Origin of the sequence: Bacillus sp. PK3_68 (genome assembly GCF_003600835.1) — a bacterium.
Taxonomy (GTDB): Bacteria; Bacillota; Bacilli; order Bacillales; family Domibacillaceae; genus Pseudobacillus.
Genome location: NZ_NQYC01000001.1, coordinates 4,071,715 through 4,129,385, shown reverse-complemented (window position 1 = coordinate 4,129,385; position 57,671 = coordinate 4,071,715). Strand labels below are relative to the sequence as shown.

Sequence of the window (57,671 nt, the reverse complement as noted above, 5' to 3'; positions counted from 1 at the left end):
ATCGCAGCCTTCTTCAATCAATAAACGCTTGACTTCTTTTCCTTCTGGACCTGTTTGATGAGTGACAAGCGTTTTACCTAAAATTTCTTCAGCATATGTACGCACTTCATCAATATTTTTTGCAACTTTAACTCCGCCCGCTTTTCCGCGGCCGCCTGCGTGAATTTGCGCTTTTACGACACAAACGTCAGTGCCAAGTTGTTTTGCTGCTTCAACTGCTTCTTCAACGGAAAAAGCAACTTTACCGTTTGGAACGGCTACCCCGTAATTTCTGAGGATTTCTTTGCCTTGATACTCATGGATATTCATACTTCATCCTCCTATCAATCTCAAAAAAGTAGACTGCGTTTCCATTGTATATAAAGTCGGAATTTCTGTCTAGATATTGGACCTAATTTTGTTATTGTTCGGCTTTTTTATAGATTTTTGCGATTATTCCAACACTCGTAAGCGCTTTTTATGGAAAAAATGGATGTCCTTTCGCAGCCCCTTCTACACAATTACCCTACCCTCAAATGATAAACCTCATTCAAATTATTTTTTTAGCTGGTCAAGCCGATAAATGAAGGCAAACACTTCCGCTACGGCTTGATAGAGTTCTTCGGGGATGGTTTCATTAATTTCTAACTTCCCCAACAGCTCGACCAGGCTTGGGTCTTCCTGGATAGGAATATTATGCTCTTTAGCTCTTTCAAGGATGTTTTCGGCCACTTTGCCCTTCCCTTTAGCAATTAACAGAGGGGACTGGTTCTTTTCAGGGCGGTAAGAGAGAGCGGCCGCCTGTTTTCTTTTTGTCTCTTTATTCATATGCGGATATCCACTCCCTCATAAGGCTGTGTTTCCATTACCTGAACAAGCGGGGGCAGCTCGCTTTTCCCGGACTGCTTGAACTGAATGCTCGATAACTGATACCCTTTTTCTTCTATCCCTGCCTTCAGTGAGGGAAGAAGAGCCGCTGCGGTTGACTTTAGACCAGGCGTTTCATTAAATATTTGCAATTGGATAATCCGATTTTGTACTTGCATATCTATTACCGTTTCTTTTATATGTTCGAGTTCTAAATAAAATAGTACTCGGCAATAATCGGAATCTAGTTGACCATCTTCCGTCTTTTTTCCTGACCATTGTAAAGTCAGCTCCGTATGAAAACCGAACAGATTAATCGGCACTTGCATAATCAGCTGCTGAATAGGCCCATTTTCAGCAGACAGCAGGGGCTGTACATTCATCCGTCCCAGCAATTGTTCTGCAGATTCTTTAATATGAACAGGCAGATTTTCACTAAGAAGGCGCAACAGCTGGGGCTTTAGCATTTTCTCAAGCTCAGCCTCTTCAGGCAAACTTGTTCCGAGCATTCCTTCCAGGTCAACCCCTAACCATCGGAACGTATCCTTGATCAATGAATGGGCTTCCTTGGCAGATAAATGAAGCTGCATATCATTCTCTACCGCAAGTGCAATTTGTTGAAACAACAATTCCTTTCTAGATAGCGCTGCCAATGACGAAGAATGAATTTTTGCTGTTTCATTTTTTATAAGGCCAACAAACTCTTCTGCCTCTTTATTAAAGAGAGCAGCCAATTGGCGAATCGCTTCCGATGGCTCATTATGCTGGATACTTACTTTTGCAGCGGTTTTAAAAACAGCCGCTATTTGCTCATTGGTTAGGTCTGTAGTCTTTAGTCCCTCTATTAATGACTTAATTTCAGCTGTTAAAGGCCCTACAGCGCTCTTCCCCGCCGCTTTGGCATTGTTAATCAATGCTTGCTCTAATCGCTGCAGAGACTCCCTATCATCTGGTTGCTGGATAAACTGGCTGACCGCCTGCTTTATGGAAGGCGGTTTATTTTCAAAGACCGCCTGGTTCGTTGCCCCAGGTGAGCTTGTTTCTCTTTTCCATTGGCGCATGATTTGAACGAGCGAATCATCGATGCTGTCTCCAGACTCTGGAATAACTCCCCATGATTTAACTAAATCAATAGCTGCTGACTTAGAGGCTGATAGCTTTTCAGGTGAAAACAGCTTTTCCATTATGGCGGCTGCAATTTTCTGGACAGTATGCTTCTCCAGAGGAGTCTGCCAGTCTTTTAACAATTTTATTAATGCATCGGCCGAGGACGGTGGCTGATTCATCTGCTGAAGCTTTGCAGCCAGATCTTCTGTTAATTGACCAAGAGAAATTGAAGAGTAAGCTGTCATCAAAGGTTGGAAGATAGCTTTAGTTATTGGGAGAGAATGCTCGGTCATCATCTTGATTGCTTGCAACCCATCAGACAGCGGTCCCTTTGCCAGCCATTCTCCCGCCTTCATAATCAACTCTTTCGTCAGCGGCATCTTCTCTCTCATCATCATTTCGACAAATGCTTTATTCTCTTTTGTGATCGGTAAAGACAACTGCATGAGTAAATCCCTTGCCATTTTTGATAGACTTTCATTTTCTGACATTGGCGATGTAATCACTTGCAGGTGTATTCCTTCATTATTCGATGCTACTCGGAACCAATATCTTTCCCCTGATTGAAGCGGCACTTCCAGCTTTGCAACCATTGTAGTTGTTCCAGTCGATAGCTCAGCCATGCCATTCGGTAACATTTTTACTACTTTGGCGGGAAACATCTCCCCTTCTCGTAACTGAGCTGTTTTTTCCTTGCCGAGAAGACCTTGCGCGAGAGCAGCTTGCTGGATAATCATCTCTTTCCCCCCTTACTTTTTCTGCTGTTATTCTATTTCCTTTACTGGAGAAAAACTCCTTCGGTGAATCTCGCAGGGACCGCTTGAATTCAAACCTTTCAAATGCTCTGCTGTTCCATATCCCATATTTCTTTCAAAACCGTATTGTGGATAAACGAGAGCATAGTCACACATTAACCTGTCTCTGGTCACTTTTGCTACGATCGACGCTGCTGCAATCGATACACTTGTTGCATCCCCCTTAATAATAGATGTCTGAGGAATGGGAAGGCTTAGTGTCATTGCATCGATCAACAGATGCTCTGGGACCCGTGAAAGACCTGCTACCGCTACTTTCATCGCTTTTTTTGTGGCTTCGTATATATTTATTTCATCAATTTCAGAAGCCTCAACAATCCCGATACCTACGTCTGCTTTTTCTATAAGTTCTTCATAGAAATAGTCTCTTTTCATTCTGCTGATTTTTTTAGAATCATTAATTCCTACTAGCTCAAGATCTTCTGGTAGCACAACTGCTGCTGCGACAACCGGCCCTGCGAGTGGTCCTCGTCCCACTTCATCGATTCCCGCAATATATGTTACTCCTTTCTCTATGAGTTGCTTTTCAAAAGTGAGCTTTCTCTCGTAGTTTAATCGTTCTTGCTCCCGTTGATTTTGTCGGCGGTACCATTGGGCAATTGCCTGCTGGACTCCTTTTCGAGAATCTTTCAGCCACTCCTGAAATTGCGGATGATTTTCTGTTTGAATATTTTTTAGTTCCTTTTTAATTTCACTTACTGACTGGACCATCATTAACTCCTTTTGTTTACTTTCTTGTTAACAGCTATTTTTTGAATTTTGCACATGTTGTTTTTAGTAAAATATATGCGGAAATCTCATGCCACTGGCAGCCTTATTTATTTTAATCATGCTTTATTCATTTTTAAAAGGCTTAGTCAAAACTCCATCTCATTTCCCGCCTTCTTTTCTTTTATATCGACTTTGTTTAAACAAAATAAAGACCCTAAGAAAGGGCCTTTGCTTTTTGTTATTTCATTTGTGCTTCCGGAAAGTCAAACGTTAGCTTTCCAAGCTTTTCTCCACGGATATCACGGATAATAACTTCCGTTGTTTTATCATAATCGATTTCGTTGCGTGCTGCGTAACAGCCGCGCAGCGTGCCGATATTATTGAAAAGGTCCACTACGTCCTCCGGAATGTCCTCGAGCTGATAGCGCTCTTTAAGACGGTCTGGATAATGATCTTCCAAAAAGCGGAGAGCAAAAATTGCCACATCCTGCAAATTAAGGATGGTGTCTTTAATCGCTCCGGTCAAAGCCAGCTTAAAGCCAGTTTCTTCATCCTCAAATTTTGGCCAAAGAATGCCAGGGGTATCCAGAAGCTCCATTTCTTTCCCTGCCTTGATCCACTGCTGGGCTTTTGTGACACCAGGCATGTTACCAGTCTTAGCAATGTTCTTTTTAGCCAGCCGGTTGATTAATGTAGACTTCCCTACGTTCGGGATACCGACGATCATAGCCCGGATAGCCCTAGGCTTTATCCCTCTGGATTTCATTCGGTCGAATTTTTCCTTTAGGATCTCCTTGGCCGCTTTATTAATAGCCGCCAAGCCGTTCCCTGCATGAGAGTTAATCGCTAATGCGGGAATCCCCTCCTGTTTAAAGTAAGCAAGCCAGCGATTAGTAACCGCTGGATCCGCCATGTCGGCTTTGTTTAAAAGCACTAATCTCGGCTTTTGCTGGATGATTTCATCAATCATCGGGTTACGTGAAGAAATTGGCAGGCGAGCATCAACCAATTCAAAGATGATGTCCACTAATTTCAGTTTCTCTGTTACTTCCCTTCTCGCTTTAGCCATATGGCCGGGAAACCATTGAATTGTCATGGCTTCACCTCCGTTCTATTAAAATGATCCTGTTTAGTCTACTATGCGCATTTTGTTTAATGGCCAGAAAACAAGGCTCGTATCGCCTACCACTTCATCAATTTTAATCGTCCCGATGTGGCGGCTGTCCTTGCTGTATAATCGATTGTCTCCGAGCACGAAGATTTCACCCTTAGGGACTGTTTCTTTTCCCGTGATATCTTTTAGAGTAAAGTCAGGCGTAAGCGGACCAGGTTCCTGCGCCTTATACTTGTCCAGGTAAGGCTCTTTATAATATTTTCCGTTAATATATAATTTATCATTCTTATACTCAACCGTATCACCCGGAAGTCCGATCACACGTTTAATATAATCTTTGTGCTCTGGTGCATGAAACACTACAATATCGAAACGTTGAGGTTCCCCCATTTTATTGACGATCATCCAGTCGCCGTCATTCAGCGTCGGCATCATTGACTCTCCGTCTACAACGATAGGGGCAATGATAAAATATCGAATAATTGCTGCCAACCCGATTGCGATTAAAAAGCTTTCGTCCACTCCCAGAATTCGTTTTTTTCCTTTGCCAAATTCGTCACCACCTAATTTATTATGTAATCATCATATCATCTTGGGCGTTATTGAGAAAAGAAAGGACTCTTTCATTTGAAAAAGGAGCTTGTTTCCAAGCTCCTCTCACAAAAATGCCTATTATTATCGAATTTCTTTAATACGAGCTGCTTTACCGCGAAGGTTACGCAAGTAGTACAATTTAGCACGACGAACTTTACCACGGCGAGTTACTTCGATTCTTTCGATCTTCGGTGTATGAAGCGGGAACGTACGTTCAACGCCTACGCCATAAGAGATTTTGCGAACAGTAAATGTTTCGCTTACTCCGCCACCGCGACGTTTGATTACAACCCCTTCAAAAACCTGGATACGTTCACGTGTGCCCTCAACGACCTTTACGTGTACGCGTACTGTATCTCCAGGACGGAAAGCCGGAAGATCTGTGCGAAGTTGTTCCTTAGTAAGTTCTTCAATCAATTTGTGCATATTATTCCTCTCCTTCTAACCGATGCTCAATACAACTTTTATTGAGTCGCAGCGGAACACCGTTATAATGGGCTTGGACTGTTGTCACAAACCACGAAAAAATTTTATCACATTTAAAATAACAAATCAAGAATCTCTTTCTTTTTCCCACTCTGTTAACCATATTTTCTGCTGTTCTGATAAAGGATAATTCGCTAGTAAGTCCGGGCGCCGTTCCCATGTCCGTCTTAAGGACTCTTTCTCTCTCCATTCCTCTATTAATCGGTGGTTCCCTGAAAGAAGAACGCCTGGCACTTTCAAGCCCCGAAATTCAGCTGGCCTCGTATAGTGAGGATGTTCAAGAAGCCCGGAGGAAAATGAATCGAGTATAGGAGATTCCTCATTGCCAAGCACATCAGGCAAGAGACGGACCACACTATCTGTAATAACCATAGCTGCTAGCTCACCGCCTGTTAAGACAAAGTCACCAATCGAGATTTCGTCTGTTACAAGCTGCTCACGAATCCGCTCATCATAGCCTTCATAATGGCCACAAATAAAAATAAGATGCTGCTCTGCAGCCAATTCTTCGGCCTTTTGCTGTGAGTAGCGCTCTCCTTGGGGACACATTAAAATTACCCGTGGACGAGAAGAGGGAGAGGATGCCTTTGCCTGCTCGACCGCATCAAAAACCGGCTGCGGCTTCAACACCATTCCCGCTCCGCCACCATATGGATAATCATCAACCGTTTTATGCTTTCCCTCGGCGAATTCCCGGAAATTAATCACATTGTACTCAACTTTTCCTTTTTCAGATGCTTTCTTCAATATGGAAGAGCGGAGAACTCCTTCGAACATTTCAGGAAAAAGAGAAAGAATATCAATTTTCATCATGACAATAACCCTTCCATCGGTTCAATAAAGATGAGCTTCTCTTTCACATCTACCTTTTTTACAATTTGCTCAATATACGGAATGTAAAAATCTTTTCCATTTTTCCCCTTAACTACCCACACATCATTAGCTCCCGGCGTTAAAATTTCGGTTACTTTACCAACTTCCTCCTCATCGACTGTTTTAACTAGACAACCGATGATTTCGTGGAAGTAGTATTCTCCTTCGTTTAACTCACCCTGCTGCGACTCTTTTATTTTTAAAAGCCCGCCTTTGAACGGCTCTATGGCATTTAATCCATCCACACCTTCAAATGTGAGTAAATCAAATGATTTGTGTTTACGATGCGATGAGACGATTAAAGGTTTTCCTTCCGTTTCACCGGGCATGAACAAATAAAGTGTGTTTCCTACTTTATATCGCTCATCAGGGAAATCCGTTCTCGAAATCACTCTTACTTCGCCACGAATTCCATGTGTATTCACAATTTTTCCCACGTTAAACCATTTCTCCATTGTTGGCTCACCTCTAACGAATCTCGACGACAATGCCATCTTTAATGACAATTGTCTTTTCTGTTTCTTCCCATCGATCTCCAATTTTCACATCGGCTAGTGTCTGCATTTCTTTTTCCTTCAACTCACTGCCAAGAGGAAGCAGCTCCAGCTGGCTTTGTTGAAAATTAATATTTTCAATTTTTTGCTGACGCTGCTTCATCTCCTTCTGAAAAAAGGCTGTAGATTGCTGGCCGACGCCTTTTTGCTGTCGTTCAGTTTTTTTTAACTCAAAGCGTAATTGCTCATATTCTTTTTCAAGCTGGCTTTTTTTATCCTGATAAGATGAAAGCAACGATTGTTTCAGCGTCTCTGTTAATACTTGCTTAACAATTACTGTCCGCAAAACTTGCATGCCTCCGCCTTCCTTTCTATGCCAGATATGCTTCCGCTTCGACGCACATGATGTGCTAGTGAGGGCGCTGTGACACGATGTCACGCCTTTAGCCGTCATTCCCTCTTTGTCTAGCTCCAGCGGCTAGCACGTACGCTAATTTCGCTCTCTGTCGAGGTCAAAGAACGACTCCTTATCAAATCCTCCAACCACCTATCGGGCTGATCAGGCCGCTTCCGCTTTACTTATTAAAAATTTATATGAAAAAAGGGAGGTTATCCCTCCCTATTCGGCTATTTCTACATACACTTTTTTCTGATGAGCAACGTTTGCCGCTGCCATTACAATGGTTCGAACCGCCTTAGCAATGCGGCCGTGCTTCCCGATGACTTTCCCAATATCCTCCGGATGAAGAGAAAGGCGGTAAGTAACCTTGCTTTCTTCTGCTTTCTCTTTCACATAGACTTGATCGGGATGGTCGACAAGTGGTTTAACAATTGCTAAGATTAACTCTTCCATTTCTCTTATTTGCTGATTTTAGCGTTGTGGAATTTTTCCATAATGCCTTGCTTAGAGAAAAGATTACGTACTGTATCAGATGGTTTCGCACCATTTTGAAGCCATTTTAGTGCAAGCTCTTCATCGATTTTTACTTCCGCTGGTTGAGAAATTGGATTGTATGTTCCAACTGTTTCGATTTGGCGTCCGTCACGTGGAGAACGAGAATCTGCTACTACAATACGATAGAATGGAGCTCTTTTAGAACCCATGCGTTTTAAACGAATTTTTACTGCCATTTTTAAAGCACCTCCGAATAGTTTTACACAAGATAGAATAATAACAAATAATAAGGTTGTTTGTAAAGGTTTTTTTCTTTACATTTTATTTTGTTGCTATAAAAAAGCGAATTTTGCTTTTCTTTGTCTAGCTGCAGCAGCCAGCTCGTACGCCGGTTTCAGCCTCTCTATCAGAGAATCCTTGCCGAGCCCTCCAACCTCTTATCGGGCTAATCGGGCCGCTTTCGCTTCCCTTACATAAATGGAAACTTAAACGGCATTCCTTTTTTCTTGCCCTTTTGCTGCATGCCAGACATTTGCTTCATCATCTTTTTCATCTCTTCAAATTGCTTAAGAAGACGATTGACCTCTTGAATAGAGGTTCCGCTTCCTTTGGCAATACGCTTTTTTCGGCCTGAGCTAATAATTTCTGGATGCTGCTTTTCCTCATTCGTCATCGACTGAATAATAGCTTCAACGTGAGAAATTTGCTTTTCATCCACCTGAACATTGCTTAAACCTTTAATTTTATTAGCTCCGGGAAGCATTTTGATAATCTCATCCAATGGACCCATGGAACGGACTTGGCCAAGCTGTTCGAGAAAGTCATCAAATGTAAAGGACATTGTCCGCATTTTCTGCTCAAGCTCTTTTGCTTTTTCTTCATCCACGTTCGTTTGCGCCTTTTCAATCAGCGTCAATACATCGCCCATGCCCAAAATCCGGGAAGCCATTCGCTCCGGATGAAAAGGTTCAAGAGCATCGAGTTTTTCACCCATACCAGCAAACTTAATCGGCTTTTCAGTTACCGCACGAATAGATAAAGCTGCCCCTCCGCGCGTATCACCATCAAGCTTCGTTAAAATAACGCCCGTCACACCAAGCTGTTCATTGAAGCTTTCTGCAACATTCACCGCGTCTTGACCAGTCATTGCATCTACTACAAGGAAGATTTCGTCAGGATTAGTCAATTCTTTGATATCTTTTAGCTCACCCATTAAGTCTTCATCTACGTGTAGACGGCCAGCCGTATCAATCAAGACATAATCATGATGATCTGCTTTTGCTTTTTCAATCGCCTGCTTGGCAATTTCCACCGGGCTCACCTGGTCCCCTAAAGAAAAAACGGGCATATTTAGTTGTTTGCCGAGTGTTTCCAACTGCTTAATAGCTGCCGGACGGTAAATATCCGCCGCTACAAGCAGCGGCTTGCGGTTATAACGCTTCCGCAACAAATTAGCCAGCTTGCCAGTAGTCGTTGTTTTACCGGCCCCTTGAAGACCAACCATCATGATTACTGTTGGTGGCCGCTTTGCTACCGCAATTTGGCTTTGTTCGCCACCCATCAGGTTGGTTAGTTCTTCTTTAACCACTTTAATGACCTGCTGACCAGGCGTTAAGCTTTTCATTACTTCCTGGCCGACAGAGCGTTCGCTAACTTTTTTAACAAAGCTTTTGACGACTTTGAAGTTAACATCCGCTTCAAGAAGGGCAAGACGCACTTCTCTCATCATTTCTTTGACATCCGCCTCTGTCACTTTCCCTTTGCCGCGGATTTTTTGCATTGTGCTTTGCAGTCGGTCGGCTAATCCTTCAAATGCCATGTTGCCGCCTCCTAATCTAATTTCTCGAGCGATTCAATAATAGACTGTCCGTCAGCAGAAACAAGTGATTTTAACTGTTTCAGCAAGCGGCTGCGCTCTTGAAATTTTTTAAATAGCAGTAGTTTGCTCTCATACTCTTCGAGCATTGCTTCCGTGCGTTTAATATTATCGTAAACCGCCTGGCGGCTCACTTCATACTCTTCCGCGATTTCACCAAGAGAGAAATCATCTAGGTAATAAAGGGACATATAACTGCGCTGCTTATCTGTTAACAAAGAATGATAGAAATCATACAAGAAATTCATTCTTGTTGTCTTTTCAAGCATGGACAGCCCCCCTTGTTAAGTTAAAAACCTTTACATAAAAATAGTCTACTCATTTTAAATAGCAATGTCAAGAAAATATCTTTACGTCTAAGAAAAGCAAAAGCAGCCTGATTAGCCCGGTAGGAGGCTGGAAATCCTGACGAGGAGTTGTTGCTTAGACTCCTTCGACAGAGAGGTCGAAACACTACCGTACGGACTGGCCAATAGAAAAGCGCAAGACGCTGCTTCTATTTAAGTATATGGCCAGTTAATACAGACAACCGGCCAAGAAAGTGACACATTCGGCAAGCCAGCAAAGTAAGGGCTATTCTCTAACAGTAAGATAAACTCTGCCCTGCCGGAAGATTAAATCATTCTTCCTCTTCTTCTGTGTCTTCCTCTTTTTCTTCGAAGGCAGTAGAAAACAAGCCGTACACGTATTTTTCCGCATCAAATTGCTGGAGATCATCCATCTTTTCACCTAAACCGACAAATTTAACCGGAATTTCGAGTTCTTTGCGGATAGCGAGCACGATGCCCCCTTTAGCTGTTCCATCAAGCTTTGTAAGAACGATTCCGCTTACGTCTGTTGCTTCTTTGAAGGTTTTTGCCTGAACCATGGCATTTTGTCCCGTGGTCGCATCCAAGACAATCAATACTTCATGAGGGGCTCCGGGAACTTCTCGTTCAATGACTCTCTTTACTTTTTCCAATTCCTTCATTAAATTCACTTTATTTTGCAGTCGTCCGGCTGTGTCACACAACAAAATATCCGCTTTCCGTGATTTAGCCGCCCGAACAGCATCATACATCACCGCAGCCGGATCAGAGCCTTCCCCCTGCTTAATTACTTCCACGCCTGTTCGTTCTCCCCAGACCTCAAGCTGCTCAATCGCTCCGGCACGGAAAGTGTCTCCAGCGGCTAGCAACACGTTTTTGCCTTCTGATTTAAACTTATGAGCCATCTTACCGATTGTTGTTGTTTTCCCTACTCCGTTGACGCCAACAAAGAGAATGACTGTAAGGTCGTTTTCCTGTATATTCAATGCATTTGGTGCTTCTTCACCGTTCTGGTAAATATCGACGAGTTTTTCTGTGATAATATCACGTACTTCTGCCGGATCTTTCGTATTGCGCCGTTTTACTTCATGTTTCAATTGATCAATTAATTCCATAACTGTATCAAATCCCACATCGGCACCGATCAGAATCTCTTCCAACTCTTCGAAGAAATCCTCATCAATTTTGCGATAACGCGCCACGAGGTCGTTTACTTTGCTGGAAAAGTTATCACGTGTTTTCGTCAGGCCCGTTTTAAATTTTTCTGTTGCCTGGTCTGTGGAAGTTGTCAATTTTTCTTTTAATTTCTTAAAAAAGCTCATCCGCTTTCCTCCTATATTTAATATCCTAAACTGATATTTGATAAGCCAAATAGGATGAAGGAACAGCCTCCACTCTATTCGGCTCATAAATAATACACGAATTAAACAGGGGTTTCTGCTTTTTTATCCATTGTCACAGAAACCAATCGAGATACCCCTGACTCCTGCATAGTGATGCCATACAAAGCATCCGCTTCTTCCATTGTTCCCTTTCTATGAGTAATAACGATAAACTGTGTATCTTGGCTAAATTGCTTTAAATACCGACTAAATCGAAAAACATTCGCTTCATCTAGAGCTGCCTCTACTTCATCAAGTACACAGAAAGGAACAGGACGTACTTTTAGAATGGCAAATAGAAGGGCAATAGCCGTAAGTGCTCGTTCCCCTCCCGATAAAAGACTGAGGCTCTGAAGTTTTTTCCCAGGCGGCTGCGCAACGATATCGACCCCCGTGCTAAGCAAATGGTCCGGATCTGTTAATCTCAATTCAGCTCTCCCACCGCCAAATAACGACTGAAAAACCGGAAGGAATTGTGTGCTCACCGATTGGAAGGTTTCCTTAAATCGCTTCGTCATCTCTTCATCCATTTCCTGTATAACTTGAGATAGTGTATCTTTGGCCTCTTGTAAATCAGCTCGCTGCTCTTCAAGGAAGGTGTACCGTTCAGATACCCGCTCATATTCTTCGATAGCTCCTAGATTTACGCTGCCTAATTCCTTGATAGACAGCTTGATCAAATGAAGTTTTTTACGCACCTCTTCGATCGGAAAAGGCAGTGGGTACTTCTCTTTTGCCGCTTCATATGTGAGAGCATATTCTTTATTTAACTGTTCCAGGCGGTTATCAAGCTCCACATCCAGGCGATTGATTTTCACTTCTTCATCCTGGACAGCTTCGCTCATTGCTTTATGAAGCCTTCTCGCTTCTTTAAGCTCCCTTTCCTCGCCCTCCAGCCGGCCTAGCTTATCCATACGTTCATTTCTACGCATAGTAATAAGCTTGCTTATTTCTTCTTTATCCTGCCGCTTTTTCCGGGCAGCCTCGTCCAATTCTTCTTCTCCCTGCCCGCTTGCTGACATTTCTGTTTTTAGCCAGTTCATATCTTCATGCCACTGTTTATGTTTTTGTTCAGAAGCAGCCAACTCAGCAAGCACTTGTTCAAGGCGTTCTTTTCTTGATGTCAACTGCTCTTGCTTGACGGCAAGCTTGGAATTAAGCTCGCTTATTGTTTGCATGATTGTTTCCTTCAGCGTGCTTTCATGAGCCTTTTGTTCTGTTAACTTCTTGATTTTTACATCGAGCTCCTCAATTTCCTGCTGACTGATGACTAATTGTTTTTCCGCATTTTCTAAAAGCACTTGAAGCCTTTGATGCTCCGTTTCGAACTCTTGCTTTTCTGAATCATAGATAGATAAGCGACTGTTAATGGTTTGGTAGGCAAATTGCCATTCAAGCTGTTCGTTTTTCCGCTCCTGCTCATTGGCTCTTATTAGTTCTGTCTGCTCTCTCATCTCTTTAAGGAGAGCTTCTTTGGAGAGTATACTCTCTTTTAATTTTTTCACTTCACGTTCAGCAGCTATCGTCTTTTCTTCCATTGAAGCAAGTCTCACTCTCAAGGACTCGAGCTCGTTTTTTCGGCTAATCAATGAGTTTCCTTTTTGCTTCAAAGCGCCTCCAGTCATGGAACCGCCGGGGTTCACAATATCTCCATCAAGCGTTACAATCCGGTAACGATAATTCATGAGCTTAGCCAGCTCATTGGCTCCTTCTAAATGAGCAGCAACTACTGTATGACCAAGGAGATTGGTTATAGCTGGGCTGTATGCTTCTGGAAAGCTGATAAGGTTGGACGCTATGCCGATGAAACGATCGTCATTTTCCAGCTGAGCAGAAAGGGTGGCTGGGAATATTTTTTCCTTTATCGAAGTTAACGGCAAAAAGGTAGCCCGCCCAAATCGATGCTTCTTTAAATAACCAATGGCTTCACGGGCAGCCCGCTCATCAGCCGTAATAATATGCTGCATGCTGCTACCAAGAGCCACTTCCATGGCCGTTTCATATTTTTTAGGCACCTCAATAATTTCAGCAACCGCTCCTTCAATCCCTGAAAGTTGTCGGTCTCTCGCTTTTAATATTTCCTTCACGCCTTGAAAAAAGCCAGAATAGTCCTCTTCCAAGGATTCAAGCATCTCTTTGCGCGATTTGGCATCCTGAAGAATTTGATAAGCTTGATAAAGACTAGATTCCTGCTTTTCATATTTCGATTTCATTGTTTCAAGAAGCTGTTGCTCTCGATGCAAAGCGTCTACATGGATAGCTGCACGCTCCTGCTCAGAAGCAAGTGCTTCATCAATAGCAGATTTTCTAGCCTCTATCTCCTGTCTTTCGGCAAGATATTTTTTATTTTCAGCATCGAGCCGCTCTTTTCTGTGCACCAATTGTTCGATCTGCTGTTTTACGTGCTGACGTTCATTTTTAGCAGAGGCCTGCACGTTCAGACTCTCAATATAATCGGCTTTTAACGACTCAATTTCCTCTTCTAAGTTTTTGGAAAGCTGCTTCATTTCTTCTTGCTTAACTGCTAGCAGCTGCTTTAATTCAACTTCTTCTTTTTTATCTGCTTCCGTCTTTCTCCTTAAATCCTCTGCCTGCACAGAAAGCTGTTGGATCTTTTCTTTGATTTCCGCTAAGTTGTCAGCCAGCTGTCCCTCATTTTGGATCGCATTCTTTTTTCGTTCCTGCAACACTTGTTTACGGCCTTCCAGCTTTTCCAGTTCCTCGCTGGCAGCTAAAAGCACCGCCTGTAAATCATTCACTGACTCATCAAGGGCTGTAATTTGCGTTCGCAATTCTTCTGCTTTTGCCTCTTTCTGTTGAAGGTTCGAAAAAAGCGCAGTTTCTTCTTGTGCATGCTCAGCATGGCTTGCTTTTAACTGTTCCCATTGAGTATGCAGTTCGCCAATTTCATAAACAATCACCGCAATATCATAGCTGGTCATTTCTTCTTTCTTGTCAAGATAATCTCTCGCAATCGATGCCTGCATGCGCAAAGGCTCTATTTGCCCTTCTAATTCATGGAGAATGTCTTGAACACGCAGAAGATTTTCTTGTGTTTCATCCAGTTTTTTCTCCGCTTTCTTTTTCCGGTTTTTATACTTTAACACCCCAGCTGCCTCTTCAAAAATTGCCCGGCGCTCCTCTGGTTTGCTATTCAATATTTCTTCTACCTTGCCTTGGCCGATGATAGAAAAAGCCTCCTTACCAAGACCCGAATCCATAAATAAATCAACGATGTCTTTGAGACGGCACGGCCTTTTATTAATAAAGTATTCACTGTCCCCGGAACGATAGACCCTTCTTGTTACATTGACCTCACTGTATTCAATCGGGAGTGTTTGTGCTTCGTTGTTTAAAGTTAGGGTTACTTCGGCAAAATTCAGCGGCTTGCGGCTATCGCTGCCAGCAAAAATGACATCTTCCATTTTACCGCCGCGCAAACTCTTTGCTGACTGCTCTCCAAGTACCCAGCGTATCCCATCCGTAATGTTGCTCTTCCCCGAACCATTCGGACCGACTACAGCTGTTACCCCATCGACAAATTCGACAGAAACGCGTTCAGCAAATGATTTAAATCCGGCAATTTCCAGTTTCTTCAGGAACATGTTCCTTTCCCCTGCCTTCTACTCTGTATGTTGTTTCAAAGCTGTCAAAGCCATCTGAGCAGCCAGCTGCTCGGCTTCTTTTTTCGATTTTCCTTGTCCACTTCCAAGCACTTCTCCATTTAATGAAACTTGAGAAACAAACTCTTTACTATGAGCCGGACCTTTTTCCTGCAATATTTTATATTCAAGTAATCCCTTTGTCTGACGCTGCACAAGCTCTTGCAATTGGCTCTTATAATCCATCATATGAGAAAAAGCACCGGAATCAATTCTAGGAAAGATCATTTTTTCCAAGAAAAGGAGGACAGCATCCATCCCTTGATCTAAAAACAAAGCGCCCATAAACGCTTCAAATACATCTGCCAAAAGAGCCGGCCTCATCCGGCCTCCAGTCATTTCTTCGCCTTTTCCAAGAAGAACATATTTCCCGAAATTCAACTCGTTAGCGAAGGTGACAAGTGATGGCTCACAGACTACGGCAGCCCGCAATTTCGTTAAATCTCCCTCTGACATGAGCGGGTATTTTTTAAATAGGTAGTGAGAAACGGTTAACTCCAACACCGCATCCCCTAAAAATTCAAGTCGTTCATTGTCCTCATATGGCTTTTTCCGATGCTCATTCACATAGGATGAATGGGTAAAGGCATGCTTTAGTAAATTTTCGTCATGAAAATGAATGCCTAAATTTTCTTGCAGCTGATTAAATTGCTGTTCTCTTTTAGTTAAAGGCCTCTTGAAGTCTCTATGTGGTTTCTTCATTGGATTTCCTCCGGTAATTAAACTAATTTGCACCCACACACAGTGTAGTCGAAATTGAAAAAAATCGCAAAAGAAGAAAGCTCCGTTTCAAGAACGGAGCTTGTATTCTTCGAACGATTAATTTTTGCTGTTTATGTAATTCACAGCGTCGCCCACTGTTGCGATTTTTTCTGCATCATCGTCAGAGATTTCCATGTCGAACTCATCTTCTAATTCCATTACTAGTTCAACTACGTCTAAAGAATCTGCTCCAAGATCTTCTTTAAAAGAAGCTTCAAGGTTTACTTGGGATTCTTCTACTCCAAGACGATCTACAATGATTTTTGTTACACGCTCTAATACCTCTGCCATACTCATTCACCTCCCCTCAAGTCATTATAGACGATTTTCGGTAAAGATAAAATAAATTTTCTGCTTCATACAGGGCACAAACTTGCGTGGACCTCCAACCCTTTCTCGAAGTCCAACGAGCGCTTACCGCTTTTCTTGTCCAGCTTCGCCTTCTTGCCCCTCGAGGTCATAAGCCGATCTGGCTATGCGGCTGAAAGACGCCACTTCGCCATTTCGGCTTATGCTTATCGGAGCAGTACAGTCGGCCCCGCTTTTCTTGTTATCTAGCTCCTGGCGCTTGCGCGTACGCAGATTTCACTCTCTCTGTCAGAGTTTGAAAAAGCAACTCCTCGTCAAGAGCTCCAATCCGCTATCGCGCAGGACGAGCGCCTTCTGCTTTTCTCTTATCCAGCTCCTGGCGCTTGCGCGTACGCAGATTTCACTCTCTCTGTCAGAGTTTGAAAAAGCAACTCCTCGTCAAGAGCTCCAATCCGCTATCGCGCAGGACAAACGCCTTCTGCTTTTCTCTTATCCAGCTCCAGCGGCCAGCCCGTACGGCGGTTTCGGTCTCTCTATCGGAGTCTGAAGAACGACTCCTTGTCGGGCCCTCCAACCTCCTATCGGGCTGATCGGGCCGCTTCCGCTTTTCTTATTACATCACCATGCCGCCGTCGATGTGAATGGTTTGGCCGGTAATATATTTAGCGTCTTCTGATGCAAGGAAAAGAGCCGCTTTTGCAATATCAGCAGGCTCACCAAACTGAGCGAGCGGTATTTGTCTAAGCATAGCTTCTTTTGCTTCTTCTGGCAGGGCGTCTGTCATGTCGGTTGTAATGAAGCCCGGAGCCAAAGCATTAACTGTAATACCGCGGGAAGCTAGCTCTTTTGCTGTAGTCTTCGTTAAGCCGATAACACCCGCTTTAGCGGCAACATAGTTCGCTTGTCCAGGATTTCCACTCACCCCAACAATGGAGGCGATGTTAATAATACGGCCACTCCGCTGCTTCATCATTGGACGAGTAACTGCCTTTGTGCAAAGAAATACACCTTTTAAATTTGTATCAATGACATCATCCCATTCTTGCTCTTTCATGCGCATTAACAGATTATCACGGGTGATGCCTGCGTTATTAACAAGGATATCAATTTTTCCGAATGCTTCTGTCGTCTGCTTTACCATTTCTGCTACAGAGTCATTGTCAGCAACGTTGCATTGTACCGCCAAAGCTTTGCGGCCAAGCGCTTGAATTTCCTCAACAACCTCGTTTGCTTTTGCCTCACTTCCGGAATAATTAACAGCAACATCCGCCCCCGCACGGGCCAATTCAAGAGCAATCTCACGCCCGATTCCACGCGATGCACCCGTTACTAAAGCGGCTTTTCCTTCTAGTTTCATTGTGCTGCCTCCTTTAATGCTTTTACTGCTTCCTGAATAGATGCTCCATCCTGCACAGCATACGTAGTCACTTTCCGATTTACTTTCTTAATAAGACCTGATAAAACTTTCCCCGGGCCTATTTCAATAAATGTGTCGACTCCCGCCTCAATCAGCGTTTCTACACTGTCTTCCCAAAGAACCGGAGAGTACAGTTGCTGGAGTAATTTAGCGCGAATATCTTCGGCCTTCGTAACAGCCTTTGCGTCAACATTGGCAATCAGCGGCGTGTCGCAGTCTTTTATTTCTACTTCGTCGAGCACTTGCTCAAGCTGCTCCGTAGCCGGTTTCATTAATGAAGAATGGAAGGGGCCGCTTACATTTAACGGAATGACCCGTTTTGCGCCTTTCTCCTTCGCCAACTCGCCGGCTTTTGCTACTCCATTTTTCGTTCCTGAAATAACAATTTGTCCTGGACAGTTTAAATTAGCCAGGCCTACGGTTTCGCCGGATGCTGTTACCTCTTCCGTTACCTCCTGCAAAAGGCTCCGATCCATTCCGAGAACGGCAGCCATTGTTCCTTCGCCGGCTGGTACAGCTTGCTCCATGAATTGTCCTCGTTTATGAACAGCATAGACAGCATCCTCAAATGTCAGTGCATTCGCAGCAGTAAGCGCTGTATACTCTCCTAAACTGTGACCGGCCACAAAGTCGGGTGTAATGCCTTCTTTTTCAAAGATTTTTAGTGCCGCCATGCTTGCTGTTAAAATCGCCGGCTGGGCGTTCATGGTTAGTGTCAGCTTTTCTTCCGGTCCGTCAAACATAAGCTCACTTAATGAAAAGCCTAATTTATGATCTGCTGATTCAAACAATTCCCGGATTTCCTGATGCTCCTCCGCCAAGGCTTTTCCCATACCGACTGCTTGTGATCCCTGCCCCGGAAATACAAATGCAATTTTCCCCATCTTCCATTCCTCCTTACTTTTCTGTTGATGACACAATCCCAGCCGCTCCTGCGATCTTGGAAGGGACATCAGCTTCCGCCATCATATAGGCTTGCTTTAACGCATTATAAAAGGCATTGGCATTTGATGAGCCATGCGCTTTGATAACAGGCGCTTTTAAACCGAATAACCCTGCTCCTCCATATTCGGTGTAATCCATTTTATCTTTTAAACTATAAAGTTCATTTTTAAGCAAACCAGCGCCCAACTTTGCTTTTAAAGAAGAAGTCAAGGCTGACTTCAGCATTGAAAAGACTGATAAAGCTGTACCTTCAATTGTTTTTAACACCATATTGCCAGTAAACCCATCCGTCACTACGACGTCTGCCACCCCATTTAATAAATCGCGGGATTCTACATTGCCGACAAAATGAATACTTTTTTGTCCGCTGAGCAGCCCAAATGCTTCTTTCGTTAAGTCATTTCCTTTTTTCTCTTCTGTGCCAATATTCAAGAGGCCAACACGAGGGTTTTCTATTCCTCTTACTTTTTCCGCATAAATCGAACCCATAATTGCATATTGAAGCAAATGTTCAGGTTTAGCATCGACGTTAGCTCCAAGATCAAGCATAACAAATCCTTTGCCATCAACAGTCGGCAGCGTCGGAGCGAGAGCCGGGCGCTGAATTCCATCCAGGCGGCCAACAACGAATAAACCAGCGGCCATTAAAGCACCTGTATTCCCAGCTGATACACAGGCAGCTGCCTCTCCGTCAGCTACCGCCTGTGCCATCATAACCATGGAGGCATTTTTCTTGCGGCGAACCGCACGCACCGGCTCATCTGTTCCAAGAATCACTTCATCAGTATGTATAACTTTCGCCCGGTTAGTTGTCTCCAACAATGGCTGGATCAGCTTTTCATCCCCATAAATAAGCAGTTCCAACCCAGGCATTTCTGCTAAAGCTTTATTCGCACCTAAAATAATTTCTTTTGGGGCATGATCGCCGCCCATTGCATCTATTGCTATTTTCATTGTCCTTCATCCTCTGCTGTTGTATTGGAACGGTACATAGTAAAGTCTCCTTGAAAAACAAGCTCTTGTCCGACATAGCTGTTCACTTCAACGATCGTCCGCTCATTCACTGCTTTAATATCGATAACCTTCGCTTTTGCCACCACTCGTTCTCCTTCATGAACCGATCTTTTAAACCGGATATTCGCTTTGGCAGTTAAAGCAAGCTCGTCATTAATAACAGCGACCGCAAGAGAATTCGCTTGCGCAAATAAATGATGGCCACGGGCAATTCCATTTCTTGCAAATACGTGTTCCCTCTTGACATCAAAAATAGAAATCGCACTCTTATCCAGTTCAATATCAATAATGTCACCAATCACTTCTTCAATCGGCAGCGACCGGACTTCATTAGTCAGTTTCTTTTCTGCTACATGCTTAATTCTTTCACGAAGCTCGGGAATTGCCAGTTCCATTCTATCCAATCGAATCGTCTGCACGCTTACTTGAAATTGTTCGGCTAATTCTTCGTCCGTCACAAATGGATTATCTGCAATTGTTTCCTGAAGCTGAATTTGTCTCTCTTTTTTTGTACGTCTCATCGTTTCACACCATCCGATATTAGGACTAGGTACTAACAGTAGTATAAAAGCAAAAAAAAGAGAATGCAAGGAAAAACTTGCATTCTTCAAAGGACAACTCAAACGAATTTAAGCCTTTTCTACTGATTGAGACAACGGTCTGCTAACAACGTCTTGGCTTTAATCTAATTTCTCGCCTGAGAGGGCGCCAGATTCCTCTAGGTGGCGGCGAAGTGCCACATATTCATCTTCTCTCCAGAAAGCCTCTGATTCAATCAATTGTTTGGCATCTTCCCTGGCTACTTCAAGCGCCCGGTAATCATGAACCATATCAGCTACTTTGAATTCTGGCAGGCCGCTTTGCTTTTTCCCAAAAAAGTCGCCCGGCCCCCTTAACTCCAAATCTTTCTCACTTAAGACGAAACCATCATTTGTTTCGGTCATGATCTTCATGCGCTCTTGGCCAATTTCTGTCTTTGGATTAGCAAGCAAAATACAGTACGACTGCTCACTTCCCCGCCCGACACGGCCGCGTAGCTGGTGAAGCTGGGAAAGACCAAATCGTTCCGCGTCGTAAATGACCATCATAGTCGCATTCGGTACATTCACACCGACTTCAACCACCGTAGTAGACACTAACACCTCGACCTGCTGTTCTGTAAAAGCTTTCATCACGCCTTCTTTCTCTTCTGATGGAAGCCGGCCATGCATTAAACCTACCCGGTAACGGCCATCAAAGTACTGAACAAGCTGAGCGTGAACATCCAGCACATTTTGCAAGTCAAGTTTTTCAGACTCTTCGATTAACGGACAGATCACATAAGCTTGCCGCCCCTTGACCAATTCCTTCTCCATGAAACCGAGGACACGGTCAAGCATTTCTTCTCTTGCCCAGTATGTTTCAATTTCTTTTCTTCCCGCCGGCATTTCATCGATGATGGAAACATCCATCTCTCCAAACACCGTGATCGCTAACGTACGCGGAATAGGTGTAGCCGTCATAAAAAGAACATCCGGACTCTCTCCTTTTTCCCGAAGAACCCGCCGTTGATTAACGCCAAACCGATGCTGTTCATCAGTAATCACAAGACCAAGCCGATAAAAACTAACTTCTTCCTGAATGAGCGCATGCGTACCAACTATAATATCTATTTCTCCAGATTCCAAGCGTGCAAGCAATTCTTTGCGACGCTTCCCTTTGACGGAGCTCGTCAACAAAGCTACATTTACGCCCACCGGTTCAAACAGCTGGCTGAGTGATTCAGCATGCTGCTCAGCAAGAATTTCCGTCGGCACCATTAATGCTCCTTGAAACCCTGCTGTAACACTGGCATAAAGACACACAGCTGCTACCGCTGTTTTTCCGCTGCCGACATCCCCCTGCAAGAGCCTGTTCATTCGGTACGGAGATTTCATATCAGCACAAATATCGTTCACTACTCTTTTTTGAGCATTTGTCATAGTAAACGGCAAAGAGTCGATAAAATGTTTAAGCTTATGAATGTCATAAGCTTGCGAAATGCCTGCCGAGTGTTCTCTCTCAAATTTACGCAAAGCCTGCATCTTCAACTGGAAATACAGAAACTCTTCAAAAACAAAACGCCGTCTCGCCTGCTTCATTTCTCTTTCAGAAGCTGGGAAATGGAGAGATCGAAGTGCATCCCGGCGGCTTATTAATTTATACTGAAGAAGCGTTCTTGTCGGTAGAGTTTCTTCCAGGTATTCACCATACTGCGATAGAGCAAGTCCTACATATTTGCGAAATAGCTTTTGCGAGAGCGCCCCCCTCAATGGATAAACTGCTTCAAAGTCTCCCTGCCGGTTATGCGGTCCCGCTTCAAATTGCTGTCCGGTAATCGTTTGTCTATGTTTATCCCATTTCCCTGTAATCGTTACCGTATCATTTATGTCAATCTTGCTTTTTAAGTACGGCTGATTGAAAAAAATCACATTTACTAAATATCGACCAACGAGCACTTTAAAAGTTAAGCGTGACTTTTTCTTTGAATAAAACATAACAGAAGGCTGGCTATGAACTTTCCCCTCTACTGTTACTCGCTCCTCATGTCCGACATCAGCCAGGTCTTTAAGGCGGTAATCCTCATAGCGGGACGGAAAATATTCAATCAAATCTTTTATCTTTTCAATGCCAAGCTCATTTAATGTTAATGCCGTTTCTTTTCCGATCCCCTTCAGGACATCTACCGGCTGCAAGAGAGGGGATGAATCAATCCCGGGATTGGAGTGGTACACCATAAATTTTCGCCTCCAATTTTCGCCCGGTAGGTGTGGCCGCCAAACCACCACCGGCTGTTTCCCTCAAGGCAGAAGGCATCGTTTGACCAATCTTATACATAGCATCAATCACTTCATCACAAGGAATTCGGCTCGTTACACCGGCAAGAGCCATATCGGCTGCTACGATAGCATTGGCTGCTCCCATGGCATTTCTTTTTACACATGGCACTTCCACAAGCCCCGCCACAGGATCACAAACTAATCCGAGCATATTTTTCAGCGTAATAGCCATAGCTTCCGCACATTGTGCTGGTGTGCCGCCAGCCATTTCTGTAATGGCTGCCGCTGCCATGCCAGATGCAGAGCCTACCTCAGCCTGGCAACCACCTGCTGCACCAGAAATGGATGCATTGTTGGCAACAATGTAACCAAATGCACCAGCTGTAAATAAAAAGCGGATTTTGTCCTCCCGGGAAGGCTTAAGCTTCTCCTGTATGGCAAACAATGTGCCTGGCACAACTCCTGCACTGCCCGCAGTCGGTGTTGCACAAATTGTTCCCATCGCTGCATTTACTTCATTCGTAGCTACCGCTTTACTGACGGCATCGAGCAAGAGCGGACCTGACAATGTATTCCCTTTTTGAATATATTGCTGCAAAAGAACTGCATCTCCTCCGGTCAATCCTGAGAGAGAACGCACTCCTTTTAAACCGCGTTCTACCGCTTGCTCCATTACATCTAAGTTTTTTTCCATTAACCCCATAATTTCTTCACGGGATTTTCCTGACACTTCACTTTCCTGTTCAATCATAATATCAGAAATCTTTTTTTGTTTGTCTTCAGCTAATTTTACAAGCTCTGCTGCATTTTTAAACAAACCGACCACTCCTCTTCTTAGCTGGATTTAAAGACCGATTAGTCAGCCACTCTTGCTACTTGCGTAATATGAGGCAAACGCCGGATTTGATCAAGGACTTCTTCACTAACTGTCTGATCTACTTCGATTGTCATTAGAGCCATCTCTCCGACCCCTTTGCGGGAAACCTGCATATGACCAATGTTAATATCATGCTTTGCCAACTCATTAGAAACCGTTGCAATAACTCCGGATCGGTCATCATGGACAACGAGAATAGCAGGATGGTGCCCTGTTAACTTTAATTCAAAGCCATTTAATTCAGTAATTTCGATTTTTCCGCCCCCAATGGAAATCCCAACAAGCTCCATTTCCGATCGGTCGTCCCCGATGCGAACTTTTGCCGTGTTTGGATGAGCCGGAATGCTTTGCTCTTTCACAAACTGTATATCTATTTTCCGTTCCTTAGCAATGTCCAGCGCATGTTTAATACGCTCGTCAAATGTATCAAAGTCAAGGAGCCCTCCGACAATGGCTACATCCGTCGCATGCCCTTTAAATGTTTCAGCAAATGATCCATAAAAAGAAATAACCGCCCACTGCGGTTCTCTTCCAAATAAACTTCTGGCCACTCGGCCGATTCTTGCCGCTCCTGCTGTATGGGAGCTTGAAGGGCCAATCATAATTGGTCCAATAATGTCAAATACACTTTTATACTTCACCCTGCCGCCTCCTTTAATACTGATTGTTTATAAGACAGCCGCCCAGCTTTAATTTATATGTTCTTCCATTTTGCTCTCGTAAAAATCAAAACAAGGTTATAAGCCGTTTTAACCGTAGCTTATCTTCTCTATTTTACTATGATTCCGCTAAAAATGCACATAAAGAAGAAGGAAGGGATGAGCCCTTCCTTCTGGTTATTCTACTGCAAAGATGAAAGAATAGAGCGGCTGTTTGCCTTCATGAACCTCTACTTCCACTTCTTCAAAATTCTCCTCAATAAAGTCCACTACTTCCTCAACCTCTGTTTTAGAAGCATCTTCTCCGTAAATAACGGTGATGATTTCTGTTTCTTCATCAATCATTGTCCGAAGCAGCTCTTTTGATGCGTCCACTTTATTTTTATCGGTTAGCAAAATCTTTCCGTCAGCAATTCCCATGAAATCATCTTTGGCAATTTCAACACCATCGATATTCGTGTCGCGAACAGCGAAAGTGATTTGCCCAGTCTTTACATGGGCAAGAGCGGCTGTCATAGCTGATTGGTTATCCTCAAGGCTTGCTTCAGAGTTATAAGCAAGCAAAGCCGACATCCCTTGCGGAACAGTCTTTGAAGGGATAACAACCGCCTCCATCTCCACTACTTCAGCGGCCTGCTCAGCAGCCATAATGATATTTTTGTTGTTCGGTAGAATGATGACCTTATTGGCATTAACCTCTTCAATCGCCTTTACAATATCTTCTGTACTCGGGTTCATCGTTTGGCCGCCTTCAATTACTACAGAAGCGCCAATGCTTTCAAACAACTGAGCGATGCCCTCACCCATACAGACAGTGACAATACCGATCTCCTGCTTTTCCTTTTGTGCAACAGCAGGTCCTTTAGCTGGAGCATCCACAATATTGCTATGCTGCTGACGCATGTTTTCAATTTTCATATTGATTAGACTGCCGTAACGCTGACCGTAAGTTAATACATTCCCCGGCTGTTCAGAATGGATATGCACCTTGGCTAATTCCTCATCTGCTATTACAAGCAAGGAATCCCCATACTCACTTAAATCCGCCCGGAATTTCTCTTCAGAAAATGGATGATTCTTCAACTTATCTTCTTCAAAACGAACCATAAATTCTGTACAATAACCAAATTCAATGGCTGACGTATCCATAAAACTTTGGACATTTTTATGATGGGCGGCATTAACAAGCTCGTCCATACTCGGAGCAATGCCCACGGCCTCAGAAAGCTTCTCTCCTTTTAATTCTGCAAGGAAGCCCTCATATACGAGCAACAGCCCTTGTCCTCCACTATCAACTACGCCAACCTCTCTAAGCACAGGCAAATAATCCGGTGTCCGAGCTAAAGAAGCTCTTGCTTCTTTTACAAGCTCCTCCATAACCGTAATAATATCTGTTTGTTTTTTAGCAGAAGCAACCGCCTTTTTTGCCGCATCCTTCGCAACGGTTAAGATGGTTCCTTCCACCGGTTTCATCACCGCCTTGTAGGCAGTTTCCACTCCCGCCTCGAAAGCTTGAGCCAACTCTTTACTCGTCACTTCCTGCTGCTGTTCTACCGCCTTAGAAAACCCGCGGAACAACTGGGACAAAATGACACCTGAATTTCCACGCGCTCCCATAAGCAGCCCTTTAGACAAGGCTGCTGCTGTTTTACCAAAATGATCACTCACGTTCTGCTGAACTTCCTTTGCTCCAGAAGTCATGGACAAATTCATATTTGTCCCCGTATCTCCGTCAGGAACAGGAAACACGTTCAGCGCATCGACCATATCGGCATGGGCTGACAAATGAGCGGCTCCCGCTTGAACCATGTCGGTAAACCGCTTTCCATCCAATGAAGTAATAGACACAAATCTTTCCTCCTCACACACTATGGGTTCGTTACTCGAACCCCTTGCACAAAAATGTTCACTGCGTCAACAGATAGACCAACAGTCTGATCAAGCGTATATTTCACTTTCGATTGCACGTTATTGGCTACTTCCGATATTTTTGTTCCATAGCTGACAATGATGTACATATCGATAAATACCTGGTCTTCTTCCTGACGTACTACGACGCCGCGGGCAAAATTTTCCCGTCGCAGGATTTCGGTAAGTCCATCTTTTATTTGTTTTTTCGATGCCATGCCGACAATGCCATAACAATCAATGGCTGCTCCACCGGCAATCATAGCGATCACATCATTTGAAATATCAATTTGTCCGTATTTTGTTCTAAGCTCAATGGCCACAAGGACCCCCCTTAAAATTGGTTGTAAGCTACAGACATTTTACTATACTTGCTCTTGTTTTAAAAGAAACACTTACCCGCATTATATCATTTCAAATGGGGGAGGAGGATGTCAAGGTTTTTTTCTTGAAAGACTTTACAAGAACAGTTGCAATTGAAAAGGTTGTATGGTAAATTATTAAAGTATCTTTCAGAATATCATGAAGTATTGAAACCATCTTTTCAGCTTCAATGGTGAGGAGTGAATAATATGCCAAAAAAATGTGTTGTAACAGGCCGTAAAGCTCGTTCCGGCAACACTCGTTCCCACGCTATGAACGCCAATAAGCGTACTTGGGGGGCCAACCTGCAAAAAGTTCGCATTTTAGTAGATGGCAAACCTAAACGTGTTTGGGTTTCTGCAAGAGCGTTAAAATCCGGAAAAGTAGAGCGCGTATAATAATTTTCCAAACGGAAAAAAACCGGCTGGTTACCAGCCGGTTTTTTCTATTGAGAAACTATAAGCCACCTCATGATGGACACTCATAGGCAAAATTTGTGTATGCGCTTGCGCCTGCAGTTACACAGGCGCCCCGCTTTGCTTGTATCTATCTATCTTCTGTTATGGCCTGCCTTTATTTTTTCAGTGTTCCAAGCATTGCTCGGACGAGCCCGCCAAGAAATTTAGGCAGTTTAATGGTATAAAATTTCATGATTGCCACCCCTCCAATTTAAAGCTGCTCAATCATCAGAACTTCTTACCACCATTAATATGCCATTGGTGAATGAAAAAGTACCACTTTCGCCTATCAATTCGTTACTTACATATAATGTAGACCCTAATTGGACAGTATGATTTGTAAGCGGGTATTTAAATCCCTCAAGCGTAAATCCTTTCACTTCTTTAGTAATAGGAAAAAAAGAGAAATACTTATAAGATGAATCCTTCCTGACTTTCCTTTTCATCGGCCCATGGCAAACCGACAATCGATTCGAGCGGTCAATGATCTCCACTTCCATATGACGGAAATTCATTTGATTGCTTGTAAGCAAGCTGATTGTGCCAAAGAAATGATCGATTCTGCCCCCTGTTGCACCTAAAATGGTTAGCTGCTTAGGCTGTAGTGAAATCGACCACCTTAAAGCAAGTTCAAGGTCTGTCTCATCTTTTTCAGCCGGGAATGTATGTATAGTTTTTACTTCTTGTTGGATGAACTGCCATTCTTCTTCAGAAACTGAGTCAAAGTCCCCGAATGCGGCTTGGGGTTTAATTCCTCGATTCAGCAAATACACGGTTCCCCGGTCCACGCCTATCCAGTATGTATCTGTCTCATGAAAGCCCCTTAAATCAGGCAATTCTTTTTCTGGCCCTCCAGCGACTAATATAATTTGCAATCCCCTGTCACCTCCTAGATAAAGACTTGTTTCTAGAAATAAATGGAGCCGTTTCGCACGGCTCCATTCTCCTCCTGTTCACATGGTTGTCGATAACTTAATATCTGCGATTGCCTGCTTTCGATCATCTTTATTATATATGGCTGAACCAGCCACTAATACATCTGCCCCTGCATCTGTACATAGCTTGGCCGTTTCGGTGTTGACGCCGCCATCGATTTCTATTAAGACGTCAAGCCCTTTAGCTGTAATCATTTGTTTCACTTCCCGGATCTTAGGCACAACCGAATGAATAAAAGACTGGCCCCCAAATCCGGGGTTCACTGTCATCAAAAGAACAAGATCAATATCTTCTATAATATATTCTAACACGGAGGCAGGCGTTGCCGGATTTAAAACAACTCCAGGCTTCACTCCAAATGAACGGATCAATTGGATTGTTCTATGCAAATGCGGACAAGCTTCAGCATGCACAGTAATATAATCGGCACCCGCTTTGGCGAACGCTTCGATGTAGAGGTCCGGATTTTCAATCATCAAATGAACATCTAAAGGAAGCTTTGTAACAGGACGTGCGGCTTCAACAATGAGCGGTCCAATTGTAATGTTTGGAACAAAGTGTCCGTCCATAACGTCTACATGAATCCAATCAGCACCGCCAGCTTCTACTTCTTGAATTTCTTCCCCTAGCTTAGCGAAGTTAGCTGATAAAATCGATGGGGCAATCTTTACCATATTAATACCTCGGCTTTCTTTCTTTAATTTCATCCATGAACTGTAAATAATGCTCGTATCGGTAAGCCGGAATGTCTTTAGCATCAACCGCCGCTTTAACGGCACATTTCGGTTCGTTAATATGCAGGCAGCCTCTAAATTTGCATTCATGGCTTCTTTCCATCATTTCAGGAAAATATTGAGGCAGCTCTTCTGCTTCCACTTCTGTTAATTCAAGAGAACTGAAGCCTGGAGTATCAGCAACGAGGCCATTTTCCACATTAATTAGCTCGACATGCCGCGTTGTATGTTTCCCCCGGCCGAGAGAATCTGAAATGTCGTCTGTTTTTAACTCCAGTTCAGGTTTAAGTGCATTTAACAAGGAGGACTTGCCGACACCGGATTGCCCGGCAAATACCGATGTTTTTCCTTGCAAATGCTCTTTTAATATTTCAAGATTAGCTAAATTTTCTGAAGAGGTCAGAATTACTTCGTATCCGAATGAGCGATAATTAGCTGCATACTGTTTAATAGCCGCTTCTCCTTCTGCGTCCAAAAGATCTATTTTTGTGATGCAAATAAGCGGCTCTATCTGCTTTGATTCAATTAAAACGAGAAAGCGGTCAAGCAACGCTGTGCTAAAATCCGGTCGGGCAGCAGAAAAAACTAGAATAGCCTGATCGACGTTCGCAATCGGCGGTCTGATGAGTTCATTTTTTCTTTCTTCAATTGCTAAAATGTAACCCTCCAAGTCATTCTCTACCTGGAATTCAACAAAATCACCAACGAGCGGAGACACTTTTCGCTTTCGAAAAACGCCCCTGCCCCGACACTGGAAGGTCTGGCCGTTAGTTGAGACATAATAAAACCCGCTCAGTGCTTTCACTATTTTTCCTTCAGGCATCCCATTCCTCCTATTTAAGAGATTTGTTTTTAGTTCATCGTTACTCTATGCTCCTTCCTCTTCTTCATTCTCAGAATCGCTAGTTGTTTCTGCTTGAACCTCTTCGCCATCCTCTGGATACGGAACTGTTTCGTCAATAATTACTCTTTTATCTCGGATCACTTTATAACCTGCTTTACTGCCTTTTGTTAAAACAAACTCCAAGGTTTTCTTTAAATCTTCTTGGATCGTCAACACTTCAAACGGCTCGGTCATGCTGTGATTCATGTCTTCTATATAGATTTGCACTTCCTGAGGTGCTCCCTCTTCATCTGGTTCATAAGGGATGGTAATCTCTTTTGTTACAGTCTTCGGCGGAATTTCCTTTTTGCCTTTGGAGATGGTCACCTGTACTTTATCTCCTTTATTAAGTTCTGTGCCACTGCTTGGATATTGAGAGATTACCAAACCTTTTGATACAGAATCTGAATAATTCTCCCGCGCAACCTCAATGTTTAATCCAGTTGATTCCGCATAATCTTTTAAACTTTTTTCATTGTAATCAGTTAAATCAATCAGCGGAATTTTTTCCGGACCCGTGCTCACGGTCAATGTTACAGTTGTGTCCTCAGGGATCACTTTATTTTCCGGCTCAGGATCTTGATCAATGATGGTTCCTGCTTCGCTATCATCATGTGTGGTCTTTTGTTCCACGCTCTTGAAACCTGCTTTTTCAAGCTCTTCTTTTGCATCATCAAAAGACTTGCCACTGTAATCCGCCACAGCAATGGCCTCTTTTCCTGAACTAATATAAATGTTCACCGTGTCGCCTTCTTGCATTGTTCGTCCAGCTGCCGGATCGGTTTTGATGACGATCCCCTCAGGTACTTGATCGCTAAATTGTTTTTTCGTTTCTCCAACTTTAAAGCCGTCAGTCACAAGCTTGGACACCGCTTCATCAAGCTGCTTGCCACTAACGTCAGGGATCTTTACCTCTTTCGGTCCTAACAAGGATGGAAGGAGTGTAATGGCTCCAATGGCTAAAGCAATTAATAAAATGGAGACAAGCACAAAAATCGGCCATCGTTTTCGCTTTTTCTTTTTCTTATCTTTCTCCGGCTGCTGTGTATCCTCCAGCTGGTCAACAGGATGCACAACTGTCGTATCCGATCCTTCAGAGAGTTCACTATCCTTGATGACAGGGATCGCTTTTGTTTTTTCATCGTCCTCTTGAATGGAAAACCTTTCTTCTTGTGCTCTTTCTGGATCAAGAGCAGTCGATAAATCCTGCTCCATTTCTTCAAGGCTTGAATATCGGTGAAATGGATCCTTAGCGGTAGCCTTTAAGACAATGTTCTCCACGCTTTGCGGGATATCTGGATTCCACCTTTTCACAGACGGTGTTTCAGCCTGCAAGTGCTTAAGAGCAATAGATACAGCGGACTCACCGGAAAACGGCAGCTGCCCCGTCAGCAATTCAAACATGACAATACCTAAAGCATAAATATCAGATTTCTTTGTAGCCATTCCGCCTCTTGCCTGTTCAGGAGAAATATAATGAACAGATCCAAGAACGGCATTCGTTTGTGTGATAGAAGTGGCGCTTAACGCCATGGCAATACCAAAGTCAGTAATTTTCACATTACCTTCCTGGTCCATTAATATATTGTGCGGCTTGATATCCCGATGAATGATTGAATTATGATGAGCAAAAGCAATGGCCGATGCCAGTTGTTTCATAATGTCGATCGTTTTTTCAACAGGAATAGGGGAGTATTGCTGAATGTACTGTTTCAGCGTCATCCCATCGACATATTCCATCACAATGTAATTGATGCCTTCTTCTTCTCCCACATCATAAATATTCACAATATTAGGATGAACAAGACTTGTGGCAGACTGCGCTTCTCTTTGAAAACGTCTGATAAACTCTTCTTCATTCACAAAATCAAGACGCAGAACTTTCAGGGCGACTTCTCTTTCTAAAATCATGTCCTGTGCCAAATAAACATTGGCCATTCCCCCGCCGCCAATCATTTTAATGATTTTATAGCGGCCACCCAGTCGCTTTCCAATTAACATTCTGCCCTCACCCGCTTTCGAGGCCAGCAGAATGTTCGAGAATAATAAGCGTAATATTGTCTTCCCCGCCATTTTCATTTGCCATTCGGATGAGAGACTCGGCTTTTTCCTCAATGGAAAGTTTGGTTTCTAAAATCCGCTGCATTTCTTGCTGTGCCAATTTGTTGGATAAGCCGTCTGAACATAGGAGGAGCGAATCTCCTTGTTCAAACATCACTGTGTAATAATCAGCTATTATTCCCCGTTCTGTTCCTAGTGCACGGGTTAATACATTTTTTCGAGGATGATTCTCTGCATCTTCCTTCGTGATCTCCCCTGACTTTACAAGCTCGTTTACAAGAGAATGATCTTCTGTTACTTGCACAAGGCCGCTCTCACTAAATAAGTACCCTCGGCTATCTCCGATATTGGCAATCGTACAAAAGCTGGCTGTGCATATAGCTGCTACAAGCGTGGTTCCCATTCCGCTGCACTCAGGGAAGTCTTTAGAATGCTCTAATACTTTTTTATTGCTTTGCAGGATAGCTGCTTTCAACCAACTTTCTGCCTGGCTGGCTGTTCGAATTTCTTCCATTTCTATCCACAGTGACTTCATCGTCTCAATAGCGAGGCGACTGGCAATATCACCGGCATTGTGACCGCCCATGCCATCAGCAACGATAGCCAGGCGATCACCAGCCACATTTACAAATACTCCGCCGTTGTCTTCATTATGAGGACGAATCCGGCCTTTATCTGTCCGAAAAACAGAGTCCATAAGGGCTCACCTCGTTTCTTCTGACCGTTCTTTCGCACGCAGCTGTCCACAGGCCGCATCAATATCGTGACCTTGCTCACGTCGAATCGTTACATTTACACCATGGTCTTTGAGCGTCTTTTCAAATTCAAAAATTTTCTTCCTCGGCGTACGTACGTAGTTGCGCTCCGGCACATAGTTAACCGGAATCAAATTTACATGGCACTTTAAGTCTTTAATCAATTCAGCTAGCTCAATCGCATGTTCAACGGAATCATTCTCTCCACCGAATAATCCATATTCAAAACTGACTCGGCGACCTGTTTTGTTAATATAGTAACGAACAGCCTCCATTAAGTCCGGCAGCTTATAGGCTTTGTTAATCGGCATGAGCTTCGTACGCAGCTCATTATTGGGAGCATGAAGTGAAATAGCGAAATTAATCTGCATCTCTTCGTCTGCAAATTTGTAGATTTTCGGCACAATTCCACTTGTTGATACCGTAATATGCCGGGCGCCAATATTTAAACTCTTTTCATGATTAACAATTTTAAGGAAAGCCATCATTTGATCATAGTTATCAAATGGTTCCCCAATCCCCATAATGACAATCGAACTAACCCGCTCTTCTTTCTCATCAAGTGCCTGTTGTACTTTTACGACTTGAGCTACGATTTCTCCTGCTTCCAGATGACGCTTTAAACCGCCAAGTGTCGAAGCACAAAATGTGCAGCCGATGCGGCAGCCGACTTGCGTCGTTACGCAGACAGAGTTTCCATAGTCATGACGCATCAAAACCGTTTCAATCGAATACCCATCATGAAGCTCAAATAAGAATTTAATTGTTCCATCAGAAGACTCTTGCTGGATAAGCGTTTTTAATGTAGTGATTGCAAAATGGGCAGCAAGCTTTTCCCGAAGCTGCTTTGACAAGTTGGACATTCCCTCATAGGATGTCACCCGCTTTTTATAAAGCCAGTCGAAAATTTGTTCTGCCCGAAACGGCTTCTCTCCTTGCTCTTTCAGCCAGTCTTTTAAATCCTGCAATTGCAGTGAATAAATGGATGGCAGCTGCTGCTTGTCCCCTGCTTTTTCTTTTGATGTTGTTGCTTGCTCCATTACTGCACCTTCTTTCGTAATTTACTGATAAAGAAGCCATCCCCGCCGAAGTCCTGCGGCAGAACTTGAAGCAGATAATCGTCTGTCAATGCCTGAACAACGGGCGGCAAATCTGTCAGTGCTGTCGGTTCAAAATCAGTGTGGGTTTCTATAAATTTTTTAACTGTCCCCTCATTCTCTTCTTTATCTGCCGTGCAAGTGCTATAAACAAGCACGCCCCCTTTTTTCAGAAGGGGAGCTACAGCATCTAAGATGTCCAGCTGAATGTTTTGCAGGACAGAAAGGTCTTTCTCTTCCTTGGTATACTTAATATCCGGCTTTCTTCGCAAGACACCGAGCCCTGAGCAAGGAGCGTCTACTAAGATGCGATCAAAGCTCTCTTCTTCAAAGATCTCTCCTGCTTTGCGGCTGTCCCATGCTTTCGCCTCAATGTTGATTAATCCTAATCGAGCGGCATTTTGTTTGATCAGCTTAATTTTATGCTCATGTAAATCAAGCGCTACAACAGAACCACTATTGTTTAACTTCTCTGCGATATGTGTTGTTTTACCGCCTGGAGCTGCACAAGCGTCCAAAATGGTTTCATTATGTTCGGCTCCAAGGGCATAACCGACAATCATAGAGCTCTCATCCTGAATCGTTGCCATCCCGCTTTCAAATACGGATGAGCGAGCGGCATTCCCCTTTAAAATGCGGATGGCTTCCGGCAAGACCTCGCTCGGTTCCGCTTCAAATCCTTCCGCCTTCAGCCTATGCAAAACTTCCTCCCGGCTGGCTTTTGTTGTATTGACGCGAATCGTCTGCATAGGAGCAGTTAAGTTAATAGCACACATTTCCTTTGTTTTCTCCATGCCAAATTGCGCAAGCCACCGTTTCACAAGCCAAAGAGGATGGCTCGTTTCAATGGAAATTCGTTTTGCTTCATCCTTTATTTCTGAAAAACTGCGCAAGCCATTTCTCTGTACAGAACGTAAAATACCATTCACAAGGCCAGAAATTCCTTTATGTCCTTTTTTCTTAGCAATTTCAACTGCTTCATGAATGACTGCTCGTTCCGGAACTTTATCAAGATACACCATTTGATAAAGGGAAAGACGAAGCAGCTGCTGGACCCATGGCTCCAACTTTTTCTTAATGAAAGGAGCTAGAAAAAAATCTAACGTCAGCTTTCTTTGGATCGTTCCATACGTAATCTCAGTTAATAGGCCCGCGTCTCTGCCCGTTAACTCATATTTTTCAATAGCTGAATGGAGCAGTAAATTACTATAGGACTGGTTCTTCTCTACGGATTCAAGTAAGTCAAGGGCAATTTCACGCACTCGCTTCTTATTTTGCTTCATTCACTATTCCCCTAACGTTTTGCCGATGGCTAAGCCAGAGCCGGCTCCTCTTAAATATTGTTCAGCAGACATGCGTTTTTTGCCAGAAGGCTGCACATCTGTAATCTTTATAGCTGTATGGTTTCCTGTAGCTGCAACAAAGCCATCTGTTGTTAATTCAATGATTGTTCCAGGCTTCGCTTCTACGTTTGTTCTCACTTTTTCTCCCCACCAAACTTTCATCACCTGGCCGTCAAGGGTCGTATAGGCAACAGGCCATGGATGCAAGCCACGTATATGGTTATAAATCTCTTCTCCTGTTCTGGACCAATCAATCTGTTCCTGCTCCCTTTTAATATTGGAAGCAAAGGTAGCTTGTGATTCATCCTGCGGACGCGGAGAGACTTCATCTGCGATAAGCTTTGGCAAAGTCTCTGCTAACAACTTGGAGCCAACTTTGCTTAATTTATCATGGAGACTGCCGACATGATCTGTCTCTTCTATTATAACCTCCGCTTGACTGATGATATCCCCTGCATCTAATCTTTCCGCCATATACATAATTGTAATGCCCGTTTTGTCTTTGCCTTGCAAAATGGCATAATGAATAGGAGCACCGCCGCGCAATTCCGGCAGCAAAGAGGCATGGACATTAATGCAGCCAAATTTAGGAGCTGCAAGCAACTCATTCGGCAGAATCTGACCATAAGCTGCTGTGACAATCACATCTGGCTGCAAATCAATAATTTGCTGCAGTTCCTCTGAATTTCTTAATTTTTCAGGCTGCAAAACCAGAAGATCCTGTTTTAGCGCTTCTACTTTTACTGGGGGCGGCGTTAGCGTCCGCTTTCTTCCAACCGGACGATCCGGCTGTGTAACCACTGCCTGAATAGAGTAACCTTCTTCAATCAATGTTCTTAAGACCGGGACAGAGAAGTCGGGTGTCCCCATAAAAACGACCTTGGTCATGACATCTCCTCCGCTTCTAATTCTTCCTCTGATATATACCGCTCTACTTTTGACGTAAATAAGACGCCCTGCAGATGATCAATTTCATGCTGAATAGCCCGCGCCAAAAATCCTTCTGCCTTCAGTGTAAAAAAACGTCCCTTTACATCCTGGGCTTTTACTTTCACTGAAGAAGGGCGTGTGACATGTCCGTACAGCCCCGGGAAACTCAAACATCCTTCAACGTCGGTGTCACTCCCCTTTACTTCTTCAATTACAGGATTTACAAGCGTAATCAGGCCATGCTCATCTTCAATATCAACAATGGCAAGCTGCATGTCCTTTCCAATTTGAGGAGCTGCAAGTCCAACTCCATCCGCTTTAATCATCGTTTCGTGCATGTCTTTTACAAGCTTTTTTAACTTCTTATCAAATTGTGTAACCGGCTCGCATTTTTTTTCGAGAATAGCATCCGGATAATATACAATGGGTAATTGTGCCAAAATAATCCTCCCTAGTTGTCGATAAATCAAGCAACTCTTTATTCTACATCATAATAAATGGATTCACATCTACAGCAACTTGTAAGTTCTTATCTTTTTGTTGCTTTGTATAATGTTCCATCACTGTTTTTAAAACTTCGTTTAACTTTGGTTCCCGTTTGTATTTTATCAAACATTGATAACGATATCTATCATTGATCCGGGCGATTGGTGAAGCAACAGGGCCAAGAATGATCGCTTCATTTGATAATCGAGCTTGAATATATTGGGTAATTTTCTCTGTTACACCCGACGCCGTCATGATGTCCTCGTGGCTGACGGTGACGAGCGCCAAGTAATAAAATGGCGGATAGTTCCCTAACTTTCTCATGATCATTTCTTCTTTATAAAATTGGTCATAGTCTTGCTTTCCAGCGAGCTGAATGCTGTAATGTTCCGGCGTATACGTCTGAATAACCACTTCGCCCTGAAGCTGGTGTCTTCCAGCCCGGCCGCTAACCTGAGTAAGCAGCTGAAACGTTTTCTCAGCAGAACGAAAATCCGGAATATGAAGCATCGTATCTGCGCTCAATACTCCAACCAACGTAATATTAGGAAAATCAAGTCCCTTAGCAATCATTTGTGTACCGAGCAAAATATCGGCTTTTCCTTCTGCAAATTGTTGCAGCAGTTTTTCATGCGCTCCTTTTCGGCTCGTCGTATCGACATCCATACGCACGACTCTTGCATGCGGCAGCAGCTTGCCAAGTTCATCTTCTACCTTTTGCGTACCAGTGCCAAAATAACGAATGTGTTCACTTTCACATTCTGGACATCTAGAAGGAACAGGCTCTTCAAAGCCGCAATAGTGGCATTTCATTCGATGACTATGCCGATGATACGTTAAAGAAATATCACAATGCGGACAGCCTGCCACATAACCGCAGTCTCGGCACATAATAAAGGAAGAATGCCCCCGCCGATTTAGGAAAAGAACCGTTTGTTCTCCCTTTTCAAGCCTGTCTGTCAGCTTGTCGAATAGCGTACGTGAAAACATCGATCGATTGCCACCGCGTAACTCTTCGCGCATATCAACAATTTCTACATCTGGAAGCTGTTGATTATTCATCCTCTTTGGAAGGGTTAGGAGGTGGTATACACCTTTTTGCGCTCTAGCAAAGCTTTCTAAAGAAGGCGTCGCACTGCCCAAGATAACAGGGCACTGATAAAACTCCGCTCTTTTTATCGCTGTTTCCCTTGCATGATAACGAGGATTTTCTTCTTGTTTATAGCTTGTTTCATGCTCTTCATCAATGATAATAATACCAAGGTTTTCAAAGGGAGCGAAGACAGCAGAACGAGCACCAACGACTACCTTTACTTCTTTACGCTGAATTTTCCGCCACTCATCATATTTCTCACCGGTCGATAAACCGCTGTGCAAAACGGCAACATCATCCCCAAAACGACCTTTAAAACGGTGAACCATCTGTGGGGTTAGCGAGATTTCTGGAACAAGCACAATCGCCTCTTTTCCTTTCTCCAACACACGCTGAATCGATTGAAGGTAAATTTCCGTCTTTCCACTGCCGGTTACCCCATAAAGAAGAAAAGTTTCATGACGAATATCCTCTATCGAGTCAAGAATAGGAGCGATGGCTTTTTGCTGTTGATCAGTAAGTGGAAGCGGCTCTGTTTGCTCAAATTGTCTATTTTCGTAAGGATCACGGTAAACTTCCTGATAGTGTTCAATGATCAAACCTTTTTCAATTAAGCTTTTCAAGGTGCTATTCGAGGTATCTGTTTGTTCCATCACTTCTTTTGCTGTAAGCAAAGGCTGTTCAGCTGCTGATAAGTAATGTAAAACATCCTTTTGTTTGCGGGCATTGACTGGAAGAGCCTCTAAACGGTCAGCTAGCTCCTTCTCCTCTAGAGCAAGCCTGATCATCCGAATACTCTTTTTCTTTTCTCTGCTTTTCACTTTATAAACCAGTTCTGCCCGGTTCGCTTTTACTTCCTGACGCAAGGAATTGAGCAGTCCTGCTTTTGCTGCTGCTTCCCAAGTCATTTCACCGTGCTGGTTAAATAAGCGCGCAAGCTCCTCATTCATCGGCTGCTCTACTTCTCTTATGTGAAAAACTTTTTCATACTTTGCTTTCATCGCAGCTGGAAGCATCGCCTGATAAGCAGATATCTTAAAGCAGAGCGTTGTTTCTGTAAGCCAATCGGCAAGCTGGAGAAGTTCTTCATTTAATACCGGCAGTAAATCCATCGGCTCAATAATAGCCTTCATTTTTTGACATTGGATTTGCTCTTGAGTGCGGTGACAAACCCTTGAATTTTTCGTGGACCAAATGGAACGATGACTCTCATTCCCGGCTGGATTAACCCTTCCCATTTTTCTGGAATTGTATAATCGAACTCTTTATCTGTCTGCATCGCCGCTACATCTACGATGACGCTAGCTACTTGCATGCATGTTCACCCTTTTTTAAATCGACTGCTGCCTCTAACAAGATTTCTCGCGCTGCTGCTTTCTTCGTCATTAAGTCAAAATCTTTTTGAGTGCCGTCTTTTTTAAAAATTGAAATGATATTTGTTTCAGCACCAAATCCTGCTCCATCAAGTTTAACATTGTTAGCCACAATCATGTCTGCTTGCTTCGTTTTCAGCTTCTTACGCGCGTATTCTTCAATATTAGTTGTTTCAGCAGCAAAGCCAATAAGCATTTGATGTGTTTTTTCTTGTCCCAGTGTTTTTAAAATATCTCTTGTGCGTTCCATTTCAATGATTAAATCGCCTTCTTGTTTTTTCAATTTTTCTCTATGAACTAGCTTTGGCCGGTAATCTGCCACGGCTGCCGTTTTAATGACAATATCGCTATTAGCGAATCTTTCCATAACGGCTTCATACATCTCTTCGGCACTTTGGACATATTTTATTTCCACTCCCACCGGCGGAGTGATTGAAACGGGTCCCGATATTAAATAGACATCCGCCCCCATATCACGTGCCGCTTCCGCCAAGGCATATCCCATTTTTCCAGTCGAGCGATTCGTCAAAAAACGGACTGGATCAATGATTTCCCGCGTTGGACCAGCAGTGATCATCACTTTTTTATTTTTAAAAGGCTGCTCTTCTTTCTGGCGAAAAAATTTCTCCATGAGATCGACGATTTTTTCAGGTTCTTCTAAACGTCCCTTACCAACGTAGCCACAGGCAAGAAAACCTTCCCCCGGCTCAACAAACTGCCAGCCGAAATCAGCTAGCGTTGCAAGGTTTTTCTTCACCGCTGGATGCTCATACATATGAACATTCATAGCTGGAGCCACCCAAACAGGAGCTGTTGAAGCAAGTAAAGTAGTGGAAATCATATCATCAGCAATTCCATTGGCAAGCTTCCCTATCATATTGGCCGTAGCAGGGGCTACAAGAATTAAATCCGCCCAGTCCGCCAAATCGATATGCGCAATGACTTCTGGATGTTTTTCATCAAATGTGTTTGTATATACCTCATTGCGCGACAGTGCCTGAAAGGTGAGCGGGGTGACAAATTCACAGGCAGAGGCAGTCATAATTACTTTTACCTCTGCACCGGCCTGTACCATTTTACTCGTTAATGCGGCTGCCTTATAAACAGCAATTCCTCCAGTTACACACAGCAGAATCTTCTTTTCACTTAACACGATGAACCCTCCAATTCTTTGTTCAAACAAAGCGGCCAGCTACTGCAGGCTGGTTGACAGACTCTTGTCCTCCATGATGATCCCCTCAGCCTACTCTGTTTCTCATCAGGTTCCGTTCTTTAAAAGACAAGGGCTTTTCATTTAGACCAACATTGTTTAAAACAGCTTTTGTCTACTTTATAAGCGCATATACGGCTATTTCAGTTATATGAGTATTGACTTTCTTCACTTCCATCTCTTTTCATGTAAAAAAATAACAACCTTCCAAAGGTTGTTATTCCTGAAGCCGTTTTACACTTCATCATCGTAAATTTGATCTTGATCTTTTTCTTTCATCTTTAGTTTATCGGCATAGATCTCTTCAAGCGCACGACCGACATATTTGTGAGAAACGTAAGAATCGAGCATTTGCGTAGAATCATTTTCCTGAAGGCTGCGGGCACGTTTCGCCGCAATGCTCACTAAGGAATATTTAGAATCAATTTTTGTTAACAGATTATCAATAGACGGATATAACATCTCAATCACTCTCCAACATTTTTTTATAGCGATGCTGCACACGTTCCCGACGGCAATGCTCAGCCACGATAATAGCCTGTATACGGCTGCATGCTTTTTCAACTTCATCATTTTCCACGACGTAATCATATAGATTCATCATTTCAATTTCTTTTCGGGCTTTTTCCATTCGGCCTTTAATTACTTCATCGCTTTCCGTTCCACGTGTCAGGATTCGGCTATGAAGCTCTGACAAGCTCGGCGGTGCCAGAAAAATAAATAGTCCTTCCGGGAATTTCTCCCGTACTTGGCGAGCCCCCTGCACTTCAATCTCCAGAAAAATATCACGGCCATCATCAAGCGTTTCCCGTACATAATCAACAGGAGTGCCATAATAATTGCCGACGAATTCTGCATATTCGAGCAGCTTGCCTTCAGCAATTAACTGCTCAAACTCTTCCCTGGACTTGAAAAAATAATCGACGCCGTCCACTTCTCCTTTACGCGGAGCACGCGTGGTCATTGAAATAGAATATTCAAACTTCACATCCGGCTGCGAGAAAATTTCTTTTCTTACCGTTCCTTTTCCCACTCCGGAAGGTCCTGATAAAACAATCAGTAAACCTTTTTCTTTCATGCCTTTCCCTGCCCTTCTTCAGTTACTTCTTCTTTGGAGAGAATTCGCTGGGCAACTGTTTCCGGCTGGACAGCAGATAAAATGACATGGTCGCTGTCCATCACGAGCACCGCTCTTGTTCTTCTTCCATAAGTAGCGTCAATCAGCGTGCCTGCTTCTCTTGCCTCCTGCACAAAGCGCTTGATCGGTGCCGACTCCGGACTGACAATAGAGATGATCCGATTCGCAGATACAATATTGCCAAATCCGATATTAATTAATCGAATGGACATAAAGTTCCTCCAATATAACAGCCTTTAATAAAGCAAGCTTTGTTTTATTCGATATTTTGCACTTGTTCTCTCATTTTTTCAAGACTTGTCTTTAACTCAACAACACCTGAACTAATCATAGAATCATTCGCTTTCGAACCAATCGTATTCACTTCTCGGTTCATTTCCTGAATCATAAAATCCAATTTGCGGCCAACAGATCCTTCCTGTTCAAGGGCCTGACGAAATTGCTGGATATGACTTTCAAGACGGATGCATTCCTCATGTATATCCGATTTATCGGCAAATACCGCCACCTCTGTTGCCAGCCGGTCCGGATCGAATGCACCCGATACTATTTCCTTCATTCGGCGCTCAAGCCGCTGACTGTATGCTTCAATGACTATCGGCGCTCTCTTTTTGATCTGAAACAGTCTTTGTTCCAAATCCGCTAACAAAAGAAGAAGATCCTTCTTTAATTCCTCTCCCTCCACACGGCGCATTTCATACAGCCGTGCTGCTGCAGAAGCAACCGTTTCTAAAACAAGACTTTCCAATGCTGAGTTTTCTTCTTCGCTTTCCTCGATTGTAATAAAATCCGAGCGCTGCAGCAAATCTTTCAAATCCGGCTTTCCCGATAACCCATGCTTTTCGGTTATTTGTTCCATCAAGCTGACAAACTCCCCCATCAGCTGCCAATCGACCTGCAGTGTTCGATGAACGAGACCTCCTCCTTCAATGGTAACAAATAGCTCAACCCGGCCTCTTTGTATGTATTTTGATAGCTCTTTCTTTATTTTATCTTCAATTTTTATTAATTGTCTCGGCATTCTTATTTGAAACTCGCTAAACCGATGATTGACCGACTTCATCTCTACAATCACCGCACAATCGGCTGATTTTATTTTGCTTCTGCCAAATCCTGTCATGCTCGTTACCATCAGCCACTCACATCCTGTCGACATAATAAAAAGGCAATAGAGTTTACTCTACTACCTTTCATATTGTACCATATTCTATTTTCTTTTTCTTGCAAAAAATGATCCTGCAAGTAAAAATGTCGGGATAGCTCCAATTCCAAAGACGAGCAGCCATTCTCTTGGTGCGAGAGCAACTGTATGGAAAATTGTCTGAAGCTGAGGTATATAAATAACGGCAACCATCAGCAAGAAGGAAGAGATAACCGCTGCGATCAAATACATATTGCCAAATGGATTGCGCGCCAGTACCGATTTTTCACTTCGGCAATCAAACACGTGGATCAATTGAGCCGTTACGAGTGTAGCAAACGCCACCGTCTGAGCATAAACCAAATTGTGGGAGTGCTGCTGATAGGCGATAATAAAAGCAACAAGTGTCGCTGCACCGATTAAAAATCCACGGGAAACAATTTTCCATGCAAGCCCTCTCGCAAACACACCTTCTTTCGGGTGCCTAGGCGGTCTTTTCATCACATCTTCCTCTGCCTTATCAAGGCCAAGAGCCAGTGCTGGCAGGCCGTCTGTTACTAAGTTTACCCATAAAATTTGAATCGGAACGAGCGGCAGAGGCATACCTAAAATCATCGCAAATAGCATCACTAAAATTTCACCGACATTAGATGCCAGCAAGTACCGGATAAACTTGCGGATATTTTCATAGATGTTTCGGCCTTCTTCTACAGCGGCTTTAATAGTAGCAAAATGATCATTTGCTAAAACTAATGAGGAAGCTTCTTTGGCGACATCGGTGCCCGTTATCCCCATGGCTATCCCGATGTCAGCCGCCTTAATCGCCGGAGCATCGTTCACCCCATCTCCAGTCATGGCTACAATGTGCCCTTTCTTTTGCAAAGCTTTAACAATTTTTAGCTTATCCTCCGGAGAAACTCGTGCATACACAGCTGTATGTTCCGCTGCTTTTTCCATTTCTTCCTCCGTCATCTCACTGAGCGCCTGTCCGTCTAGAATATCTGATTGACGATCAGCAAGCCCTAAGTCGCCGGCAATGGCTGCTGCCGTTTCTTTATGATCCCCGGTAATCATAATAGTCCGGATGCCGGCCTGTCTACATTCTGTGATTGCCTGCTTAACCTCTGGTCGCGGTGGATCAATCATCCCCTGCATTCCGATAAATGTCATGCCGGACTCAGCTTGTGCGGCATCATTAATTGTGTCTGTCGCACGCAGCGGCTTATAAGCAACAGCGATAACCCGCAGAGCTCTGCCTGCAAGGGTTTGCAACATTTCTTCCGTTTTCTTTCTATATAATTTGGAGAAGACCTGTCTCTTTTCTTCCCATAAGATATAATCACTCTTTCCCATTAGAACGTCCGGCGCTCCCTTTGTAACCGTAAAACGCTGACCCTGTGCATCCTTAATTATTACGGTCATCATTTTTCTTTTCGAATCAAAGGGAAACTCCTGCTCCACTGTAAAAGTCTTTGCAAGCTGTTCGCGACTCAATCCAGCTTTGAATGCTGCCGTTAGAAGCGCTCCTTCTGTCGGATCTCCCTGAACCACATATTCTTTCTCTTTCTTTTTTAATTCCGCGTGGTTGCATAACAGTCCAAATGTGAGCAGCTGATACAGACTCTTCTCTGCTGAGGGAGTGATTTCTGTAGTTTCTTCAAAAAATTTCCCCTTTGGTTCATAGCCTTTCCCGCTAATCATCCAATGTTTTCCGCCACCCCATGCGTCAGTAACCGTCATTTGATTTTGAGTCATGGTACCGGTTTTATCTGAACAAATGACAGTTGTACATCCAAGTGTTTCTACAGCAGCTAGCTGTCGGACAATCGCTTTTTGCCTAATCATGCGCTGAACGCCAAGTGACAATGCAACGGTAACGATAGCCGGCAGCCCTTCCGGTATAGCGGCAACAGCAAGGGACACACCTGTCAATAGCATCGTATAGAGTTCATGCCCTTGAACAATACCAATTCCCACCACAAGAACAGTTAAAAACAAGGCAGCAGCGATTAGTATTTTTCCGAGCTGCTCCAATCGGCGTTGCAATGGTGTTTCTGATCGTTCGGCTGATTGTAGCATAGACGCGATGTTTCCCATCGCTGTTTTCATGCCCGTCGCTGTCACTATACCAATCCCGCTTCCACGTGTAACGAGCGTACCCATGAATGCCATATTTTTCATATCAGCAAGAGCCGGATTTTCTCCTTTCAGCGGAGAGGCATGCTTTTCAACAGGAACAGATTCTCCGGTCATAGCAGATTCTTCAATTTCCAGATTAGTCGCTTCAAGCAGCCTGATATCTGCCCCAATCCGATCTCCTGCGGAAAATTTCAATACATCCCCCACAACAATATCGGCAGACTGTATTTTTTTCCATTCTCCATCACGCAAAGAGAGCGACTGCGGAGCGGACAATTCTTTTAATGCCTGCAAGGACTTCTCTGCTCTTCTTTCCTGCAGGAATCCAAGTACACCATTAATAATAATAATGGCAAAGATTGCAGCGGAGTCAATATACTCTCCCATTAAAGCGGAGATGACAGTCGCTGCAATGAGCACAAGAACCATAAAATCCTTAAACTGACGAATAAAAACCAGCCAGGCTGAAGGCAGCTTTCCCTCAGTCAGCTCATTGCTGCCATATTGGTTTTTTCGCCTTTCGGCTTCTTCTGTTGTTAACCCGCGCTGAATGCTTGTCTGAAGCTTCGTCTCTACTTCCTCTTGTCTCAGCTCGTGAAAATTCATCTCCTCACTCCTTTAATGGACAAACTTGTCCTTCTCATAGCATGATTATTCAGTCACAGGTCAAAACATGTTATCATTTAGTTAAGTTTTAACTAAAGTTAAGGAAAAGGAAGACAGCCTATGTCATTTGACGGTTTATTTACAAGAGCGATTACAAAAGAATTATCTGAGAGTCTTCAGGGGGACGAGTGAACAAAATTCACCAGCCCTATAAAAATGAAATTATTTTAATCATCCGGGCAAAAGGTAAAAATCATAAACTTTTACTTTCCGCCCATCCCTCCTATGCAAGGGTACAGCTAACCGAAGAAAGTTATGAGAACCCAAAAGAGCCTCCTCTTTTTTGTATGATGATGCGCAAGCATTTAGAAGGGGCTGTGTTAGAAGCTATTGAACAGGCGGGGCTCGACCGGCTCGTTATTTTTCACTTCAGAGGAAAAAACGAAATCGGCGATATTGCCTATAAACAGCTGTTTGTTGAGATTATGGGACGCCACAGCAATATTGTTCTCGTTGATCAGCAAAAAGGAACAATCATAGACAGCATCAAGCACATATCAGCGGCAGTGAACAGCTATCGGACCGTGCTGCCAGGCTATGATTACGTTTATCCTCCTGCACAAAATAAGATGAATCCCCTTACTTGTGACAGAGAAGATATTCTTCGACAGCTGGATTTTAATAGCGGCCGTCTCGACCGCCAGCTCGTTTCCGCATTTTCCGGGCTTTCTCCGCTAATCGCTAAGGAAATTGTCTACCAAAGCGGCCTGGCAAACCGAGAAACACTGCCTCATACGTTCATGGAAGAAATGAGGCCGATAAGGGAACATCACTATACCCCGACGCTTATTGAACATAACCAAAAATCTGCTTTTTATTTTAAAGATCTGCAGCATTTGCCAGGCGAGCGAAAAGTGTTTCAATCATTAAGCGAATTGCTGGATCGCTTCTACGTTGGGAAAGCAGACCGCGATCGGGTAAAACAGCAGGCGAATGATATTGAACGCTTGTTAAAAAATGAAAAAGAAAAAAATGAAACCAAGCTGCTCAAACTCGCACACACGTTAGAAGAAGCTGAACATGCTGATCGCTTTCAGTTATACGGGGAATTGTTAACCGCTCATTTATATGCAGTTGAAAAAGGAATGAAGGAAATAGAAGTCGTAAACTACTATGATGAAAGCGGCGGCAAAATTACCATTCCTTTGGATCCACAGAAAACACCATCAGAAAATGCGCAAAAGTTATTTTCAAAATACCAAAAAGCCAAAAACGCCATCTTAGCTGTAACTGACCAGATTGAGAGCACGAAAGAAGAAATTACTTATATTGATCACCTGCTGCAACAGATTGAATCTGCTTCACCGAAAGACATTGAGGAAATTCGCGAAGAATTAATAGATGAAGGCTATATGAAAGCAAAATCATCTAAGAAAAAGAAACCTGTAACTAGCAAGCCTGAACTGGAAACCTATAAAGCAAGTGACGGCACTCTTATTTTTGTTGGTAAAAACAATAAGCAAAATGATTATTTAACGAATAAATTTGCTCGACGGGATGAAATTTGGCTTCATACGAAAGATATTCCAGGATCTCATGTGGTCATTCGCAGCGAAGATCCGCCGGAAAGTACGATCTTAGAAGCTGCCAACCTTGCAGCCTATTTCAGCAAAGCAAAATCATCCAGCTCGGTCCCAGTCGATTTCACGAAAGTGCGGCATGTAAAAAAACCGAGTGGAGCCAAGCCAGGGTTCGTCATTTATGACAATCAGCAAACGGTGTATGTCACACCTAATGAAGATCTCGTAATAAAAATGAAGAAATCATAATAAAGGGCGGCTCGAAAAATTAGTATGCAACTAACTTTTCGGGCCGCCCCTTTTATCTTCTTATTTCCAGTTAGCAGGATTCTTTTGCCACTCGCGAAGTGTTTCCAGCTCGCTTTCTTTGACATACTCTTTTTCAACCGCTACTTCAATTAAGGTAGAATAGCTACTTAGACTATGAGCGGTCACGTTCGCTGCTTCCAGCTTGTCTTTCCCTGCTTGCAGCTCATATGTAAAGATTGCTACGACGCCGAGCACTTCACATCCCGCTTCACGAAGAGCTTCCACTGCTGTAATGGCACTTCCACCTGTAGAGATTAAATCTTCAACGACGACTACTTTTGTTCCCGGTTCTGCTTTGCCTTCAATTTGGTTTCCTTTGCCGTGTCCTTTCGCTTTTGAACGGACATAGCACATGGGCAAGTCCATGAGGTCGCTGACCCAAGCAGCATGCGGAATACCTGCTGTCGCAGTGCCAGCAATCAGCTGCGCTTCCGGATAATGTTCCTCAATTAACGAAACGAGCCCTTTAGCGATCGTTTTTCTTGTTTCTGGATAAGACAATGTCAAGCGATTATCACAATAGATTGGTGATTTGATTCCGGAAGACCACGTAAATGGCTCGCTTGGTTGTAAAAAGACCGCTTGAATATCTAATAACTTTTCTGCAATTTCTTTATTTAACATTCGTCATCTCTCCCCACTGCTGCTTTACTTTTTGATAAGCTTTAAGCGGCTCAGTCGCCTTCGTAATGGAACGTCCTACCACAATCATTGAAGAACCAAGCACTCTCGCGCCTGCTGGGTCAGCAATTCTTTGCTGGTCGTTCGCTTCATCTTCCTTCAGCCGTATCCCCGGTGTCACTCGTAAGAATTCCGCTCCGCATACTTCACCGATACGCGCTGCTTCATGGACTGAACAGACGACACCATCACAGCCGGCTGCCTTCGTCAGCTTGGCATAATGAAGCACCGATTCTTCCAAAGAAACCGGTATAAGCTGTTCACTATGCATTTGTTTTTCAGAAGTGGAGGTTAACTGGGTAACTGCTAAAAGCAACGGCCTGTTCCCTGCTGCTCCTTGCTCTAATCCTTCCCTGGCAGCTGCCATCATTTTCTCTCCGCCTGCTGCATGCACATTGATCATATCGACGCCAAGATTAGCGAGCCCTTTCATTGCCTGCTGTACGGTATTAGGAATATCATGAAGCTTTAAATCTAAGAAAATCCGATGATTCATTTTCTTTAACTTCTCAATCACCGTTGGGCCATTTTGTAAATAAAGCTCCATACCTACTTTTACATACAGCGACTCATTAGAAAAAAGCTGTAAAAAACGCTCTGTCTTTTCCCAGTTCGGAAAATCAAGAGCAACAATAGGTTCTTTTTCCATCCGCTCCCCAGCTCCTTCCTGTTAATTCACTTATATGATCAATCTGGTTTGCTTTCAAATAATCATCCAATTCCCCAATCAGTTCAGGGCAAATGAATGGATTAGAAAAGTTTGCTGTACCAACTGCTACGGCACTGGCGCCGGCCATGTAAAACTCAATAATATCTTCGACCGTTGAAATGCCGCCCATGCCAATAATCGGAAGGTTTGTCTGCTGGCTGACTTCATAAATCATTCGGATAGCAACCGGCTTAATTGCCGGACCGGATAAACCGCCTGTCCGGTTGGCGAGTATCGGCTTGCCCGTTCTTAAATCAATGCGCATGCCAAGCAGTGTATTAATCATTGTCAGCCCATCGGCGCCGCCGTCTTCTACAGCTTTAGCCATTTCGACAATATTTGATACGTTCGGGGACAGCTTTACGTAAACAGGTACCTCGGACACTTCTTTTACTTTCTTAGTTAAATGTTTCGCTGTTTCCGGCACCGTTCCAAATGCGATTCCACCCGTCTTCACATTCGGGCAGGAAATATTCAGCTCCAGCGCTTGAACGTGGGGAGACTTAGAAATCGTGCGCGCAACTTCCACATAATCTTCTACTTGTGAGCCAGCTACATTAGCAATAATCGGCACCTCATATTGTGAAAGCCAGGGGATTTCTTTCTCCATTACTTTTTCCAGCCCCGGATTTTGCAGCCCAATAGCATTTAGCATTCCTGCCGGCGTTTCTGCTACACGTGGAGTAGGATTACCAAAGCGCGGCTCCTCCGTCGTTGCTTTAATCATGATTGCACCGAGAACACTTAAATCATAGAGCTCGCTGAATTCACGGCCAAAACCGAAGCAGCCAGATGCAGGCATCACCGGGTTTTTTAATGTTAGGCCGGGCAGTTTCGTTTCTAATCTACTCATAAAGCTACCTCCCCTATTGGGAATACGGGTCCATCACTGCAGACTTTTCGATATTCAGTACCTGCTGGATCATTTTGTGTATGGCACACACAGGCAAAGCAAGCACCAATGCCGCAGCCCATCCGTTCCTCTAGCGAAATAAATCCTTTTTTTGTTAATTGTAGTTCCTCAAGCGCTCTGAGCATTGATACTGGACCGCAGGAATACAGGATATCTGCCTGCAAATTAAATTTGCGAATCGCATCTGTTACAAACCCTTTTACGCCAAGCGAACCATCTACCGTCGCAATGTATGTTTCTCCGAGTTCAGAAAACTGTTCTTCATAAAATGCCACGTCTGCCGTTTGGAAACCGAGCACATGAATGGTTTTCACACCTTTTTCATTTAACCGTTTAGACAATTCATAGAGTGGCGGTACACCAATGCCGCCCCCGACTAAAATAGCTGTTTCTCCCGCCTGTGCCTCTTCAACCGGAAAACCATGACCGAGTGGCCCAAGCACATCAACTGTTTCTCCCGATTTTTTTTCGGAGAGCTGCTTTGTTCCCTCCCCCTCTGCACGGTAGATCATGGTAAAGCGCGAGTTCGCCTGGTCAATGTTTGCAATGCTAATTGGCCGGCGAAGCAGCGGCATTGTTTGTCCGCTTACTTTAAGATGAACGAACCGGCCTGGTTCGTTCATCTCTTGTGCGAGCTCACCTTGGAGAGTGAGCTCATATATATTCTTAGCAATGTTTTTTTGAGAAACAACAGTCATCCATTCTTTCTTAATCATAGAAGCACCGCCTCGGACTTTTTAGAAGCAGTTGTCTTTGGCATGGATTCTGCTGAGAAAATCATTGACTCTAGTACGCGTAAAATGGCTTCTGCTGTATCCAGTGAAGTTAAACATGGAATTCCATTTTCTACTGTTTCACGGCGAATCCGGAAACCATCGCGTGCAGGTTGCTTGCCTCTTGTTAATGTGTTGATGACAAACTGAGCTTCGCCCGAACGGATCGTATCAAGAATATCCGGTCCTTTCGCCCCGATTTTAGAGACTGTTTCCGCAGGTACACCAGCATCTTTCAAATATTGCGCTGTGCCATGGGTGGCAAGCAATTTATAGCCGATGTTGTAGAACCGTTTAGCTAATTCAAGCGCTTCTTCTTTGTCTTTATCAGCTACTGTCATTAAGACTGTCCCTTTTGTAGGAATTTTAATGCCGGCTGCGACAAGTCCCTTATAAAGAGCTTTTTCTACTGTTGTATCTTTCCCCATTACTTCACCTGTTGATTTCATTTCAGGTCCGAGCGTTGTATCTACGCGACGCAACTTAGCAAATGAGAAGACCGGCACTTTCACGAATACGCCTTTCTCTTCCTTTGCAAGACCCGTTTCATAGCCTTGGCTCTGGAGAGAGTGTCCCAGAATTGCTTTGGTTGCAATATTCGCCATTGGGATGTTCGTAATTTTACTAAGGAAAGGAACAGTTCGGCTTGAACGCGGATTCACTTCCAGCACGAATACTTCTCCTCTGGAAACCACATATTGAATATTTAACAATCCAACAATGTTTAAGCCTTTGGCCAATCTAATCGTATAATCGACAATGGTTTCTTTCTGCTCTTTTGTTAATTGTTGTGGCGGATATACCGCAATCGAGTCACCAGAGTGAACACCTGCCCGCTCGATATGCTCCATGATGCCTGGAATGACTACATCTGTGCCATCAGAAATCGCATCTACTTCGATTTCTTTTCCAGTTAAGTAGCGGTCGATGAGCACTGGATGCTCTGGATTGACTTTTACGGCATTTTTCATGTAGTGAAGCAGTTCCGCTTCTTTATAGACGATTTCCATTGCCCGGCCGCCAAGTACATAAGACGGACGAACAAGAACCGGGTAACCAATCTCTTCGGCAATTTTCACAGCGGCTTCAACAGAGAAAGCTGTTTTTCCAAGCGGCTGTGGAACCCCTAACGATTGAAGAGTTTGTTCAAATTTATCACGATTTTCTGCCCGGTCAAGATCTTCAACAGATGTACCTAACACTTTCACGCCGTGCTCAACTAATTTTTCTGCCAGGTTAATCGCCGTTTGTCCGCCAAATTGGACCACCACACCTTCCGGCTGTTCCAGATCAATAATGTGCATAACATCTTCAATCGTGAGCGGTTCAAAGTATAGCTTATCAGATATACTAAAATCCGTTGACACTGTTTCCGGGTTGTTATTGACGATGATCGCTTCGTATCCGGCTTCTTTAATAGCCCAGACAGAGTGAACTGTCGCGTAGTCAAACTCGACGCCCTGGCCGATACGGATCGGGCCAGAACCAAGCACAACAACCTTTTTGCGGTCAGTCACGATCGACTCGTTTTCTTCCTCGTACGTTCCATAATAATACGGAGTCGCGGACTCAAACTCAGCTGCGCATGTGTCTACCATCTTATAAACCGGGATAATTTGATTTTCTTTACGCCAGTCATACACTTCTTTTTCACTTATGCCCCAAAGCGCAGCGATTGTAGAATCAGCAAAGCCCATTTCTTTAGCTGTTTGTGCTGTTTCTGCATCAAATCGGTTCGCTGCTACTTCTTTCTCAAACTCGACAATATTTGAGAATTTCTTTAAGAAGAATAGATCGATTTGGCACCACTCATGAATCGCTTCAATGGTTACACCGCGGCGCAGCGCTTCACCAATATAGAAGAGTCTTTCGTCTCCTGCTTTTCTAATACGCTTTTCAATCAACGCATCGCTTGCTTCCTTCGCATCTTCAAGCTCCAAATGATACACACCGCTCTCAAGAGAACGAACAGCTTTCAGAATAGATTCCTCAAGCGTGCGGCCGATGGCCATCACTTCCCCTGTTGCTTTCATCTGCGTGCCAAGTGTACGGTTCGCGGACTCAAATTTATCAAACGGCCATCTTGGAATTTTTGAAACAATATAATCAAGGGCTGGCTCGAAGCAAGCGTATGTTTTTCCTGTTACCGGGTTTTTCATTTCATCTAACGTTAAGCCGACAGCAATTTTTGCAGCAAGCTTGGCAATTGGATAGCCTGTCGCTTTTGAAGCGAGGGCAGATGAACGGCTGACGCGCGGATTGACCTCAATGATGTAATATTGGAAGCTGTACGGGTCAAGCGCAAGCTGCACATTACATCCGCCTTCAATACCGAGCGCACGAATGATTTTCAAGGAGGAATTCCGCAACATTTGATACTCACGGTCGCTTAGCGTCTGGCTTGGCGCCACTACGATGGAATCGCCTGTATGAACTCCCACCGGATCAATATTTTCCATGTTACAAACGACGATTGCATTGTCATTGGAGTCACGCATCACTTCATACTCAATTTCTTTAAAACCAGCAATGCTTTTCTCTAATAAACACTGTGTTACAGGGCTGTACTTAAGTCCGCTCGTTACCGTCTCAATCAGCTCTTCTTCATTCGTACAGATTCCGCCGCCTGTACCGCCAAGCGTATAAGCCGGACGCACAATAACCGGATAGCCAATTTGTTCAACAAACGTATAGGCTTCTTCCAACGTATGGATAATTTCACTCTCCGGTACCGGCTCATTCAATTCATTCATGAGCTGTCGGAATAGATCACGGTCTTCTGCCTGCTCAATCGCTGACAATTCTGTTCCAAGCACTTTCACGCCGTACTCTTCTAAAACACCCGCTTTGGCAAGTTCTACAGCCATATTTAAGCCTGTTTGCCCACCGAGTGTCGGTAAGATCGCATCCGGGCGCTCTTTTTGAATAATCCGACTAACAAACTCTAATGTGATCGGTTCGATATAAACAGCATCAGCGATTTCAGTATCTGTCATGATCGTCGCTGGATTCGAGTTAACAAGGATTACACGGTAACCTTCTTCTTTTAAAGCCAAACAAGCTTGTGTTCCAGCATAATCAAACTCCGCAGCTTGGCCAATCACAATCGGGCCTGATCCTATTACTAGTATGCTTTCAATATCTGTACGTTTAGGCATGTTGAAGCTCCTTCCCAGCATGTTCTTTCATCATGTTGATAAAGCGGTCAAATAAGTGGTTGTCATCCTCTGGTCCTGGCGATGCTTCCGGATGATATTGAACCGTGAAGGCCGGATATGTTTTATGAGCGAGACCTTCAACTGTTCCGTCGTTTAACGCAATGTGAGTGACTTCTAATTCTGTATTGGCAATCGTCTCTTCATCCACTGCGTAGCTGTGGTTTTGAGAGGTAAGAGCTGTTTTTCCTGTAGCTAGATCTTTCACAGGATGATTGGAACCGCGATGTCCGAATTTCAATTTGAACGTATCTGCACCAGATGCAAGAGCAAACAGCTGATGGCCAAGACAGATGCCGAAGATCGGTGCTTTCCCAATCAGCTTTTTTACTGTTTCAATGGCGTGTGGTACATCTTTCGGATCTCCAGGTCCGTTGGACAGCATAATCCCATCAGGATTCAATTGCAGGATTTCCTCAGCTGTTGTATCGTGCGGAACGACGATCACATCGCAATCACGGTTGTTTAATTCACGCAAGATGCCGTGCTTCATACCGAAATCCATAAGAACCACGCGGTAGCCACGTCCCGGATTCGGATAAGCGGATTTCGTAGACACCTGATCCACTTGATCTGTAGGCAAGACAGCTGCCCGCAGGCGATGAATCACGTCCTCTGCTTTTTCTTCCATGGAAACGATAGCGCCTTTTAATGTTCCGTACTGACGAATAATTCTTGTTAATTTCCTTGTATCCACTCCGGAGATAGCTGGGATTTGTTTCATTTTTAAATACTCATCAAGTGACATTTCGCTGCGGAAATTTGATGGAAAATCAGCTGCTTCCTTAACGATTAATGCTTTTACAGCAGGGTTGATTGTTTCAAAATCATCGCGATTAATCCCGTAATTTCCGACTAAAGGATACGTAAAAGTAACAATTTGGCCACAGTAGGACGGATCAGATAATATTTCCTGATAGCCAGTCATTCCTGTTGTAAAGACCACTTCTCCAATGATATCTTTGTCACTGCCAAATCCCTTGCCAGCAAAGACTGTCCCATCTTCTAAAATCAGCTGTTTTTTCATGCCTGCACCTTTCCTTCCTGCCATACGAGTTTACCTTCTGAGATGGTGGCTGTTGGCCAGCCGTTGCATTTCCAACCCGCAAATGGGGTGTTTTTTCCTTTTGAGTAAAAATTTTCTGGATTAATTTCTTTCTCAGCCTGTAAATCAATTAGGGCAATATCAGCAACTGCTCCTTCTTCGAGCTTGCCATAAGGCAGTCCGAAAGCTTGGGCTGGTTTAATCGTCATCCAATCTACCAATTGTTTTAGCGTGATCAACCCTTTTTGTACCAGATGCGTGTATAGAAGCGGAAACGCCGTTTCCAATCCAACGATGCCAAATGGAGCGGTCTGCATGCCAGCTGCTTTTTCCTCAGCTGTATGCGGAGCATGATCAGTCGCAATGAAATCAATCGTTCCATCTAACAATCCTTCGATTAAGGCTTGCTGATCTTTTTTGCCACGTAACGGTGGATTCATTTTAAAGTTTGTATCCATTCCTGGAATGTCTTCATCACAAAGCAGCAAATGATGCGGTGTTACTTCGGCTGTTACGCGAATGCCTGCTCTTTTTGCATCTTTTACTGTTCTAACAGACCCCTCGGTACTAATATGACAAACATGATAGTGACATCCTGCCGCTTCAGCGATCAGTACATCCCGTGCAATATGTACAGATTCACAGATTGAAGGAATACCAGGAATATCATTTTCCGCTGCAAATTCGCCGGCATGAACCGCTCCTCCATAAATGAGCGAATTATCTTCACAATGAGCGACAACTGCTGCATCAATCGCTGCGGCCTTTTTCATAGCTTCGTACATCATCCCAGCCTGCTGTACACCGACCCCGTCATCTGTGAAAGCGAATGCTCCTGTTTCTTTTAAACTCGCAAAATCTGTCAACTCTTTTCCTGCTTCTCTGATCGTAATAGAAGCATATGGAAGCACCCGAACATGCGCTGTTTCTTCAATACGGTTATTTAAGTTAGTTAGGTTTTCAACTGTATCTGGCACAGGACGCGTATTCGGCATAGCTGCAATCGTAGTAAAGCCGCCTGCTGCCGCTGCCATAGTGCCTGTTTTAATTGTTTCTTTGTGTTCACCGCCCGGCTCGCGCAAATGAACATGCAGATCAATTAGGCCCGGTATAATAAGCTGTCCTTCTGCGTCCAGGATATTTTCTCCGTTCGCCGTCAAGTTCTCTCCTATCTCCGCGATCTTCGTTTCCTCTATCCGTATATCCTGTTTTTTCAGTTCCCCGTTCTCAGCAAGAATATTGCCATTTTTGATTAGCCAGTTCATTTGATAATCTCCCTTCCAGCACTTGTTTTAAAACAGCCATTCTGATGAATACACCGTTCTCCATTTGTTTGAAAATACGTGATCTGTCGCATTCTACAAGGCTATCTGCAATCTCGACATCTCGATTGACGGGAGCCGGATGCATGATGATACTTCCTGCCTTCATGCGTTTTTCTCTTTCTAGAGTTAAACCATACAAGTTATGGTATTCTTCTTTTGTCATAGCTGCTTTACCGCCATGGCGTTCATGTTGAATTCTGAGAAGCATTAAAACGTCGACTTCCTCGACAAGGCGGTCCAAGTCCATGTAGTCGCCAGCCGTTAAATAATCCTCAGCAAACCACTCAGGCGGGCCAGAGAAACGCACATCCGCACCAAGCTTACGGAGAGCTTCCGCATTTGAACGAGCTACTCGGCTGTGGCGAATATCGCCGACGATTCCTACTTTTACCCCCTCAAATCGTCCAAACTCCTGCTGAATGGTGAATAAATCAAGCAGGCACTGTGTAGGATGCTGTCCGCAGCCGTCCCCTGCGTTAATCACAGGAATATTCACTTTATTGACAAGCTGCTCGTAATATCGATCTTCTTCATGGCGGATGACGACCGCATTGACGCCGATCGACTCAAGCGTGCGTACAGTATCATATAGTGTTTCTCCTTTTAAAACACTGGAACTACCTGCTTCAAATGGGATGACATCAAGGCCTAATTTTCTCTCAGCTACTTCAAAACTCGTCTTCGTACGCGTGCTTGCCTCGAAAAACAAGTTAGCTACAAATGTTTGTTGACCAGCATGCCAGATCTCACCTTGAGAAAATTTTTCCGCTTGCATTAATATTAACAGAATTTCATCTTTATTCATATCCTTAATTGAAACTAAATTTTGCATCATTGTTTTTCCGCCTCCATTTTTCATAAAAAAAACACCCATTTTCAAGGGTGTTTAGCATTTAGACAATGTTTTGGCGGCAACGCCATGCACACGATTGTCCTACACCCTTAAATGCCTCTCTGGACATCTTTAAAAGGCTCCTATGAAGTTATGCATGTTTATTGTATATTTCATACACTTCAATGTTAGCTTCCTCTTTGACTGTCTCTCTGGACAGCGATTAAAGAGCATTGATTTTATTCATGAATAGTTACTTGGTCTGTTCCGTCGACTTCTTCAAGTTCAACGACAATTCGTTCACTGCTAGCTGAAGGAATATTTTTACCGATATAATCTGCCCGGATCGGCAGCTCGCGATGGCCACGGTCAACTAGTACAGCCATTTGGATATGAGACGGACGTCCAACATCCATAAGGGCATCCATGGCAGCCCGAACTGTTCTGCCCGTGTAAAGCACATCATCAACCAGAATAACCACCTTATCTGTTACACTTACAGGGATATCAGAGCCTTTTACTTCAGGATCATTATTATCTGTCTTGATGGACAGATCATCTCTGTACAAACTGATATCAAGATCACCTACTGGTATGTCTTGGCCCTCTATTTGTTTAATGCGTTCTGCCAGCCTTTGAGCTAAATAAATCCCTCTTGTCTTGATCCCGATTAACACACAATTGGCAATGCCTTTATTTTTCTCCAATATTTCATGGGCAATTCGTGTCAGTGCCCGTCGTATGGCCTGTTCATCCATGACTGTCGCTTTTTCCATTCCATCACCTCATGACGTTGATCATAAAAAAATCCTCCCGCCGCGTAGACGAGAGGATAGATGCGTGTAAATATGCGAGGAAGACATAGCTTCTCCCTGCATATGATCCGTCACCTTCCCAGCCTCACGGGACTGTTTTTAAAGGTCTTATTCAACTGTTCTAAGCTTACTGCTTCTTTTAGTGATTGTCAATTGTTTTGGGACAATAATTTCAAAAGCCGCTGAAATTCTTCGGGAAGCGGTGCCTCAAACTCCATGTATTCACCCGTGCGCGGATGAACAAAACCGAGCACACCTGCGTGCAGTGCCTGGCCATCGATATTAAGCGTCTTCTTCGGTCCATATTTAGGATCACCAGCAAGCGGGTAGCCAATATATTTCATATGCACCCTGATTTGATGAGTACGGCCTGTCTCAAGCACACATTCAACGAACGTAAAGTCTTTGAACCGCTCCAGCACATGGAAATGCGTAACAGCATGCTTGCCGCCGTTAACGACGGCCATGCTTTGCCTGTCCTTTGTGTCACGGCCAATTGGCGCATCAATGGTCCCATGGTCATGAGGTATAACTCCATGAACAATGGCTTGATATTTTCGAGTGACCGACTTATCTACAAGCTGCTGAACAAGCTTTTCGTGTGCCATATCATTTTTGGCGACCATCAATAAACCGGATGTATCTTTATCAATCCGATGAACAATTCCCGGACGCATAACACCATTAATTCCCGACAGATCCTTACAATGAGCCATCAACCCGTTAACAAGCGTACCCGACAAATGCCCAGGAGCCGGGTGGACGACCATTCCACGCGGTTTATTGACAACTAATACATCCTCATCTTCATAGTAAACGTCCAGATTTAAATCCTCAGCTTCAATATCGAGCGGCTCAGGGTCCGGGATTTCAATG

The 57,671-nt window shown here is 43.7% G+C and carries 53 protein-coding genes and 3 pseudogenes (2 of these 56 only partly in view); 2 read left to right on the top strand and 54 right to left on the bottom strand.

Translation table 11 applies throughout. The features are described 5' to 3' along the window. The 27 genes and pseudogenes from sucC to CJ483_RS20570 form a co-directional block, all read right to left on the bottom strand. Positions 1-309, bottom strand: the beginning of a protein-coding gene (gene sucC / locus CJ483_RS20705) for an ADP-forming succinate--CoA ligase subunit beta (RefSeq protein ID WP_120037208.1). It extends 855 nt beyond the left edge of the window; the window shows 309 of its 1,164 coding nt (coding positions 1-309); its start codon is at positions 307-309; the stop codon falls past the left edge of the window. A 225-nt stretch (positions 310-534) separates the two neighbouring features. Next, positions 535-807 (bottom strand): EscU/YscU/HrcU family type III secretion system export apparatus switch protein, encoded by a 273-nt coding sequence (locus CJ483_RS20700; protein WP_120037207.1) that lies wholly within the window; start codon positions 805-807, stop codon positions 535-537. Continuing rightward, positions 804-2,690: a hypothetical protein gene (locus CJ483_RS20695; RefSeq protein WP_120037205.1), complete on the bottom strand. Its 1,887-nt coding sequence runs from the start codon at positions 2,688-2,690 to the stop codon at positions 804-806. Before CJ483_RS20695 ends, CJ483_RS20700 begins: the two co-directional genes overlap by 4 nt. 27 nt (positions 2,691-2,717) lie before the next feature. Next, positions 2,718-3,482 (bottom strand): ribonuclease HII, encoded by a 765-nt coding sequence (locus tag CJ483_RS20690; RefSeq protein ID WP_120037203.1) that lies wholly within the window; start codon positions 3,480-3,482, stop codon positions 2,718-2,720. 235 nt (positions 3,483-3,717) lie between these two features. Further along, on the bottom strand, positions 3,718-4,575 hold the full coding sequence (gene ylqF, locus CJ483_RS20685; protein WP_120037200.1) for a ribosome biogenesis GTPase YlqF: 858 nt from the start codon (positions 4,573-4,575) through the stop codon (positions 3,718-3,720). A gap of 33 nt (positions 4,576-4,608) precedes the next feature. Next, a pseudogene (gene lepB / locus CJ483_RS20680) lies at positions 4,609-5,144 on the bottom strand (signal peptidase I). Between the two features lie 124 nt (positions 5,145-5,268). Then, positions 5,269-5,613, bottom strand: a complete 345-nt coding sequence (gene rplS, locus CJ483_RS20675) for a 50S ribosomal protein L19 (protein ID WP_120037198.1) — start codon at positions 5,611-5,613, stop codon at positions 5,269-5,271. Positions 5,614-5,739: 126 nt separating this feature from the next. Beyond that, entirely contained in the window at positions 5,740-6,483 is a 744-nt protein-coding gene (gene trmD / locus CJ483_RS20670; protein WP_142927250.1) for a tRNA (guanosine(37)-N1)-methyltransferase TrmD, read from the bottom strand. Continuing rightward, positions 6,483-7,001: a ribosome maturation factor RimM gene (gene rimM / locus CJ483_RS20665; protein ID WP_120037194.1), complete on the bottom strand. Its 519-nt coding sequence runs from the start codon at positions 6,999-7,001 to the stop codon at positions 6,483-6,485. The genes trmD and rimM overlap by 1 nt, the downstream gene beginning before the upstream one ends. A 13-nt stretch (positions 7,002-7,014) precedes the next feature. After that, positions 7,015-7,395 (bottom strand): YlqD family protein, encoded by a 381-nt coding sequence (locus CJ483_RS20660; protein WP_120037192.1) that lies wholly within the window; start codon positions 7,393-7,395, stop codon positions 7,015-7,017. Between the two features lie 264 nt (positions 7,396-7,659). Next, positions 7,660-7,893, bottom strand: a complete 234-nt coding sequence (locus tag CJ483_RS20655; protein WP_120037190.1) for a KH domain-containing protein — start codon at positions 7,891-7,893, stop codon at positions 7,660-7,662. A 5-nt stretch (positions 7,894-7,898) separates the two neighbouring features. Next, entirely contained in the window at positions 7,899-8,171 is a 273-nt protein-coding gene (gene rpsP / locus CJ483_RS20650; RefSeq protein ID WP_120037188.1) for a 30S ribosomal protein S16, read from the bottom strand. Between the two features lie 233 nt (positions 8,172-8,404). Then, positions 8,405-9,754, bottom strand: coding sequence for a signal recognition particle protein (ffh, locus tag CJ483_RS20645; protein WP_120037187.1), 1,350 nt, complete (start codon positions 9,752-9,754; stop codon positions 8,405-8,407). Between the two features lie 11 nt (positions 9,755-9,765). Continuing rightward, positions 9,766-10,080: a putative DNA-binding protein gene (locus CJ483_RS20640; RefSeq protein WP_120037185.1), complete on the bottom strand. Its 315-nt coding sequence runs from the start codon at positions 10,078-10,080 to the stop codon at positions 9,766-9,768. A 350-nt stretch (positions 10,081-10,430) separates the two neighbouring features. Then, the gene (gene ftsY, locus CJ483_RS20635; RefSeq protein ID WP_120037183.1) at positions 10,431-11,441 is read right to left on the bottom strand and encodes a signal recognition particle-docking protein FtsY; all 1,011 of its coding nucleotides are present in this window, start codon (positions 11,439-11,441) and stop codon (positions 10,431-10,433) included. A gap of 101 nt (positions 11,442-11,542) precedes the next feature. Continuing rightward, positions 11,543-15,106, bottom strand: a complete 3,564-nt coding sequence (gene smc / locus CJ483_RS20630) for a chromosome segregation protein SMC (protein WP_120037181.1) — start codon at positions 15,104-15,106, stop codon at positions 11,543-11,545. 18 nt (positions 15,107-15,124) lie between these two features. Beyond that, a complete protein-coding gene (rnc, locus tag CJ483_RS20625; protein WP_120037179.1) occupies positions 15,125-15,865 on the bottom strand; it encodes a ribonuclease III in 741 nt (246 codons plus the stop codon). Between the two features lie 117 nt (positions 15,866-15,982). Beyond that, positions 15,983-16,216 (bottom strand): acyl carrier protein, encoded by a 234-nt coding sequence (gene acpP, locus CJ483_RS20620; RefSeq protein ID WP_120037177.1) that lies wholly within the window; start codon positions 16,214-16,216, stop codon positions 15,983-15,985. A gap of 631 nt (positions 16,217-16,847) precedes the next feature. Then, on the bottom strand, positions 16,848-17,591 hold the full coding sequence (gene fabG, locus CJ483_RS20610; protein WP_120037172.1) for a 3-oxoacyl-[acyl-carrier-protein] reductase: 744 nt from the start codon (positions 17,589-17,591) through the stop codon (positions 16,848-16,850). Then, positions 17,588-18,535: an ACP S-malonyltransferase gene (gene fabD / locus CJ483_RS20605; protein WP_120037171.1), complete on the bottom strand. Its 948-nt coding sequence runs from the start codon at positions 18,533-18,535 to the stop codon at positions 17,588-17,590. The genes fabG and fabD overlap by 4 nt, the downstream gene beginning before the upstream one ends. A 13-nt stretch (positions 18,536-18,548) precedes the next feature. Then, positions 18,549-19,550: a phosphate acyltransferase PlsX gene (plsX, locus tag CJ483_RS20600; protein ID WP_120037169.1), complete on the bottom strand. Its 1,002-nt coding sequence runs from the start codon at positions 19,548-19,550 to the stop codon at positions 18,549-18,551. After that, on the bottom strand, positions 19,547-20,131 hold the full coding sequence (fapR, locus tag CJ483_RS20595; protein ID WP_120037167.1) for a transcription factor FapR: 585 nt from the start codon (positions 20,129-20,131) through the stop codon (positions 19,547-19,549). Before fapR ends, plsX begins: the two co-directional genes overlap by 4 nt. Positions 20,132-20,290: 159 nt before the next feature. Further along, positions 20,291-22,366 (bottom strand): ATP-dependent DNA helicase RecG, encoded by a 2,076-nt coding sequence (gene recG, locus CJ483_RS20590; protein ID WP_120037165.1) that lies wholly within the window; start codon positions 22,364-22,366, stop codon positions 20,291-20,293. Beyond that, positions 22,338-23,225, bottom strand: a complete 888-nt coding sequence (gene sdaAA, locus CJ483_RS20585) for an L-serine ammonia-lyase, iron-sulfur-dependent, subunit alpha (RefSeq protein WP_120037163.1) — start codon at positions 23,223-23,225, stop codon at positions 22,338-22,340. The genes recG and sdaAA overlap by 29 nt, the downstream gene beginning before the upstream one ends. Positions 23,226-23,263: 38 nt before the next feature. Continuing rightward, positions 23,264-23,926 (bottom strand): L-serine ammonia-lyase, iron-sulfur-dependent subunit beta, encoded by a 663-nt coding sequence (gene sdaAB / locus CJ483_RS20580; protein WP_120037161.1) that lies wholly within the window; start codon positions 23,924-23,926, stop codon positions 23,264-23,266. A 195-nt stretch (positions 23,927-24,121) separates the two neighbouring features. Next, positions 24,122-25,792, bottom strand: coding sequence for a DAK2 domain-containing protein (locus CJ483_RS20575; RefSeq protein ID WP_120037159.1), 1,671 nt, complete (start codon positions 25,790-25,792; stop codon positions 24,122-24,124). A gap of 20 nt (positions 25,793-25,812) precedes the next feature. Next, entirely contained in the window at positions 25,813-26,175 is a 363-nt protein-coding gene (locus CJ483_RS20570) for an Asp23/Gls24 family envelope stress response protein (protein WP_120037157.1), read from the bottom strand. 249 nt (positions 26,176-26,424) lie between these two features. Here CJ483_RS20570 and rpmB point away from each other — a divergent pair, with 249 nt between their 5' ends. Continuing rightward, positions 26,425-26,613, top strand: a complete 189-nt coding sequence (rpmB, locus tag CJ483_RS20565) for a 50S ribosomal protein L28 (RefSeq protein ID WP_041099906.1) — start codon at positions 26,425-26,427, stop codon at positions 26,611-26,613. 175 nt (positions 26,614-26,788) lie between these two features. On the opposite strand, the gene spoVM is transcribed toward rpmB, so the two are convergent. From spoVM to CJ483_RS20480, 17 genes and pseudogenes are all read right to left on the bottom strand, one after another. Next, the gene (spoVM, locus tag CJ483_RS20560; protein ID WP_099098601.1) at positions 26,789-26,866 is read right to left on the bottom strand and encodes a stage V sporulation protein SpoVM; all 78 of its coding nucleotides are present in this window, start codon (positions 26,864-26,866) and stop codon (positions 26,789-26,791) included. Positions 26,867-26,894: 28 nt separating this feature from the next. Next, positions 26,895-27,548 carry a thiamine diphosphokinase gene (locus tag CJ483_RS20555; protein ID WP_120037155.1) on the bottom strand — a complete coding sequence of 218 codons (654 nt, stop codon included), beginning with the start codon at positions 27,546-27,548 and terminating at the stop codon, positions 26,895-26,897. A gap of 78 nt (positions 27,549-27,626) precedes the next feature. Further along, the gene (gene rpe / locus CJ483_RS20550; protein WP_120038181.1) at positions 27,627-28,283 is read right to left on the bottom strand and encodes a ribulose-phosphate 3-epimerase; all 657 of its coding nucleotides are present in this window, start codon (positions 28,281-28,283) and stop codon (positions 27,627-27,629) included. Between the two features lies 1 nt (position 28,284). Beyond that, positions 28,285-29,166 (bottom strand): ribosome small subunit-dependent GTPase A, encoded by an 882-nt coding sequence (rsgA, locus tag CJ483_RS20545; protein WP_120037153.1) that lies wholly within the window; start codon positions 29,164-29,166, stop codon positions 28,285-28,287. A gap of 45 nt (positions 29,167-29,211) precedes the next feature. Continuing rightward, entirely contained in the window at positions 29,212-31,227 is a 2,016-nt protein-coding gene (gene pknB, locus CJ483_RS20540) for a Stk1 family PASTA domain-containing Ser/Thr kinase (RefSeq protein ID WP_120037151.1), read from the bottom strand. A gap of 7 nt (positions 31,228-31,234) precedes the next feature. Further along, positions 31,235-31,984: a Stp1/IreP family PP2C-type Ser/Thr phosphatase gene (locus CJ483_RS20535; RefSeq protein WP_120037150.1), complete on the bottom strand. Its 750-nt coding sequence runs from the start codon at positions 31,982-31,984 to the stop codon at positions 31,235-31,237. A gap of 6 nt (positions 31,985-31,990) precedes the next feature. Continuing rightward, positions 31,991-33,082 (bottom strand): dual-specificity RNA methyltransferase RlmN, encoded by a 1,092-nt coding sequence (rlmN, locus tag CJ483_RS20530; RefSeq protein WP_120037148.1) that lies wholly within the window; start codon positions 33,080-33,082, stop codon positions 31,991-31,993. Continuing rightward, positions 33,082-34,422, bottom strand: coding sequence for a 16S rRNA (cytosine(967)-C(5))-methyltransferase RsmB (gene rsmB, locus CJ483_RS20525; protein WP_120037146.1), 1,341 nt, complete (start codon positions 34,420-34,422; stop codon positions 33,082-33,084). Before rsmB ends, rlmN begins: the two co-directional genes overlap by 1 nt. A 3-nt stretch (positions 34,423-34,425) precedes the next feature. Beyond that, positions 34,426-35,370 (bottom strand): methionyl-tRNA formyltransferase, encoded by a 945-nt coding sequence (fmt, locus tag CJ483_RS20520; protein ID WP_120037144.1) that lies wholly within the window; start codon positions 35,368-35,370, stop codon positions 34,426-34,428. Next, positions 35,367-35,852, bottom strand: coding sequence for a peptide deformylase (def, locus tag CJ483_RS20515; protein WP_120037142.1), 486 nt, complete (start codon positions 35,850-35,852; stop codon positions 35,367-35,369). The genes fmt and def overlap by 4 nt, the downstream gene beginning before the upstream one ends. Positions 35,853-35,895: 43 nt before the next feature. After that, positions 35,896-38,306: pseudogene (gene priA, locus CJ483_RS20510) on the bottom strand (primosomal protein N'). Beyond that, positions 38,297-39,517 carry a bifunctional phosphopantothenoylcysteine decarboxylase/phosphopantothenate--cysteine ligase CoaBC gene (coaBC, locus tag CJ483_RS20505; RefSeq protein WP_120037140.1) on the bottom strand — a complete coding sequence of 407 codons (1,221 nt, stop codon included), beginning with the start codon at positions 39,515-39,517 and terminating at the stop codon, positions 38,297-38,299. The pseudogene priA and the gene coaBC overlap by 10 nt, the downstream one beginning before the upstream one ends. Before the next feature lie 291 nt (positions 39,518-39,808). Next, positions 39,809-40,036, bottom strand: a complete 228-nt coding sequence (gene rpoZ, locus CJ483_RS20500; RefSeq protein WP_120037138.1) for a DNA-directed RNA polymerase subunit omega — start codon at positions 40,034-40,036, stop codon at positions 39,809-39,811. Position 40,037: 1 nt separating this feature from the next. Beyond that, positions 40,038-40,652: a guanylate kinase gene (gene gmk, locus CJ483_RS20495; RefSeq protein WP_120037136.1), complete on the bottom strand. Its 615-nt coding sequence runs from the start codon at positions 40,650-40,652 to the stop codon at positions 40,038-40,040. Further along, complete coding sequence (gene remA / locus CJ483_RS20490; RefSeq protein ID WP_120037134.1) at positions 40,649-40,924, bottom strand: extracellular matrix/biofilm regulator RemA; 276 nt, start codon at positions 40,922-40,924, stop codon at positions 40,649-40,651. The genes gmk and remA overlap by 4 nt, the downstream gene beginning before the upstream one ends. 44 nt (positions 40,925-40,968) lie before the next feature. Then, complete coding sequence (locus CJ483_RS20485) at positions 40,969-41,844, bottom strand: YicC/YloC family endoribonuclease (RefSeq protein WP_120037132.1); 876 nt, start codon at positions 41,842-41,844, stop codon at positions 40,969-40,971. A gap of 75 nt (positions 41,845-41,919) precedes the next feature. Continuing rightward, on the bottom strand, positions 41,920-44,598 hold the full coding sequence (locus tag CJ483_RS20480; protein ID WP_120037130.1) for a cation-translocating P-type ATPase: 2,679 nt from the start codon (positions 44,596-44,598) through the stop codon (positions 41,920-41,922). Positions 44,599-44,718: 120 nt separating this feature from the next. Here CJ483_RS20480 and CJ483_RS20475 point away from each other — a divergent pair. Then, positions 44,719-46,427, top strand: a pseudogene (locus CJ483_RS20475) (Rqc2 family fibronectin-binding protein). A 60-nt stretch (positions 46,428-46,487) separates the two neighbouring features. On the opposite strand, the gene pyrE reads toward CJ483_RS20475, so the two are convergent. The 10 genes from pyrE to CJ483_RS20425 all read right to left on the bottom strand — a co-directional run. Beyond that, positions 46,488-47,111, bottom strand: coding sequence for an orotate phosphoribosyltransferase (gene pyrE / locus CJ483_RS20470; protein WP_120037128.1), 624 nt, complete (start codon positions 47,109-47,111; stop codon positions 46,488-46,490). After that, positions 47,101-47,817: an orotidine-5'-phosphate decarboxylase gene (gene pyrF / locus CJ483_RS20465; RefSeq protein WP_120037127.1), complete on the bottom strand. Its 717-nt coding sequence runs from the start codon at positions 47,815-47,817 to the stop codon at positions 47,101-47,103. The genes pyrE and pyrF overlap by 11 nt, the downstream gene beginning before the upstream one ends. Beyond that, complete coding sequence (locus tag CJ483_RS20460; RefSeq protein ID WP_120037126.1) at positions 47,789-48,730, bottom strand: dihydroorotate dehydrogenase; 942 nt, start codon at positions 48,728-48,730, stop codon at positions 47,789-47,791. Before CJ483_RS20460 ends, pyrF begins: the two co-directional genes overlap by 29 nt. Next, the gene (locus CJ483_RS20455; protein WP_120037124.1) at positions 48,727-49,506 is read right to left on the bottom strand and encodes a dihydroorotate dehydrogenase electron transfer subunit; all 780 of its coding nucleotides are present in this window, start codon (positions 49,504-49,506) and stop codon (positions 48,727-48,729) included. Before CJ483_RS20455 ends, CJ483_RS20460 begins: the two co-directional genes overlap by 4 nt. Further along, entirely contained in the window at positions 49,503-52,721 is a 3,219-nt protein-coding gene (gene carB, locus CJ483_RS20450) for a carbamoyl-phosphate synthase large subunit (RefSeq protein WP_120037122.1), read from the bottom strand. Before carB ends, CJ483_RS20455 begins: the two co-directional genes overlap by 4 nt. Then, positions 52,714-53,805: a carbamoyl phosphate synthase small subunit gene (locus CJ483_RS20445; protein WP_120038177.1), complete on the bottom strand. Its 1,092-nt coding sequence runs from the start codon at positions 53,803-53,805 to the stop codon at positions 52,714-52,716. Before CJ483_RS20445 ends, carB begins: the two co-directional genes overlap by 8 nt. Continuing rightward, a complete protein-coding gene (locus CJ483_RS20440) occupies positions 53,802-55,088 on the bottom strand; it encodes a dihydroorotase (RefSeq protein ID WP_120037120.1) in 1,287 nt (428 codons plus the stop codon). The genes CJ483_RS20445 and CJ483_RS20440 overlap by 4 nt, the downstream gene beginning before the upstream one ends. Next, a complete protein-coding gene (locus tag CJ483_RS20435) occupies positions 55,051-55,980 on the bottom strand; it encodes an aspartate carbamoyltransferase catalytic subunit (protein ID WP_120038179.1) in 930 nt (309 codons plus the stop codon). The genes CJ483_RS20440 and CJ483_RS20435 overlap by 38 nt, the downstream gene beginning before the upstream one ends. Before the next feature lie 239 nt (positions 55,981-56,219). Further along, on the bottom strand, positions 56,220-56,756 hold the full coding sequence (gene pyrR / locus CJ483_RS20430; RefSeq protein ID WP_120037118.1) for a bifunctional pyr operon transcriptional regulator/uracil phosphoribosyltransferase PyrR: 537 nt from the start codon (positions 56,754-56,756) through the stop codon (positions 56,220-56,222). A gap of 188 nt (positions 56,757-56,944) precedes the next feature. After that, on the bottom strand, positions 56,945-57,671 hold the 3' portion of the coding sequence (locus tag CJ483_RS20425) for an RluA family pseudouridine synthase (protein ID WP_120037116.1). The gene runs 185 nt beyond the window's last position; 727 of the gene's 912 nt are visible here — the last part of the coding sequence; its start codon lies beyond the right edge, outside the window — the gene reads right to left on this strand; its stop codon occupies positions 56,945-56,947.

Bases quoted from the DNA above. Each gene is read 5' to 3' on its own strand.
- CJ483_RS20690 (WP_120037203.1), bottom strand. From the start codon at position 3,482: ATGATGGTCCAGTCAGTAAGTGAAATTAAAAAGGAACTAAAAAATATT.
- plsX (WP_120037169.1), bottom strand. From the start codon at position 19,550: ATGAAAATAGCAATAGATGCAATGGGCGGCGATCATGCCCCAAAAGAA.
- pyrR (WP_120037118.1), bottom strand. From the start codon at position 56,756: ATGGAAAAAGCGACAGTCATGGATGAACAGGCCATACGACGGGCACTG.
- CJ483_RS20535 (WP_120037150.1), bottom strand. From the start codon at position 31,984: ATGGACTCTGTTTTTCGGACAGATAAAGGCCGGATTCGTCCTCATAAT.
- CJ483_RS20485 (WP_120037132.1), bottom strand. From the start codon at position 41,844: ATGGTAACGAGCATGACAGGATTTGGCAGAAGCAAAATAAAATCAGCC.
- CJ483_RS20700 (WP_120037207.1), bottom strand. From the start codon at position 807: ATGAATAAAGAGACAAAAAGAAAACAGGCGGCCGCTCTCTCTTACCGC.
- CJ483_RS20455 (WP_120037124.1), bottom strand. From the start codon at position 49,506: ATGATTAAGAAAGAATGGATGACTGTTGTTTCTCAAAAAAACATTGCT.
- rpsP (WP_120037188.1), bottom strand. From the start codon at position 8,171: ATGGCAGTAAAAATTCGTTTAAAACGCATGGGTTCTAAAAGAGCTCCA.
- pknB (WP_120037151.1), bottom strand. From the start codon at position 31,227: ATGTTAATTGGAAAGCGACTGGGTGGCCGCTATAAAATCATTAAAATG.
- trmD (WP_142927250.1), bottom strand. From the start codon at position 6,483: ATGAAAATTGATATTCTTTCTCTTTTTCCTGAAATGTTCGAAGGAGTT.
- carB (WP_120037122.1), bottom strand. From the start codon at position 52,721: ATGCCTAAACGTACAGATATTGAAAGCATACTAGTAATAGGATCAGGC.
- rplS (WP_120037198.1), bottom strand. From the start codon at position 5,613: ATGCACAAATTGATTGAAGAACTTACTAAGGAACAACTTCGCACAGAT.
- smc (WP_120037181.1), bottom strand. From the start codon at position 15,106: ATGTTCCTGAAGAAACTGGAAATTGCCGGATTTAAATCATTTGCTGAA.
- acpP (WP_120037177.1), bottom strand. From the start codon at position 16,216: ATGGCAGAGGTATTAGAGCGTGTAACAAAAATCATTGTAGATCGTCTT.
- recG (WP_120037165.1), bottom strand. From the start codon at position 22,366: ATGGTGTACCACTCCAATCCCGGGATTGATTCATCCCCTCTCTTGCAG.
- ylqF (WP_120037200.1), bottom strand. From the start codon at position 4,575: ATGACAATTCAATGGTTTCCCGGCCATATGGCTAAAGCGAGAAGGGAA.
- gmk (WP_120037136.1), bottom strand. From the start codon at position 40,652: ATGAAAGAAAAAGGTTTACTGATTGTTTTATCAGGACCTTCCGGAGTG.
- CJ483_RS20640 (WP_120037185.1), bottom strand. From the start codon at position 10,080: ATGCTTGAAAAGACAACAAGAATGAATTTCTTGTATGATTTCTATCAT.
- CJ483_RS20460 (WP_120037126.1), bottom strand. From the start codon at position 48,730: ATGAGTAGATTAGAAACGAAACTGCCCGGCCTAACATTAAAAAACCCG.
- ffh (WP_120037187.1), bottom strand. From the start codon at position 9,754: ATGGCATTTGAAGGATTAGCCGACCGACTGCAAAGCACAATGCAAAAA.
- fabG (WP_120037172.1), bottom strand. From the start codon at position 17,591: ATGAAACTAGAAGGAAAAGCCGCTTTAGTAACGGGTGCATCGCGTGGA.
- rpe (WP_120038181.1), bottom strand. From the start codon at position 28,283: ATGGTAAAGATTGCCCCATCGATTTTATCAGCTAACTTCGCTAAGCTA.
- rimM (WP_120037194.1), bottom strand. From the start codon at position 7,001: ATGGAGAAATGGTTTAACGTGGGAAAAATTGTGAATACACATGGAATT.
- pyrE (WP_120037128.1), bottom strand. From the start codon at position 47,111: ATGTTAAATAAAGAAATTGCAGAAAAGTTATTAGATATTCAAGCGGTC.
- rsmB (WP_120037146.1), bottom strand. From the start codon at position 34,422: ATGAAGCAAAATAAGAAGCGAGTGCGTGAAATTGCCCTTGACTTACTT.
- ftsY (WP_120037183.1), bottom strand. From the start codon at position 11,441: ATGAGCTTTTTTAAGAAATTAAAAGAAAAATTGACAACTTCCACAGAC.
- rpoZ (WP_120037138.1), bottom strand. From the start codon at position 40,036: ATGTTATATCCGTCTATTGATAATCTGTTAACAAAAATTGATTCTAAA.
- CJ483_RS20435 (WP_120038179.1), bottom strand. From the start codon at position 55,980: ATGCAAAATTTAGTTTCAATTAAGGATATGAATAAAGATGAAATTCTG.
- CJ483_RS20660 (WP_120037192.1), bottom strand. From the start codon at position 7,395: ATGCAAGTTTTGCGGACAGTAATTGTTAAGCAAGTATTAACAGAGACG.
- pyrF (WP_120037127.1), bottom strand. From the start codon at position 47,817: ATGGAAAAAGAACCTATTGTTGCTCTTGATTTTCCGAACTGGGAAAAG.
- remA (WP_120037134.1), bottom strand. From the start codon at position 40,924: ATGTCCATTCGATTAATTAATATCGGATTTGGCAATATTGTATCTGCG.
- fmt (WP_120037144.1), bottom strand. From the start codon at position 35,370: ATGACCAAGGTCGTTTTTATGGGGACACCCGACTTCTCTGTCCCGGTC.
- CJ483_RS20480 (WP_120037130.1), bottom strand. From the start codon at position 44,598: ATGAATTTTCACGAGCTGAGACAAGAGGAAGTAGAGACGAAGCTTCAG.
- CJ483_RS20445 (WP_120038177.1), bottom strand. From the start codon at position 53,805: ATGAAAAAACAGCTGATTTTAGAAGATGGGACAGTCTTTGCTGGCAAG.
- CJ483_RS20695 (WP_120037205.1), bottom strand. From the start codon at position 2,690: ATGATTATCCAGCAAGCTGCTCTCGCGCAAGGTCTTCTCGGCAAGGAA.
- spoVM (WP_099098601.1), bottom strand. From the start codon at position 26,866: ATGAAATTTTATACCATTAAACTGCCTAAATTTCTTGGCGGGCTCGTC.
- rlmN (WP_120037148.1), bottom strand. From the start codon at position 33,082: ATGGAGCAAGCAACAACATCAAAAGAAAAAGCAGGGGACAAGCAGCAG.
- CJ483_RS20440 (WP_120037120.1), bottom strand. From the start codon at position 55,088: ATGAACTGGCTAATCAAAAATGGCAATATTCTTGCTGAGAACGGGGAA.
- fapR (WP_120037167.1), bottom strand. From the start codon at position 20,131: ATGAGACGTACAAAAAAAGAGAGACAAATTCAGCTTCAGGAAACAATT.
- rnc (WP_120037179.1), bottom strand. From the start codon at position 15,865: ATGAAGAAACCACATAGAGACTTCAAGAGGCCTTTAACTAAAAGAGAA.
- rpmB (WP_041099906.1), top strand. From the start codon at position 26,425: ATGCCAAAAAAATGTGTTGTAACAGGCCGTAAAGCTCGTTCCGGCAAC.
- CJ483_RS20655 (WP_120037190.1), bottom strand. From the start codon at position 7,893: ATGGAAGAGTTAATCTTAGCAATTGTTAAACCACTTGTCGACCATCCC.
- fabD (WP_120037171.1), bottom strand. From the start codon at position 18,535: ATGGGGAAAATTGCATTTGTATTTCCGGGGCAGGGATCACAAGCAGTC.
- rsgA (WP_120037153.1), bottom strand. From the start codon at position 29,166: ATGCCTGAAGGAAAAATAGTGAAAGCACTGAGCGGGTTTTATTATGTC.